General features: G+C 38.0%; 28 protein-coding genes and 1 tRNA gene. 15 read left to right on the top strand and 14 right to left on the bottom strand.

Going from position 1 to position 57213, the window contains the following annotated elements:
• On the top strand, positions 1–950 hold a 950-nt coding region (locus ACFIKG_RS06830), incomplete at its 5' end, for a DUF6990 domain-containing protein (protein ID WP_375651974.1).
• Between the two features lie 873 nt (positions 951–1823).
• On the opposite strand, the gene ACFIKG_RS06825 is transcribed toward ACFIKG_RS06830, so the two are convergent.
• The 5 genes from ACFIKG_RS06825 to ACFIKG_RS06805 form a co-directional block, all read right to left on the bottom strand.
• Entirely contained in the window at positions 1824–6788 is a 4965-nt protein-coding gene (locus tag ACFIKG_RS06825) for a DEAD/DEAH box helicase (RefSeq protein WP_375651973.1), read from the bottom strand.
• Between the two features lie 595 nt (positions 6789–7383).
• On the bottom strand, positions 7384–8991 hold the full coding sequence (locus ACFIKG_RS06820; protein ID WP_375651972.1) for a YfjI family protein: 1608 nt from the start codon (positions 8989–8991) through the stop codon (positions 7384–7386).
• A gap of 12 nt (positions 8992–9003) precedes the next feature.
• Complete coding sequence (locus ACFIKG_RS06815) at positions 9004–9903, bottom strand: toprim domain-containing protein (RefSeq protein WP_375651971.1); 900 nt, start codon at positions 9901–9903, stop codon at positions 9004–9006.
• A 99-nt stretch (positions 9904–10002) separates the two neighbouring features.
• Positions 10003–10203, bottom strand: coding sequence for an AlpA family transcriptional regulator (locus ACFIKG_RS06810; RefSeq protein ID WP_015856773.1), 201 nt, complete (start codon positions 10201–10203; stop codon positions 10003–10005).
• 176 nt (positions 10204–10379) lie between these two features.
• Positions 10380–11561, bottom strand: a complete 1182-nt coding sequence (locus ACFIKG_RS06805) for a tyrosine-type recombinase/integrase (protein ID WP_375651970.1) — start codon at positions 11559–11561, stop codon at positions 10380–10382.
• A 226-nt stretch (positions 11562–11787) separates the two neighbouring features.
• On the opposite strand from ACFIKG_RS06805, the gene ACFIKG_RS06800 reads away from it, so the two are divergent.
• Both ACFIKG_RS06800 and ACFIKG_RS06795 read left to right on the top strand, forming a co-directional pair.
• On the top strand, positions 11788–12168 hold the full coding sequence (locus ACFIKG_RS06800) for a helix-turn-helix domain-containing protein (protein WP_375651969.1): 381 nt from the start codon (positions 11788–11790) through the stop codon (positions 12166–12168).
• A gap of 1254 nt (positions 12169–13422) precedes the next feature.
• Positions 13423–14454: an aspartate-semialdehyde dehydrogenase gene (locus tag ACFIKG_RS06795; protein ID WP_375627325.1), complete on the top strand. Its 1032-nt coding sequence runs from the start codon at positions 13423–13425 to the stop codon at positions 14452–14454.
• 285 nt (positions 14455–14739) lie between these two features.
• On the opposite strand, the gene ACFIKG_RS06790 is transcribed toward ACFIKG_RS06795, so the two are convergent.
• Positions 14740–15387, bottom strand: coding sequence for an SH3 domain-containing protein (locus ACFIKG_RS06790; protein ID WP_375651968.1), 648 nt, complete (start codon positions 15385–15387; stop codon positions 14740–14742).
• Between the two features lie 503 nt (positions 15388–15890).
• Here ACFIKG_RS06790 and ACFIKG_RS06785 point away from each other — a divergent pair.
• From ACFIKG_RS06785 to ACFIKG_RS06775, 3 genes are read left to right on the top strand one after another with little or no spacing between them, the layout of a single operon-like run.
• A complete protein-coding gene (locus tag ACFIKG_RS06785; RefSeq protein ID WP_375651967.1) occupies positions 15891–16709 on the top strand; it encodes a MetQ/NlpA family ABC transporter substrate-binding protein in 819 nt (272 codons plus the stop codon).
• Between the two features lie 27 nt (positions 16710–16736).
• On the top strand, positions 16737–17771 hold the full coding sequence (locus tag ACFIKG_RS06780; protein ID WP_375626659.1) for a methionine ABC transporter ATP-binding protein: 1035 nt from the start codon (positions 16737–16739) through the stop codon (positions 17769–17771).
• Positions 17764–18423, top strand: coding sequence for a methionine ABC transporter permease (locus ACFIKG_RS06775; RefSeq protein WP_375626657.1), 660 nt, complete (start codon positions 17764–17766; stop codon positions 18421–18423). Before ACFIKG_RS06780 ends, ACFIKG_RS06775 begins: the two co-directional genes overlap by 8 nt.
• Before the next feature lie 958 nt (positions 18424–19381).
• Here the strand turns inward: ACFIKG_RS06775 and ACFIKG_RS06770 are convergent.
• The gene (locus ACFIKG_RS06770) at positions 19382–19861 is read right to left on the bottom strand and encodes a MaoC family dehydratase (RefSeq protein ID WP_273723586.1); all 480 of its coding nucleotides are present in this window, start codon (positions 19859–19861) and stop codon (positions 19382–19384) included.
• Positions 19862–20024: 163 nt separating this feature from the next.
• On the opposite strand from ACFIKG_RS06770, the gene ACFIKG_RS06765 reads away from it, so the two are divergent.
• Positions 20025–21359 (top strand): NAD(P)H-dependent oxidoreductase, encoded by a 1335-nt coding sequence (locus ACFIKG_RS06765; RefSeq protein ID WP_375626655.1) that lies wholly within the window; start codon positions 20025–20027, stop codon positions 21357–21359.
• Positions 21360–22157: 798 nt separating this feature from the next.
• Here the strand turns inward: ACFIKG_RS06765 and ACFIKG_RS06760 are convergent.
• Entirely contained in the window at positions 22158–22514 is a 357-nt protein-coding gene (locus ACFIKG_RS06760; RefSeq protein ID WP_375627322.1) for a hypothetical protein, read from the bottom strand.
• Between the two features lie 2181 nt (positions 22515–24695).
• Here ACFIKG_RS06760 and ACFIKG_RS06755 point away from each other — a divergent pair.
• The 3 genes from ACFIKG_RS06755 to ACFIKG_RS06745 are packed head-to-tail and all read left to right on the top strand — an operon-like array spanning position 24696 to position 27465.
• Complete coding sequence (locus ACFIKG_RS06755) at positions 24696–25439, top strand: creatininase family protein (protein WP_375626651.1); 744 nt, start codon at positions 24696–24698, stop codon at positions 25437–25439.
• A gap of 21 nt (positions 25440–25460) precedes the next feature.
• The gene (locus ACFIKG_RS06750) at positions 25461–26483 is read left to right on the top strand and encodes a CobW family GTP-binding protein (RefSeq protein ID WP_375626649.1); all 1023 of its coding nucleotides are present in this window, start codon (positions 25461–25463) and stop codon (positions 26481–26483) included.
• Positions 26484–26493: 10 nt separating this feature from the next.
• Positions 26494–27465 carry a WD40 repeat domain-containing protein gene (locus ACFIKG_RS06745; protein WP_375626647.1) on the top strand — a complete coding sequence of 324 codons (972 nt, stop codon included), beginning with the start codon at positions 26494–26496 and terminating at the stop codon, positions 27463–27465.
• A 160-nt stretch (positions 27466–27625) separates the two neighbouring features.
• Here the strand turns inward: ACFIKG_RS06745 and ACFIKG_RS06740 are convergent, their stop codons facing one another.
• From ACFIKG_RS06740 to ACFIKG_RS06715, 6 genes are all read right to left on the bottom strand, one after another.
• Complete coding sequence (locus ACFIKG_RS06740; protein ID WP_375651966.1) at positions 27626–31036, bottom strand: autotransporter outer membrane beta-barrel domain-containing protein; 3411 nt, start codon at positions 31034–31036, stop codon at positions 27626–27628.
• Between the two features lie 150 nt (positions 31037–31186).
• Positions 31187–34201: an autotransporter outer membrane beta-barrel domain-containing protein gene (locus ACFIKG_RS06735; protein ID WP_375651965.1), complete on the bottom strand. Its 3015-nt coding sequence runs from the start codon at positions 34199–34201 to the stop codon at positions 31187–31189.
• A 147-nt stretch (positions 34202–34348) separates the two neighbouring features.
• Positions 34349–38551, bottom strand: coding sequence for an autotransporter outer membrane beta-barrel domain-containing protein (locus ACFIKG_RS06730; RefSeq protein ID WP_375651964.1), 4203 nt, complete (start codon positions 38549–38551; stop codon positions 34349–34351).
• Between the two features lie 163 nt (positions 38552–38714).
• Entirely contained in the window at positions 38715–41405 is a 2691-nt protein-coding gene (locus tag ACFIKG_RS06725; protein ID WP_375651963.1) for an autotransporter outer membrane beta-barrel domain-containing protein, read from the bottom strand.
• A 1175-nt stretch (positions 41406–42580) separates the two neighbouring features.
• On the bottom strand, positions 42581–45703 hold the full coding sequence (locus ACFIKG_RS06720; RefSeq protein WP_375651962.1) for an autotransporter outer membrane beta-barrel domain-containing protein: 3123 nt from the start codon (positions 45701–45703) through the stop codon (positions 42581–42583).
• A gap of 675 nt (positions 45704–46378) precedes the next feature.
• Complete coding sequence (locus ACFIKG_RS06715) at positions 46379–53050, bottom strand: autotransporter outer membrane beta-barrel domain-containing protein (RefSeq protein WP_375651961.1); 6672 nt, start codon at positions 53048–53050, stop codon at positions 46379–46381.
• A 198-nt stretch (positions 53051–53248) separates the two neighbouring features.
• Here ACFIKG_RS06715 and ACFIKG_RS06710 point away from each other — a divergent pair, with 198 nt between their 5' ends.
• From ACFIKG_RS06710 to ACFIKG_RS06690, 5 genes are all read left to right on the top strand, one after another.
• Positions 53249–54199: a siderophore ABC transporter substrate-binding protein gene (locus tag ACFIKG_RS06710; RefSeq protein WP_375651960.1), complete on the top strand. Its 951-nt coding sequence runs from the start codon at positions 53249–53251 to the stop codon at positions 54197–54199.
• Positions 54200–54301: 102 nt separating this feature from the next.
• On the top strand, positions 54302–55258 hold the full coding sequence (locus tag ACFIKG_RS06705; protein ID WP_273788235.1) for an iron chelate uptake ABC transporter family permease subunit: 957 nt from the start codon (positions 54302–54304) through the stop codon (positions 55256–55258).
• Entirely contained in the window at positions 55251–56201 is a 951-nt protein-coding gene (locus tag ACFIKG_RS06700; protein ID WP_375651959.1) for an iron chelate uptake ABC transporter family permease subunit, read from the top strand. Before ACFIKG_RS06705 ends, ACFIKG_RS06700 begins: the two co-directional genes overlap by 8 nt.
• Positions 56198–56956 (top strand): ABC transporter ATP-binding protein, encoded by a 759-nt coding sequence (locus tag ACFIKG_RS06695; protein WP_375627313.1) that lies wholly within the window; start codon positions 56198–56200, stop codon positions 56954–56956. The genes ACFIKG_RS06700 and ACFIKG_RS06695 overlap by 4 nt, the downstream gene beginning before the upstream one ends.
• A 63-nt stretch (positions 56957–57019) precedes the next feature.
• Positions 57020–57093 (top strand) — tRNA-Gln (locus ACFIKG_RS06690).
• The last annotated feature ends 120 nt before the right edge of the window (positions 57094–57213 follow it).

Raw genomic sequence — 57213 nt, 5'->3', positions numbered from 1 at the left:
ATAAGGAAAGTTTGAAGGATAAAAACTTTTCAGCTTTGATAAGGGAAAACATAGCACATATTATTGATAACGTCCTTGCTCTTGCACGCCGTTATCGGACTGGTTTTCCTAAAAACGCTCCGATTTTGAGCTTGGATCCGCAAACAGCATCTGTTGCTTCTAAAACAACTGCTGTTGAAGCGGCAGAGGAATTGGATGAAGTGGATGACACTGATGATCGTCTCACCATGGAAAGTGCTCATGCACTTTTAAAAAGCCTAGGCTGGTCAACTGAGAAAATCAATGAGAATGACCATATGGCAAGCTATCAATTGGCTGATCGTGAAGTAGACATTCTTTATAACGACGAAATTGCCAAAGATTACCCACAATTTGATAGCGCTTTTATGATTAGTACTGGCATTCTTTCCACCGCTTGTAAATTCATTGATCCTACCCACACGGAAGATATTCCAGATATACAGCTTAATTTTGAAGCAAAGGGGTTAGAAATCTTTGAACCAGAAGTTACTGCGGATCGCTTAAAGCAAGCACTTGATGACGCGCTAAAATGGGCGGTAACAGACATTGACCTTTCTGAAAGACTTCGCTCTGATTATGGCGCTGCTCCTTGGGAAAAAAGCACCACGTCTGAAGCAAACGATGCACATTATGCTTTACTTCATCTTGGCGCTCTTGCTTTGTTGGGTGATGCTGAAACCTTACAATCTTATCAGCAAAGCTTTACGGCAGGTGATCACCTAGGTTTTGACGAGAGCATCAACAAAACCCACCTTGAACGTGCATTAGCTTTAGCCAAAGAAGTAGCAAAGGTGAAGCAAGTGAGCTACGCTTTGATTAAACAGGTGGCAGAAAAGCTTGATGATCCACAAGAGGTTACCAGCAAGGAGCAACCCCGCTCGTGGAAAGAGAAAATAGTCAATTTTATCGGAAAAAAAGACAAGAAATAGCACCTAAAAAATATCGAAAAGATTTCAGAAATTTAGAAAATAAGACGCGCTCCAAAGCCTTGATCACTAGTTGAGAAACTCAACAGTAGTGTGGCTCTGATCATGGTTTTGGTGCAAGATTTTAATGAAACAGCCTATTATTTCATAGATTATTAAAATTACTTTTTATGGGCTTTTGTCTATTTTATCGGTTATGTCAGTTTATTTAACAGACGAATCTTATGATTTTAGTGAATGATTAAAATGTGCTTTATGAAAAGCATATGATCCTTTAAGCCTTTCAAAAGAAAGGGATTATAATCATAATAGATGCTATCAAGACCATTATGGTTATGAGTTTTGGAGGTTTAGGGGGTTTTGGAGGTGCTTTTTACGCTCCCCCCTTTACATATTTTTCAATAAAAAATAAAAGTCATTATATTTCAATAAGTTAATCTTTCAAATAAACAACCTATATTAAACACAAAACATAAATACAATCTTTAATATATATTTAAGAGGGTTTTGTAGGTGTTTTGGGGGTTTGAGAAACATTCAAAACCTATAAGTAATATAAGAAAATGAATATACATAACTCTCTTTAAACAAAGCTTCTGATAACAATAAAGCTATCATTTTAGATTACGGTATAATCTTTTAAAGGCAATGTAAAAGAAGCGTATTCACTTTAAGATGGGATTTATTAAAAATCTTAAAGCAATCCAAAGTACAGTGTTAAAAAGTGCAAAGCCTTATCTTTTATGATAACGCATATAAAATATTCTTTTAAAGATTATATGTAAGCAATTTATAAAAGGGGCATAGAACCTATAGGTATAAAACCCTATACCCGTTGTGAGTTTATCATACCCATTATGTGAGCACGCTTTTAAGTTATTCAGTTTCTCTAATTTCTAGTTTTGGTAGGTTCTTAACGATTTTCATTGTCTCTAAACTTACGGTAATAACCCTTTGAAACAACTCTAATGGATAAGCAGGGTTGCCAACGGTTTCAACAGCATAGTGATTGGCATCATTAACAATGCCGCTCTTTTTATCAGTCTTAACGCATTGACGCCCCATAACCCATTCAAGAGCGGGCTTGCCATTGACGATATACTTATAAGCTTCAAGAGGGATATCTGTCATGATGATATTGTTATTATAAATAACAGTTGATTTATCTTTCTCTTTACCTGCTTTTGCGAATTTTATTTCAGTTACATAATAGAATTTCTCAGGATTAGAGATTTCTGTAACTTTTGGATTACCCTTTTTAAAAGTCACTGGATAAGGTTTTACATCTTCATAATTCATGTGCAAATGACCGAGTTCACGCCCTGCTGTTACGAACTTCCAAAAATCACCAGCACTCTTTACACAAGGGATACGAGGCAGTTCTTTGCATAAATTATGAGCATAACGTGTACGATAATCTTCCGAATGAAGTAGACCATAAATATAATAGAATAAATCATCTTTCGTGATAGTTTCATTAGGATAAGCTGCTTTAAAATGTTCTAGCCCCTCATCAGTAATAGCATCACGCCTTTGTAAATCAGCTGTTGTGCTTTCTTCTATAGAGTTTGTAAATAAAAGGGATTGTTTTTTATTTTTTAAAGATTCAGTATCTTCGTAAATATAACGTGGAAAACATTGACCTTTTTCTATTGCATCTAGATTAGGTAAATCCTTACTCATCAAAACAGAAAAACCACACCTTGCTCCTATGCCTGTAATTTGAATTACTTGATTTTCAACCGCTTGTCCTATCGGAAACATACGTGGTATTCGAGAAACCATTTCATTGAAACTGCGATTGTAATAAAGCCACTGCTTTGTAAAAGGACGATAAAGACTTTGTGTAAGACAGTTATTGTCAAAAGGAAAGAGTTTTGCTTTAAGCAATTTTTTTTTGAGATGATAACTCCAACTGATTTTACTTGTATCGGCATTGATGAAACTGTCTACAGCCTTTTCACGTATTATACTATCAACATGCCCATAGGCTTCATTAAAACGCTTTACTTCACTATTATAGAAAGCAATCATATTGCTCATGTTCTTCCCTAAAGCCTCAAGGCTCGAGTTATATGCCCAGGCATCACGATTAGTTACAATACCACAAGAATAAGTCTCAAAAAGCTTTTTATCATGCCCTCTTTTAACGCCTAAAGCTAAAAATGCGTTGAAACTGTCATCACGTTGATGAATCCAGTCACCATGCTTGTCTGGTGTAATGAGTTGCCAGCCTTGTTCATGGGTAATACCATCAATACTGCAAAATTCGTCAAGGATCTCAAGTTTCCTTTTAGTTGTAAGATTACTACCAATGTCGTGATAGTAAATTTTACATGATTCAGTCACATTGGGCTTTTTGATAAAGAGCGTTATAGCGATACCGGTCATACTACCATTGCCAAAAACATTTTCCCCTTCTTGAGCAGCCCCATTACTTAACATGTTTTTACGAATATCTCCTCGTAAATTGAGTACGTAAATACTGCTAAATTCTTTGGCTAAAGATTTTCGTAAACCGTCCATTGTCGATTTTTCTATGTAACCTGAACCAGAAACAAAGCCGATTATTCCAGCATTATCAATACGATCACTAGCCCAACGAATGGCACGAATATAGCTGTCATAAAGTGCTTGAACAAAAGGTGTTTTAGATTGAGCAGCATAGATTTCACGAATATGGTTATCTAATAGTGGATAAGGGGTCTTCTTTGCATTGTCATTCGCACTCTTTTGACCTGTTGAATAAGGAGGGTTACCAAAGATAACTTTAATATCCAGTTTCTTTTGATGCTCTAAATATTCACTGTTTTCTTTGAATAATTTTTGCAGAAGGTTCTTTTCTTCAAGCATGCGGAAAGTATCGGTCAAACCAATATGCTTGAAAGGAATGTACTCACCTTTCATGATACTATGATAAGTCGATTCAATGTTAATCGCTGCTATGTAATAGGCAAGCAAAACAATTTCATTGGCATGAATATCATGACGGAATTTATATTCCATATCCTCTGGTTTTATGAGATTGGATTGTAAAAGCCGTGTGATAAAGGTCCCAGTACCCGTAAAAGGGTCAAGAATAGAAACACCCCGTGACCCTAAGCTTTTTCCAAATTCATTACGCAACACATCATCAACAGAATGAATGATAAAATCCACAACTTCAACGGGGGTATAAACAATGCCAAGCCTATCCGTGGTTTTCTTAAATGCCTTGGTAAAAAAATCTTCGTAAAGCTTGATAATAAGATTTTGTCTTGCCTGTGGTTCTGTAATGCCAGAGGCACGGAACTTTACGCTGTCATAAAACTCTTGTAATTCCTTGGATTCTTCCTCAATATTGGTTTTATCGAGTTCTGTTAAGATTTTTTCCATTGCTTGCGAAATGGCATTGTTTTGTACAAATTCATTGCCCTCAAACAAGGCTTCAAACACGGGACGCGTCACAAGATGTTGCGCTAACATCTCAATCGCTTCTTCTTGCTTTATCTCACTGTTTAAGTTGTTTTTTAATTCCTTATAAAACGCATCAAAGGCATGATAAGCTTCGCTTGTTTGATCAGAAAGCATAGTTTGAAGGCGTGTGATATGGTTTTGTGCAATCTCAGCAACATTGCCAGCCCAAATGCCCCAATAATCACTCATAGTAGATTTTTTAACAATCAGTGTTTTGAGAGCATTGGGAAACTCAACAAAAAAGGGCAATCTTCCTTGTCCTTCATATGTTTGGTGCGGTTCATGAGCTTGTGTCCCAATACGAAGTCCGGATTTTTCTGATTTTTCGTGGAGCGTGATTTCGTCAATAACCGTGGTGACATTCTCTAATTCGGTCTTTTTAGAAACTGTAACAATGTCGATGATAGAGCTTACGTCTTGCCCTAAGACCATCTGGTTAAGGGTTTTACTAAAATTCTCATCATGGGCAAGCAAAGCATTGAGAACTTGCCAGACAACACTGTATCTCTTATTGTTTTTTAATGCCTCTTCTGGTGAAACACCAGCAGGAACACCAACCGGCAAAATGATATAACCCATCTTTTTGCCTTTTGCACGACGCATCACACGTCCCACTGCTTGTATCACATCCACTTGGCTTTTACGCGGATGTAAAAACATAACCGCATCAAGGGAAGGAACATCAACACCTTCTGAAAGGCAGCGTACATTGGTTAATATACGGCAGACATTCTCACCCGCATCTTCTTTCAACCAATCAAGTTTTATCGTACGGTTTTTGGCACCAGATTTTCCATTAATATGATCTGCTTGACAGTTAAGAGGGGGAATATTTTTATGGTTTTCATGAAGATCACGTAAATCTTTCTTAACTTCTTCATCGTTGAATGTTCTACATATGCGTTCAGAAGTATCAATATCTCTACAAAAAGCCAAAGCCCGATGCATGGGTCTTGTATCATCTCCAAGATCAATTTTCAGATCCATTTTGGTAAGAGCTTGATAACAACCCATGATCTTTGTTCTATCATCAAGAATAAGTTCATAATTCTCATCTGTCATCAGATGCTGGATAGATTTACTCACTTCTCCTTCATCAACACCTAAAACGATAATCTTGTAAGGCGTTAAAAGTCCATTTTTTACAGCATGGGAGAAACTATAAGAATAAAGGATTTTCCCATAAAGCTCTTCATCATCCATAGAAGCCAGAACAGCATCAATCTCATTAGCTTGTTTTTTGGCATTGTCACTAAAGATACGAGGTGTTGCTGTCATATACAGACGTTTCTTGCCCCGAATAAGGCTATTGTCATGAACCTTGATAAACTCAGATTCACTCTTGTCTGTTCCTAACACAGCTCCAGTGGTACGGTGTGCTTCATCACAAATGATCAGATCAAATTCCGGTAAAGCATATTTCTTTTGCGCATCCGAAATCACTTGTATCGAATGGTAGGTAGCAAAGACCACAGTCATGGCATCAGGAGAAGTCTTATTGGCTTTTTCTCCAAGCTTTTGAGAATCTGTTGTTGCTGGTAGAGCGAGATCCGAGACATCGAGTTCGGCAGCATCATCTTGGGCTTTACGACGCTTACCAACTTGTGTATCAGAACACACGGCAAAGGAACGCAAGGGTATTGCTGTATCTGCTGTCCATTCTCTTATTGTTTGTGACATTAAAGAAAGAGAGGGGACAAGGAATAAAACACGTTTACCTTGACCAGCAAGAGCTTCTGCTATCTTCAGACTGGTAAAGGTCTTTCCCGTTCCACACGCCATAATCAGCTTGCCGCGGTCTGCTTCTTGTAAACCGTCATAAACAGCTTTAAGCGCTTCTTGTTGATGATCTAAAAGATTTTTCGGTTCTTTTTTCTTAAGAGTAGCTTCCCCTTTGCTTTCAAAGGTTGACCAATCTATTTGACTGTTTTCCAGATCAAAAAGATTAATTCGTTGAATGCGGACTCCTTGTCCTTCACAGGTGAGATCGGCATTGTTACTCCAATTACCTTCGGTGCTATCAACCAGAATACGGCGTGTGAAGATCTTTTTTCCCGAGGCAGCAATAAAGCTATCAATATCTTCTTTCTTGATCTGATGATTTGCACTATAAAACTTACATTGAATAGCGGCATATCCTTCTTCATCACGAATTTTAGCAACCAGATCAATGCCAATATCACGCCCATCTTCCCCATGCTCTTTTGCCCATTCACAATAGGTTTGCACCTTTTCATATTCTTGGCATTGTAGAGGGTCTTGCGTCAAATAAGCAATTACAAACTTTTCAAAAGAAGTTCCTCTATCGCGCGCACTTTCTGTATGATCACGGTAGGATTGTAACAGAGAGCGTAATGTCAGTGGTTTGTTATGAGATTGAAGCATTTATAATAAAACCCCACCGCTTTATAAGCGTTGATCTATCGGTGTCAAAAAACTTTAAATAGAATTTGCTAGATCTATTTAAAACAAATAGCAATAATAAAATAAAAAAAGGGTGCTAAAGACCCATAACCTGCTTAAAAAGAAATTTTATTAAAGGCTACTTATCCACAGCCTATGACATGAGGTAAGATCAGCAAAATAGTGAAATTTGCTGTTCGTTTTATGGAAAAAAGACAAATTTGATATGTGCTTTTAAGATATCAGAATGTATGTTTTGATAGGCTTTTATTGCTTGCTTTGTAAGAAAGATAAAAAGCATATACCCCCCCTATACCCCCAAAACCCCTACAAAACCTATGCTATAAGTTGAATTTACAGGTTGTAATGTTGATATAGATTGTTTTTTGAAAAGTTGATAAAAATTAACATATTGAAATATAATGACTTTTATTTTGATTTTTAAAATATATAAAGAGGGGAATAAAAAGCACCTCCAAAACCCCCAAAACCTCCAAAACCAATAGATGGGAAATGTTTTGAAGGTTTCATTTTATGAATACATAAGTTATATGTTTTATTGGAATTTAAAATTCATTCATTGAAATGTTTTATGACTTTTCACTAAAGGATGCCATTCATAGCGTATGGTAGGTCGACCGCCTTGGGAGTTATTGTCTCCAGAGATTTCACGAATATAATTGCAACGGCATAAAAGCTCTAAAGCTTGCTTCACAGCTTCATTGTCTTTTAAACATTTCCAATCACGTTTATAAACATCCCGTGCAGTAAAAACATTAGGTAAATAATCACAGCGCTTGACAAGCAAGTTTGCACTTTCTGTTGCTAATGTATCATGCGCCGCATAAAGACGTTTGGCATGACTTAACAGATATTTTTCCCAATACAAGGCTCTCTCAAGAGCATTTCTATTGATTTCAAAACGACCCCCTTCGGTCAATTCAAAAATCAACGCAAGTGTTGGTATGGTTTTATCCATTTTCAAAAGATACGATTGTAAATTTGTAGAGAAATGACCACTATTTATTTTTTTCTGAAAATTTTCCCACCATACACGAAACATTTCTTGAGCTTCAGCAGAAAAGCGTATGGTTATCGGATGCTTTGGTGAGCCTAACGGTTTATCATAAAGAGAACGAAAGACCCCTTGATAGCTTTCCCATACCTTTTGATTGGGAGGTCTATCCGTCCATAACCGCTTTTTTCGTTCGTCGGGCCATACAATCATTTGAAATCGTTGCATGAAACCATCATCATTTATTCCATGGCACATGGCTTGAATAATGGGAATAATGCGTGAGGGTTGAATGCCCCCAATAATGGAAATGGTTGCATTGGGAATATGAATGGTTCCACGTTCAATACGGTCATAGGTGTATGACGTATTGCCATTAAAAGCTGTTAGATAAAAGGCACGGTCTGTTTGGTATTCCTTTCTTTCCATATTACCTAAAAACCCAGCCAATTCATCTCGTACCATCAAGAGACCACGGGGGTTTTCTTTTAAGAGTTCCCCAAGCTTTTCGACAGTCACATCGTTGACAATAAGACGTCGTTTATCAAGAGTGTTATCATCACTTTCTTTGTGTTCAATAGATTGTGAAAGAAGGGCAAGGGCTTGTTCCTCATCTTGATCTTTGAGTGCTTTATAGGCTTGTTTTTTCTTTTCTCTTTTATCTAATTCAATAAGAATATCTTTCTTTTCTTGCTGTTCTTTCTTCTTTAACCATTCTTGATGCCATTCCTCTTGAAAGGCATAGAGAGGAGTTAAAGCGGCTTGCATGGTAGGTGTTTTGAGTGTTGAAGGTTGCCCCACAAGAGCACCCCAGAGATTAGGAACAATTTTCCAATTATTATCATGTTTTTTGGGAGCAATCCGCACGCCATTGCCAATGACAGCAGCCAAGCCACATAAAGCAGAAATAGCAATAAAATCGATAGAAGATTGTTGAAGATCGGCAACCTCATAAATATAGTCCATTAATGGCATTGGAAGCTGTAATAAGCTAAAAGGCTCGACAGGTAAGAGAGCCGTAGCAATCGGTTTTAATTGCCCCCAACCATTTTGTTGCAAGGCTTGTTCATAAGAAATGGCTTTTAAACAAGTATTTTCGTTTAAAGAGACATTATCGTTATCATTGACGGGAGTATTTTCATTATTGTTTTGTAAATTACTATCTTTCATAGTTTCCCTCTTTTAAGAAAGTAATACGTTATTAAAATCCGTTCCTTTTGGAGCTTGCATCATAAAGACCTCAAAGCCTTGGCTATAAGCACGTGCAGCGAGGGTAAAACCTGCTTTACGACCCGCATCATCGCCGTCCATTGCAATGGTGAGACGCCCTTTTGTATGGGGTAAATTCACACGCATCATGCCACTGGTTGAAAGAGACGCCCATAAATCAACGGGCTCTGATAACAACCCAGACAGCAGAGACAGCCCCGTTTCAATGCCCTCACAAATGACCAGATGTTTTGGATTGGCTTGACTTAAATGCACAGCACCACCTGTTACAGATCCCAACATGGCTTTTGCTGGTTTTTGGTCTGTTTTGCAGCCATTGGCTTGTAAAAAGGTTCTATGAATGGCGAAAGAGCCAGCGCCCTTAACAAGAGCCACCAACGCGGGCAGTGTAAACCCAGAGGGGTGCGAACATTTGTCGTAAAAGCGTAAATCGGGAGGCAAATCACATGTAATACCCCGCATACGTAAATAGGTTTCTGCTAAAGTATTTTTGATTGGTTGGCTTTGTTGCCAAATTGCTTTTGCTCTCTCTGCTTTCTTTTTTGCTCGTTTGAGATCAGCACAAAACTGTTTGGAGAAAGAGAGCGTCTGATCATAAGCTTGTTTTCCAAGCAATCCAATTCTAATAAGCGCTTGTATGATCTCTCTAAAAGAGCAGCCAGCATAACAATAGAGTAAAAGACGCCCATCATGTCCATTGGCAAGGGATAAGCTAGGCAGCCTATCATCATGAGCAGGGCAACGGGCTATTCCATAACGCCCATGCCAAACTCCACGTAATGCACAAGTAATTTTTTGAGCTGTTGTATGCAATGCATAAGCATTGCTTGTTGTAGCATTTGTAAAATGCATAAAATCCCTTCCTGCTACTTGCATTACAGGACAGATTCTGTTATTTCGGGATTTGCGAAAGTCGAAATACTTTGTCTGTCCTATAAGGCGAAGTTTTCTTTAGGCGGCGTCGTTGCCACGTTGGTTTTTTGCCTTTTCGATTACATCGCAAAGGTCAGATTGTAACCAGCGCGCTAAGGAACCAATCTTTAAAGGCTTTGGTACTGAGCCATCAGCGACCCGCCGCCAAAGTGTTGAAACGCTTATATTAAGTAGTTTTGCACTCTCACGTACTGTGAGGAGTGGTCCGTTTGGAATCATGGAATCCCCTTTATATTAAATGATAGAATCACTGTTTATTAACTATATATAAATAGCAATTCGTAGCAAACTTTTCCAGCAAAAAAACAATATCTTGTGATTTTTTATCAAGAGAAGCAATAATTTGTGATTGTATTATCCGTTATGGATAAAATAAGGAAAATGGAGACATAGAGCTATCCACAACTTTTATTGTTTTGATCAGTAACATAAGAAGCCCATCTATCCATAAAAATACGACGCTGTTCTAAATAGTCAGTCCGACGATAGGCACGCTCCACTTTTCCCCCAACCGTATGACCTAGAATGGTTTCAGCGACCTCATAAGGGGCATTGGTTGTTTCTGCGAGCCAATCACGTAAACTAGAGCGAAAACCATGCGGACAGGCTTCAAGTCCTGTTTTTTTCATGTATTGTAACATGCTGTTCTGTGCAAGGGGACCACGACCGGTTGCAGAAAAAAGAAACCCATTACGAGATAAAAGGCGTGCTTGTTTAATCACTTTTAGTGCTTCTGATGATAAAGGAACGCGGAATTCTTCTGTAGCATCGCGTCGTCCTTTCATACTTTCAGCAGGAATGGTCCATATATCCCCATCAATCTGATCTTCATGCATATAGCGCAAAGGACGTGTACGAACGCCTGTAAGAATAAGCAAACGCAAAGCCAGTTGTGTCATTGTTGTTGTTTTGCAGAGTGACTGATAAAAGGCAGGAACATCTTTCCAGTCCATTGCTGGTAAATTTTGTGCTTTATGGCGTTGTTTCCCTAAAAGAGCGCGTGCTTTTATCGTTGCTTGTAAATCAACATCCAGCCCCAAAGCAGCAGCATGTTTGAGACAAATATTAAGACGATTTATTGCTTTCTCTGCGGTTGCAGCTTTTGCATGCCAGATGGGAGCAAGAACATTGCGTATCTCTGTTTGTGTAATTTCTGAAATAGGAATACAGCCTAATTTGGGGAGAATATAAAGTTGTAAAGGTAGAAACCAATTCCCAGCCTTGCCATCTCCTTTTAATTCAGCTTTACGACTTTCAAAAGCATCTAAGGCAATGTCTTTTAAATAATGGAGATTACTTATTGCCTCACGCTTTTGTTTCTCACGTTCTTTAATGGGATCACGCCCCTCATGCAAAACAGAACGCCATTGATTTGCTAATTCACGGGCTTTTTTTAAAGAAACATTTCGCAACGCACCCAAGCCCATTTCGCGGCGCCGACCATGAATGGTATAACGATAAAGCCATTGAGCACCACCATCTTTACGCTTATGGAGAAGCAAGCCGGCACCATCATTATATTTGCCAGCCCCCAATGTTGCGACAGCCCTTGCATTAAGACGATTCATAAGAGGCATTTTTACTCCTTTCTTTCCTCATTTTTACCCACACACCAGCCCCGCTTTTGACGTGCAAGCAAGTGATATTAATTGATTCAATCTGAGAGGGTTTGTGATGAGAAAATCTTACTATATTCGGAGTTATGATTCAAGTTGAAAAAGGATGATTTATTATTATAAATCAATGTGTTGCCAGACCCCGGAATACTAATGCGAGGGCGCTCGCAACCGGAGGGGGAGCAAAGTGCAAGCCAAAAGTCTACATTTTTATGACATTTCTTTAGGCAAAAAAATTCGCTTTAGAAGAAACTTCATGGGTTTTTCTCAAAAACAATTAGGGAGTCATTTGGGCGTAACGTTTCAACAAATTCAAAAGTATGAGAAAGGTTTAAATCGCGTAAGTGCAAGACGTTTACAAGAAATTGCTCATATATTAGATGTTCCCGTTTCCTTCTTTTATGCTGATAGCACAAAAAAAGAAGATCCCCTCTATCATTGTGATGACAGAATAGAAAGCAAAGCAGAATATTTACTTTTGCAAAGTTTTAGAATGCTAACCCGCAAAAAACAACGAGCTATTTTGCAGTTAATTTCTGGTGAAAAAAATGATCCCTTATTTTCATAAGTTCACTGAAAGAACAATCAACGTCCTTAATAACATTGAAAAGAATTTTGACTGTCTCCACACACCTTATGAGAACGAAAATTCTTAAATCTAATCTGGTCTGTAAATAGTCCGAATTCTAACGAGTTTAACTTAGCAATAGCGCTTTGATTTATAATGATAATCTAACGTTATGTATATTGAATAAGTGTCTCAAATATCATAAAATTCTTTCATTTCAAACTTGTTCTATATTGAATCAATCAAAATCATTTATTTGCACATTACAAGCAGAGTTGGCGTGTGAGTAAAAATGTACAAAAAAGGCATATCTCTTAATTGAATCGTCTCACATACCAAGAACTGTAGCCGCATTGAATGCCGGAAAAATGTATGATGATGCTAACTTACTCTTTTATTAAACATGGGGGTGTTCAACGGCTTTCCACTGATATAATCCACTTGAAACAAAAGGCTCGCCAAACAAGCCTACGAATATTCACACACACTAAAAAACACTTAAATATATCAAGAAAGCTTAAAGATCTTATACCACCATACTTCAAATGACGATATTTTATAGCATAACAGGATTAAAGTAAAAAACAGACACGAAAAAACTATATGTATAACTTTCATAAGAATTTATTTATATAATGGATACTTAAGTTTATCTTGTTGTGCCATAAATTCTATCATTTAAGGTATGAAAATATGAAGCATGCATACCTCCTTGAAACATTCAAATGTTTTTAGATGCTAAATGTCTTTTTAAATATTTTTAGGCTTTCTTATTGAGCCTTAAGTTTCAAGTGAAAAATGGGAAGCTGCTAAAAGTACCGCTAGAATCTGGCTGTTTACAGACTGAATAGGAAGCTTCGCTTTTAAAGGCATAGGGAGAAGATCAAATAATTCAACAATTAACAGATAGAGTATTAAAAGATTCCCCCAACGCGATACGTAATACCATCCTTAAAAAATTCAAAAGTGTAAAGGTAAACATTGACAGAAGATAAAGAATTCACTTAATTAAAGTGCTCTCTAACGAGCTAATAGTTTAGCGTACAATATTCAATTTTTTCAATTCTGAAAGATTAAAAAAGACTTATCATTTGAAATAAAACAATTTATTGTGCTGACGATGATGATTGGTGTGCACAAAATTGAGTTGTTGAAAATCAAAAATATAATTTAATGATGTTCCTTGACCAACTCACTCTCTCCTGAGTATAGCACGGGGAATAAACGTGGAGAGACATGAGGAGTATATAGAAAATGAGTTTTAAAGTTGCAATTGTCGGCGCAACCGGAAATGTTGGTCGTGAAATGCTTACAATTTTAGAAGAACGTGGTTTTCCTGCGCATGAAATTGTCCCTCTAGCATCACGACGCTCATTAGGACAAGAAGTTTCTTATGGAGATAAAACTTTAAAAGTAAAAGCACTGGATACTTACGATTTTTCTGACACAGATTTTTGTCTTATGTCTGCGGGAGGGAGCATTTCCAAAGAATATGCTCCTAAAATCGCTGCTGCCGGCTGTGTCGTCATCGATAATTCCTCCACATGGCGCTATGATTCCAATGTTCCGTTGATCGTCCCTGAAGTCAATGCCGAAGCTATAAATGCCTTTTCTAAACGTAATATTATAGCAAACCCTAATTGTTCAACAATTCAACTGGTCTTAGCTTTAAAACCACTCCATGATGCTGCAATCATTAAACGTGTTGTTGTCTCTACATATCAATCGGTTTCTGGAGCTGGTAAAGAAGGAATGGATGAACTTTTCGAACAATCACGTGCAGTTTTTGTTGCTGACCCAATTACATCAAAAAAATTCACTAAACGCATTGCCTTTAATGTCATTCCTCATATCGATGTTTTCATGGAAGATGGTTATACAAAAGAAGAATGGAAAATGACTGCTGAGACAAAGAAAATTCTCGATCCGAAGATTAAGTTAACGGCCACTGCTGTTCGGGTCCCTGTCTTTATCGGTCATGCCGAAGCTGTCCATGTTGAATTTGAAAAACCACTAAGCGTATCTGAAGCACAAGCGCTTCTCCGCGATGCTCCCGGTTGTCAGCTTATCGATAAACACGAAGATGGTGGCTATACCACACCTTATGAATGTACAGGAGAAGATGACACCTTTATTAGCCGCATTCGTGAAGATATCACCGTTGAAAATGGTTTAGCTTTCTGGGTTGTCGCCGATAATTTAAGAAAAGGAGCAGCATTGAATGCCGTTCAAATTGCTGAATTGCTCATTTCTCGTAATTTGATAAAGCCTAAGTCCGCAAATTAACGCCCTGTCCAAAAGGATGAAGAGCCCTCGCCGGTCTGTCAAAAGTCCGGTTTCTCTTCAGCAGGATCTTATCTCCTGCTGAGGATTCATATCGCCATTTTAAAGGACTGTGATTCGGGATATTAACAATTTTACTCTGAATATCCATGATATACCTTGCCGCCTTAAGTTAATCATCGCCATCTTAATGCCATTTTATGGTAGAATAGGATTAGCAGCATAAGCATTTTTTGCTTCATACTGCTGATCCTTTTTGTCATTCCGGTTGTGAAATTAACTTTACCTTTATCGAGCAGGATAGGTCACAACACGGTAACGCGTTTCGTTACGTTCAAAATTTTTGTAATTGACATTATCAGGAAACAAGGGGTTATAAGCATTCACGCGCTTTACAGAAACTTCTTGTGCTTTTGGCGACGGATTTAAAATTGTTCGTTCATCCCTTTTCTTGACACCTGTAGAATCGATAATCATATCTGTTCTGTATAGTTTTTGCATATTTTTCCGTGTTTTTTGAATCGCCGGAAGAACTTTAAAATCGGAAACAGCCTGTTTTACTTTTTCTTTTTTTACTTTTGACGATTTTATCATAGCATTTGGCTTTACTGGCATCTTTGTAAAAGCAATGGTAGGAACATCGCTAACATTGACATAACGTGCAGATGCCCAACCAACTTTTCCATGATAACCAAGAGAACACCAAGTTTTATTGGATAAACAGCCATAAATTTGCACTTTTGCTCCCATTGGAACCATTGTGATCACTTTATAAGCTGTTGCAGGACCTGTGCGTAAAGATACCTGACCTGATGCAACACGAGCAACTGTTCCAGCAATGGTTCCAGCTTCCGCGTGAAAAGCAGTCACAACCACCCCCGACGCTCCCAAAGCCCATAAAATCATTGTTATTGATAAAAATTTCTTTCTTAACATTATTTTTCTTCCTCTCTCAAAACATGTGAAGGGCAAAATTTCGCCTTTGCAAAAATTTGCCGCGTTTAAATCCAATGATCAGCAACCTTTATTTCCCGCCAAAAAGACCCCACAACATTGCAACAAAATCTCTCTTTATTCCCCCCTCTACACGAACACGGACTTTTGATCTTGGTTGCGCAGTATGTTCTTCATGAATTTACGCCTAAAGCATCATCTGATTGTTTGGTTCTTCAACCAATCGTCCTTTAAAGAAGTTTTTAAAGTGTTATTGGTTCCCTCAACAAATGATTGCAATAAAAGAATTGATTGCCTGAATTACAGAGAATGAATGATGATACGCCCCCAAAATACCAAAAATAAAAGGAAAAATAATAATCTTTTAAAAATAAAAGTGATTGAATATTCTCTAAAGCTTGTATAACTTTAAATCTTCCTAAAAAAATACAGAGTATATTGAAACTTCCCTCAAAAAATCTCTTGGAAAAGAAAGTTAAAAGCACATGACATTAAAATTTTTTTCTCGCAGTCAGATTATAGGATTATTCCTCTCTCTCTTTGCACTTTTTTTATCTACTGCTTGCGTCATGGCTACAGACAAATCAAAAATCAAACTTGGTATTATGGAAGGGCGGGATGCGATTATTTGGAAAACTGCTGCTGAACAGGCTAAAAAATCCGGTTTAGATATTGAACTCGTTTATTTTTCTGATTACGCTTTGCCTAATGACGCTGTTAACGCAGGAGAGATCGATGCGAATGCTTTTCAGCACGCCCCTTATCTTAATGAACAAATGAAACAACGTGGCTATAAACTTTCAATTGTCGGCTATACTTTTATTGCTCCAATTGGTGTTTATTCACACAAAATCAAAGACTTAAAAGATCTACGTGATGGTGCACATGTTGGTATTCCGAACGACCCATCTAATGGTGGAAGAGCCTTACTTCTTCTCAATTCTTTAGGTCTCATTAAGTTAAAAGATCCTCATAATATTCTTGCATCTCCACTTGATATTATCGAAAATCCTAAAAACCTGCAAATTCGTGAGCTCGATGCTGGTATGTTAGGGCGAGCTATTGACGATTTTGATCTTGCTATTATAAACACAAACTGGGCTATTGTTTCCGGATTAAACTTCGAAAAAGATGTCGTCGCATGGGAGAGTGCAAAAAATAATCCTTATGATAATATCATCGTTGTACGCACGAGCGAAAAAGATGAGCCATGGGTTAAAAAATTAGTTGCCGCTTACAACAACGATCTCATCCGTGCAAAAATAAAAGAGATTTTTGGCAAAACCGCCCAAACTTCTTGGTAATTGTGCCAAATATCCGAGTAATTGTGAATGGAAAAACCTACTCTTATCTCCTTAAAAAACATCAGCCGTTGTTTTAACAAAACGGCTGGTGTTCCGGTAATTAATAATCTCTCTTTAAATATCCATGCTGGTGAAATCCTTGGGGTTATTGGGCGCAGTGGAGCAGGAAAATCAACACTTATCCGCTGTTTAAATGGGTTAGAGAAGATTGATGCAGGGTCCATTTTTTTTGAAGGTGTTGATATTTCAAATCTATCAGAGATAGAGTGGGCGCCTTACCGTCAACGAATTGGGATGATTTTTCAACATTTCAACCTTCTCTCATCGCAAAATATTCTTGATAACATTGCATTGCCGCTTAAATTAAGTGGTGTAAGTAAAAAACAACGCCACAAACGTGCCCTTGAACTGATTGAATTGGTTGGGTTATATGGAAAGGAATATTGTTATCCGGCACAATTGTCAGGGGGACAAAAACAACGCGTTGGCATTGCTCGTGCGCTCGCTGCTAATCCTAAAATATTGTTATCAGATGAAGCCACCTCTGCTCTTGACCCTGAAACAACACAATCTATTCTAGAGCTCCTTGCTGATATTAATAAACACCTCAATCTCACGATTGTGCTCATCACCCATGAAATGGAAGTTGTGCGCACCATAGCGCATCGCGTTGTTGTTCTTAATCAGGGGAACATCGTAGAAGAAGGACGTGTGAAAGACATCTTTACATCACCGCAAGACGATACAACCATAGCCATGCTCAAGCTTGTCACCCCGCAACTTCCTGAAAAATTTGCGAAAAATCTCAAACCAATCGGGCGAGAAGCTGTCATTGAAATCAATATTGCCGGCGAAATCGCCCAACAACCTTTTCTTCATCTTCTAGAAAATGAGAGTGGTTTAAGAGCACGTATTCTCCATGGTGGCATTGATACAGTCCAAGGCGAAACCATCGGGCGCCTCTTCCTTGCTCTTCCTGCTCAAGATAAAGAAGCTTTAAAAAAAGCCGTTCAATGGTTAACAGAAAAAGGACGATATTGCGAGGTGTTAGGTTATGTTTAATGTTTTGTCTCATGAACTTCCCCAAGCTGTTATTGATACAATATTGATGACACTTAGTGCTTCTTTTATGGCATTTATTATAGGACTTCCCCTTGGTCTTCTTCTTCACACAACAGCACGTGGGGGGATTTTTTCCTCATCTCTCATCAATCGCCCTTTAAGCATCATCATTGACAGTATTCGTGCCATTCCCTTTATTATTCTTGCATTTTATCTTCTTCCCGTTACGCGTATCGTTGTAGGAAGAGGGATAGGAATGCCTGCTGTAATTTTTATACTGACCATTTCAGCTATCCCTTTTTATGCACGCATGGCGGAACTCTCTTTTAAAACCGTTGAAAACGGTCTCATTGAAGCGATCCGCTCTATGGGCGCAAGCCGTCTTCAAATTATCAGACATGTTCTTATTCCTGAAGCTCTCCCTAGCCTGATTACAGGTTTTACAGTCATGGTCATTTCTCTCATAGGAGCCACCTCACTTGCTGGATATCTTGGTGGAGGCGGTTTAGGGGATATGGCAATCCGCTATGGCTATCAACGCTATAATACCTTCATCATGACCATTGTCATCATTCTTTTGATCATGCTCAATATTATAACCCAATGGACTTCTGATAAAATCGTACAAAAACTTGATAAAACAAAACATTAAAAGACTTAGAATTTCACATACCAGTACCATCATCCTCTTTGCCACTTTCCAAGTGCAACAACCCTTGCCTATCGAAAACGCTCATAAGAGATTAGGAACTTTTTTCTTAAACAGTTTTTATCTCTCCCCATCCGTTTGTAACATGAAAGAAAATAGTTTTAACGGATTGAACATAAAAGGGAATAAAATGAGAGATCTCACAGTATGTGAGACTCTCTCTTAACATAAAAATGATAAATTATCATGTCAAATTAAGACATTGGTCACGACCTTTCAAAACCTTAGATAACATATTGAATTTATAGTGATAATATGACGTTATTCATATTGAATGAGAATTCTGAATACCGTAAGATTCTCTCATTCAAAATTTGTTCCATATCGAATCAATCAAAACCTCTCGCTTGCATGTTACAAGCGGGAAGAGCCGTGTGAGTAAAAACTATACAAGAAAGGAAGGCGTGCCTCTTATGAATTATCTCAAGCACCAAGACCTGTCTTAACATTGGGTGCTAGCATATAAGGTGCTAGCATATAATATGATAGTACCGGTTTTCTTCTTCACAAGCATAAAGATATAGGGATGCTCAATGGCTTTACCGTTATACTATTCACAGGCGCCATTGCGAAATGGGTGTGACGAGCGTTGAGAGATGTTTCTTTAAAATAAGCCCGTGAATTAGCAACGCAAGTATATTCCATTTGAAACATTCTGTTTTATGTGAGAGCTGTGATACCATTAAAGAATGCTATAAACAAAAGCGTGAAGCAATGCACTATCTTCACTAGGAAACTCCTCTTCAAAACGATCTAGGAAAGATAGCAATCTACTATGGCTATAAACGCTATGATAGCTCCAGGATATCTATCACCCTATAGATTATTCTCAATATTATCATTGAAGAAACTTCTAATAGAATTGTACAAAAATTTTATAAAATAAAGTACTCAAACTAATCTAGATATTGGAAGATTTTTCCCCCATCACTGCCACAATAAGCCATTGAGCCGTAAGAGCTGGTTTTTTTAACTGTTCAATTTCTACCGTAACCCCATAATGGAAAACCACTCGACCAGAAGGGCGAATTTCTGCATCATCTAACACAAAACGCGCACGTACCCGTACCCCTGTTTTCACAGGACTCATGAAGCGTACTTTATCGAAACCATAATTAATCCCCATTGTGCTTCCCTCCAACTCTGGAAGAGCCTCATAAGCGAGCGTAGATAAAAGCGATAATGTTAAAAACCCATGAGCAATTGTGCCTCCAAAAGGTGTCTTTTTAGCCTTTTCCTCATCAACGTGTATCCATTGATGATCATCTGTAGCGCATGCAAACTGATTAATCATATCCTGTGTAACAAGACGCCACCCCGATAATCCCACTTCTTTCCCAATAAAACTGGTAACATCTTGTATTGCTATTTTTTGCTGCATAACGCTATTCCTATTTTACTTGATAAAAACAACCACCCCTCTTGCTTTTATAAAATCCATTGATTAGAGCATCAAGAATAAAAGATTAATTGTCTTAAAAACAAATGCACCTTATGAATGAGAAAAATTCTTTAGCAGAATAGTTTTCAAATGGGAAAAAAGAATGGCAAGCAATGTGAACCTAACAGGTTTAGCGCATGATTTAAAACAACGTGCAGAAAAGCATCCCCCCATCCGTATTGGACTGATTGGTTGTGGTGAAATGGGCACAGATTTATTATCAAGTATCGCGCATATGGATGGTATAACAGTCGCTGCAGTAGCCACTAGGACGCCGTCACGTATTTTTGATGCCGCTACAATAGCCTATGGCGAGGATGGACATGCCTGTGAAGTTGAAAATACTTATGCTCTCACGCAAAGCATTGAAAAAAATTTGATTGCAGCAACAGATGATATTAACCTTGTTTTACGTCATGAACAAATTGATATTATCGTTGATGCAACAGGCTATCCCGAAGCAGGAGCAGAAATTGGTATCAAAGCGCTTGAAAATAACAAACATCTTGTCATGATGAATGTTGAAGCAGATGTTACAATTGGCGCTTATCTCAAACATGAAGCAGAGAAACGAGGGCTCATTTATACACTTGGTGCCGGAGATGAACCAACTTCTTGTATGGAACTCATAGAATTTGTTTCAGCCCTTGGACATAAGGTTGTTGCAGCAGGTAAAGGAAAAAATAATCCTCTGCGCTTTGATGCTACACCTGATGCTTACGAAGAAGAAGCATTCCGGCGTAATATGAATGTGCGCATGTTGGTTGAATTTATTGATGGTTCCAAAACGATGGTTGAAATGGCAGCAATTGCCAATGCCACTGGACTTCTCCCCGATTGCCCAGGAATGCATGGACCACAAGCGGCGCTGCAAGATCTAAACAAAGTGCTTATCCCAAAACAAGATGGAGGCATTTTGCAGCGATATGGTATTGTAGATTATTCAACAGGCCAAGGTGTTTCTCCAGGTGTCTTTGTCATTGCAGAAATAGCGCACCCACGTTTACGCGAACGTATGGAAGATTTAAAAATTGGTCAGGGGCCTTATTTCACCTTTCACCGTCCCTATCATTTAACAGCAATGGAAGTTCCCCTCACCTGCGCACGCGTTATGCTTTATGGCAAAAAAGATATGGCTCCTTTTAGCCATCCCGTAGTAGAAGTCTGTGCTGTTGCTAAAAAAGATTTATATCCAGGTGATCAGCTAGACTTTATCGGTCTTTATACTTATCGCGCTTGGATAATGAACATCGCAGAAGCACGCGCTCACCACGCCATTCCTTGTGGTCTTTTAGAAAAAGCAACAGTAACAGCTGAAATTAAAAAAAACGAACTCATTACACTACATAATACTGCTATTCGTGAAGATCAATGGATTGCACGTCTTCGTGCTAAACAAGACCTTTTACTTCATTGCCCTTCTTCCGCTAAGCTATAAACACTCCTTAATTACCTCACTTAACAATATCTTTGCCTCACACAACAGAACAACCCAGAATGCACTTGTATCGCAAACACAAGTGTTTGTGTTTTAATAAAGGCATTTTTTAACGATGCATATCACCACTTCCCTCTCACAATATGGCGCGTAAATGCTACAATATAAACCACCCCATGATATGGCATAAGATTCATTGTGTATCACTATCTTTACTCTATAAAAATACAAACCGGCATCATCATTTATTTGGTCAATATTACGACAGCCCTTGGACCTTAGAGATGATTCATAAGAAGAATTTTTACTCTTTTTTTTAATAATTTTATCCATACACGAACGCAACTTGTGATACGTAAAAATACTTTTGATGGATTTAACATAAACAAATTTGAAATAATAATTTATCATTTTTCTTATTGCATAAGAGCTATGAATACAGGGATCTTTTTATTTTGTTCTCTTATAAAAAATCAAAAAATTTAAAAAGGATAAAATATGCCTTTGATGAATAATCTTCATATGAGAGAAGATAGACAATATTAAAAAGCTGATAAAGATAATGAGTATACTAACCTTATTACTAGAGAATAAACATAAACTGTAAAAAATCAGGTTACTCTATTTTGTAAAAAAACATAAATGTAGGATCTTGAACTTTAATAATGTTAATAAAACTATATTTAGTATTAAGAATAGTAATTTTTTATCCAATACAGTATAAATAATTTCAAATATTTATTTTTCAAAATCATGAGGCGAACAAAAAGATCATAGACTTTGTCGATGATCTTTTTACTAAAGTGTAGTGAATATTCCCCAAAGAGATATAACAGCACCTAATACATCCCCAACACATAAAGAAGCAAGAAGTGATAAAATACCTATTCCCCCCCAACAGGCTGCACCTGAAAAGGCAGCAGTTTTTTCAGCTTTCCCCAAAGCAATGCCATCTTGTTCCTCAACGCCTTGAATAACAGCTCTATCCACAGCTTTAATAGCTACATCTTTTTCTAGTGTAGAAATAGTAACTGCCATTCTCTCTTGAAATTGATTTTTTACAAAACTTGCATTTCCCTCTATAGTTTGTACAAAAAAGAGAATAAATAGTGTAAAAGTAAATGAACATACACGATTTTTAAATATTTTAAACATAGCTTTCTTTGCTCCTCTTTTCTTCACTGAAAAAATGAAAGAATATTCACATATATAAAAACCAAAAATTATATTTAATCATTTATATAATTGCACATAATAAAATATTATATGTAATTATATTATATAACACATTGTGTATTACATGTAAAGACATAAAACAGCAAATGATAAAAATAATTTATTCATTTTACACTATAATAACTAATATCTTAACAGTAAGATATTGTCATTGTTATTTATCTACTTCAAAATAATAAAAATTTGTCAAATTGCTTATTATAATAAAGATTAAAAAAATAAATTCATTTGAAAATTTATATAATAGAACTTTTATAAATAATTTAAAATGTAATTAAATTTTAAAGAACTATAACATTAAAAACCGCCATTATAATGATAATTATCATATATTATTTTCAATAAATATACAAATGAAATAGTAATTAATGGATTTTTATTATATCGCTCATCAATAAACTTGAAAATAAAATTGATAGCGAATAAAAAACTCGATATAAAACAAATATATCATAATAAATAAACATTAAAATATTGTATTATTTTTCTATAAAACAGTTATAAAATGTAAAAAGAAATTAAGATATCTATTTTCAAATAGAAAAGACGTTAATAAAATAATTCTCAACTTTTACTGATATATAAAGAAAAATAGCGCATAGCATCTTCAAAAGGTAATTCAGCCCCTTTATCTCATACAGCATAAAAACTCAAAATATTGACATTCAAACCTAACAAAACAAACGCATAAAATAAGTAAATCTATCAGATTTACAAAAACATTATAAGCAACAATAGAGCACCAACAAACTACCTAAAATTAAATAAAAAGAGAGTCATAAAAAATGAGATGATCCCCCAAAATACTGAAAAACAATTTTCTTTCTTAATTTTCATAAAGTTTATTCCATATTTTTCTTCAATATTGTAGAGCACAGCCCTATTTATATTTACTCTGTATTAATAAAAAAATTCTCTTTGAAATAAATTTTTGGCAATATTCACATAACTGTCTGCAATTTGTACAAAATAAATAATTGATCAAATGCTTGAAAGAAAAATGATATTAAATGATAAATTTACCAACCGATCATTTTAATAGCAGAATACTCATCTATAATAATAATTTATTGTTTTGCATGTTGAATGACAGAGCTGACTATTATAGGATTCTCTTAATTTTAACGCTGTTTATATTGAATTAATCAATATTCTTCGCTTTCAAAGCACAAAAGAAAACGATGTGTGTGTGTAAACACACTTGAAGAAAGGAAAATATCACTTATGAGATATTTTAAATATCAAGCGCGGCTAACACAGTATTGAAAACTGGAAAAGTGAATGGTGGAGCCCCTTTTTAATTTAAAAATGTAAAGATAGTGAAGTGCAATAGATTTTATATTATGAGGATTTACCATTATACCATTCACGAACAGTATCACAAAATAGGCTTGGATACCTTGAGAAAGGTTTCTTTAAAACAAGCGTATCAATGTGCAACACAATAGCGTTCTGTTTATCATGTATCCAACGGTATTTCTTCTTGAATCATCTTATAAACTCATCGAGCTCTCTGAGATTCAAGTTCATCTTACGTGAATTTTTCCCTTTATATTCATTTTTTCTCATGAACACTAAAGTCTGTTAAGACACTATCCAAAGTAAAATCAATCAAAAAAATTTCTATTCTTTTGTACTATACAGATACTTGAATTAAGAATTTAGAACTCCTGATTTCAACCAAAGTCTGTACTATTGCAACAATAGAAATAGTTTTGTTATCCTCGCTCCATAGTAAAAAGAAGAATATACAACTTACAGAAAAAATTGCGCTTTCAATAAACAATGAAAAAATTATTTTTCATTACATGATGTGAAGTATTTAATCTGTATGAATATTTACTTATTAAAAATGAGAATATGAATCAGAAAATCTTACCAAAGATAGCTATCTTTAGAAAGCTCGCCTCATATTACAAAAAATTTGAGTTGGCTTTGCTCAATAAAATCTTCACTATTGTTTGACAAAGCTCTCATTTTTATAGCATCCATATGTGATGTAAAAAGACGCCTATTTGCGTTTCTCTTATAGATAGATTAAATAGTGACAGCACTTTTGATCATTTTTTCTGTGTTAACTTCTCTTTTGGGCAATAATTTATGGTATCTGACACGCCTTTTCTCGCTCTTTTACCTTTGGGCGCACACGAATATCACGGAGAGCACCTTCCCTTCGAAACCGACTGGATCATTGCTGAAGCTTTTGCAAAAGCCCTCACTTTACAAACAAAAGAGCAATTTCATATAGCACTTTTACCGGTTGAAAAGATTGGCTATTCTATAGAACATATGGATGTTACAGGCACACAAACCCTTACCTTTTCTGATGCTATTGAGCGATGGATAAGCATTGGTGAAAACTGCTATCGCAAAGGAATAAAGCGTTTTCTTCTTCTCAATGCCCATGGAGGCAATTCACCCTTAATGAGCATTGTTATCACCGAATTACGGAGGCGTTTTTCAATGCTTGCGGTAGCAACAAGTTGGAGTCGTTTTGGCCTACCGCAAGGTTTAATGGCACCGTCTCAACAGCATCTTGATATCCATGGAGGATTTATCGAAACCTCTCTCATGCTCTATTTAGCACCCGAAAAAGTGCATATGGAGAAAGCAGAAAATTTTTATAATAAGCAAGCTGATATGATTGCCAACTATCAGTATTTACGCGCTTATGGTCCTCATGCCTTTGGGTGGACAATGCGAGATCTAAATACGCAAGGTGCAGCAGGAAACGCAAGCAAAGCAACACCGCAAGCCGGTGAAGCAATTTTCTCTCATGTTCTTTGTGGGCTTCGTGGTTTACTTGATGATATCAATCGATTTAAAATAAATACATGGCAATAAAGAACAATAAAAGGTCTCTCCATGGAAACAACACACCCCAAAAAACTTCCCGTTACGGTTCTCACAGGCTATCTTGGTGCAGGAAAAACTACCCTTCTCAACCGCATTCTCAGTGAAAATCATGGCAAACGTTATGCCGTCATTGTCAATGAATTTGGTGAAATTGGTATTGATAATGACCTGATCATTGAATCAGATGAAGAAATTTATGAAATGAATAATGGCTGTGTTTGCTGCACTGTGCGTGGTGATCTTATTCGCATTCTGGAAAGTCTGATGCAACGTTCTCATCGATTTGATGCGATCATTATAGAAACGACAGGACTTGCAGATCCCGTTCCCGTAGCACAGACCTTTTTCATGGATGATACGGTCCATGAAAAAACAGCTCTCGACAGTGTGATCGCGGTCGTTGATGCAAAGCATTTGCCCTCTCAACTGAAAAAAAGTCGTGAAGTTGAAGAACAAATTGCTTTCTCTGATATTGTTCTCTTAAATAAAATTGATCTTGTCAGCGAAGAAGAACGTGCACACGCGCAATCGCTCATTCTTGCAATTAATCCCAGAGCCATAATTTACGCAACAGAGCGCGCTAACATCCCTCTTGATAAACTCCTCGATCGAGGTTCCTTTGATCTCCAACGCACTTTAGATAATGATCCCCATTTTCTTGACCATCAGCACGCAAACCATGTCTGTGGTCCCGATTGTAATCATGATCATGTACATCACCACAAATCCACCATTCATGATATTACAATAACCTCTGTAAGTTTAAAAACAGGTGCCCTTCAACCAGAAAAATTTTTCCCATGGATTCAACAGATCACGCAACAACAAGGTCCTGATATTTTGCGTTTAAAAGGCATTATCGCATTTCAAGGAGACGATGATCGTTATGTCATTCAAGGCATACACATGATCCTTGAAGGACAGCACCAACGTCCATGGCGTGAAGATGAAAAACGTGAAAGTCGACTTGTTTTTATTGGCCGTACCCTTGATGCCGAAAAACTGAAAACCGGTTTTGAAAATTGTGCATAAGCGAGTAAAAATGCCAAGCATTACCAATTACAATTTACAAAATTATTGTCTTTCCTGCGGTTTTATTGATAATAAACCAGCTTTTGTCTCGGTCGAAGGTTTCATTGTTTTTTTAAACCCAATCCCACAAAACATTGAAGTTCACCAAGGAATAATTTCTAGCCATTTTTCCCATGATAACACAGCTATCATTACAGGTGGAGAAGACGGAAAGGTCTGTCAAACAACAGTAGATGGTCATACAAAAGTACTGGGCAAACAGGAAGGCAAATGGATAAGCAATGTTGCATTTGGACCACGGAAAGTTTTTGCTTTTTCCTCCTCACGTTTCGCATTTGTGGATGTTGGAAAAGAAAGACAAGAGCTCACACATGAACGCAGTGTAGAAGGCCTCGCTTTTGCCCCAAAAGGTTTACGACTTGCCGTTGCCCATTACAATGGAGTTACTCTTCATTGGTTATCAACGCAAACATCTCCCACCACATTGGTCTGGAAAGGAGCACACTTTGGTGTCACCTTCTCACCAGACAACCGCTATGTCATTTCTACCATGCAAGAAAACGCCCTCCATGGCTGGCGTCTCACTGATAATCAGCATCTCCGCATGAGTGGCTACCCAAGCAAAGTCAAAAGCTGGTCTTGGAGTGCGAAGGGAAAATGGTTAGCAACATCCGGTGCATCAGCAGCCATTGTCTGGCCCTTTCATACAAAAGATGGCCCCATGGGAAAAACACCATTAGAACTGGGCACACGAGCAAATGCACTTGTCAGCACCGTTGCATGCCATCCAAGCAAAGAAATTGCAGCAATAGGCTTCAATGATGGAATGATTTTGTGTGCACATTTTCACGATGGAAAAGAAGTTCTTCTAAAAGGCTATGGAAAAAGCGCCATTTCAGCGCTCAACTGGGATCAGACAGGGCACAACCTTGCCTTTGGTAGCGAAAATGGTGAGTGTGGTATTATCAACATCTCTGTTTAAGAAAACAACAACAACCATCACAGCTAAGATAGCCGCACAATCCTCCAGAAGCAATTGCGCATAAAACCCATCTTCCTCTCTAAAAAATAAGAGAAGATTTTAATAAAGTAAAAGGCAGCATTTTCTACTGCCTTTTTATAAAAGGACATACCATACTCTGTCAAAAAAGATGGCGTAAACCAGCTGAGAAACTCGCTCCAGAAAAACCAACTTTCTTAAATTTATGCTGATAAGTTATATCTCCATAAAGAGAAAGTTTTGAAGAAAGACGCGCATTAAAACCAAGCCCTGCTTCCAAAGAAGAACCAAAAAAACCTAATTGGAAATCGTTTTTAAAAGAAACAAATTGCTTATCTTCAAAACTATGCAAATAAGAAAGCTTACTATAAAAAGAAATGGCACGTCCCTTTTCAGAAACATTAAGTGTCTTGCTTAAACGCCCACCAACACGCCCCACCCATTGATGAAATTTTCCTAAATCAACATCAATATTATCAACATCATGTGCCGGATTAAACTGAAGATGCTGATAAACAACCTGAATCTGCGGATCAAAAACAACACCTTTATACCCTGTTGCAAACGTTCTGCCACTTGTTAAAGAACCGCTAAACTGTTTACCCTTTAACGCTACAACCTTGCCCCGTGCTAGTGTCAAAACATCTCCCTTAAAAAGTCCATACGATAATACCCCATCGATATAAAAACCCGTATCATGCTGTAAACTTCCATAAGCAGCAACGGACCATTTATCAAATGGACTCTTTTTGCTTTGTTCAACATTTAGAGGATGGAGAGAGAGGTTTCCATAAGTTCCCGTGACCCCAAAGAATGTGCAACTCTCTGAACTCTCAATTTCTTTCAGCAAAACGCCTGCTTCCAGTGCACTATAATCAAGTTCTGCTCCATAGCCATATTCAAAAGCAGAAAGATTTGAAGCATAGTGGTAGCTTCCACCATAACCACGGATAAAAAATGCTGGATTTTCATCACTTTTCAAAGAACCTCTAGAATAGCTTCGTATTGCCTCCAATTTTTTATTTTGAGAGGCAAAATCCATCAAGCCGGCATGGAATAACGCATTTGGTAAAAGGAGATAAGTTGGCAACTGTGGGACAACCGCCCTAATTCCCATTTCGGGCTGAATATCAGGCTTAACAGGAACAGGCGAAGTGGGGACAGGATCTGTAGGTATAGGATCACTTAGATCAGAGGGCGCTGACGGAGAAGGTGTTGGTGTAATAGGCACAGAGAAAGAAGATGAAGGATCTGTAGGTACAGGATCACTTGGATCAGAGGGCGCTGACGGAGAAGGTGTTGGTGTAATAGGTACAGAGGAAGAAGATGAAGGATCTGTAGGTACAGGATCACTTGGATCAGAGGGCGCTGACGGAGAAGGTGTTGGTGTAATAGGTACAGAGGAAGAAGATGAAGGATCTGTAGGTATAGGACCACTTGGATCAGAGGGCGCTGACGGAGAAGGTGTTGGTGTAATAGGCACAGAGGAAGAAGATGAAGGATCTGTAGGTACAGGGTCACTTGGATCAGAGGGCGCTGACGGAGAAGGTGTTGGTGTAATAGGCACAGAGGAAGAAGATGAAGGATCTGTAGGATCTGTAGGTATAGGACCACTTGGATCAGAGGGCGCAGACGGAGCAGGTGTTGGTGTAATAGGTGTAGGTAATGGAGTGGGAACAGGGTCTGTAGGTGTAGGATCTACCGGCGCAGAAGGTGAAGGTGGAATAGGTAAAATTGTAGAAGAATCTTGTTTAGGACTAATATAAATACCCTCGAGACGAAAATCCCAAAAGTCCCGATCTCCTGCAACTAATCTATTCATAGGATCTGCTTTTCCAAAAGAAGAACTTGGGCCATAAGCACGAAGACGATATTGATAAGGCAAACCATTTATTGCAGTATAATCGCCCATTAGTTTAAAAGAATCTTCACGCGCATATCCAGAAACTTGGATAAGTGAAATACTGTTGCTTCCTTCACCGCTTACTTCCTTTTCTGAAGTTTTGGAAAAATTTTCCATCACGAGCAGTGTAGTGCCGGAAACATCTCCATCGATCAAAATACGATCGGTTTTTTGAGAATCAAACAAACCATCATCATTCAAAAACGTACTGAGCTTAATCTGAACATTACCCTCCGCATTGTATGCCTCCTTGTATCGTTCATTCCCGATACGCAATGTTTGATAACCGCTGGATACATCCCGATTGAAAATAAATGTACTATCAGAAAGACTCACAGATGAAAGTGATGAATCTGTAAAAACAGAACCCTGCAAACCTTTATATTTGCTTTTTGTGAGATACCAAGTAGAACCACGCGTTAATTCTAATCTAGCAGTAGAAGTATCTTCAACGTGCACACCCCCTGTAAGGGAAGAAGCGCTTGCTTTAATAGATATAGAAGAGTTCTTTTCAGCTTTTAATAACAAATCACCAGAGATCTTTGTTGCTTCTGATAAATCAAGAGAAACACTAGCTCCATAACCGCCCTGCCCAGTAACATAAATAGCTGTACCATCTGGAACTGTGAAAGTTGTCTGTTTTAAACGAACAGATGCCTTTCCCATAGTGATTCTTGGCTCTTTTGAAACACCTTTTTGTCCATAATATTCGGCCACTGTGTTTGGATCTAATAGATTAAAATACAGACCATAAGCCCCCTTTCCCTGCACAGAAATATTTGAGCTCTCAATCTCAATATTTGTCTTCTTAAAAGCGTCTGATAGATCATAATTATGAATAGGCTGGCCTCTACTATTTACAAAAGCTGAAAAATTTTTAACCAAAAAGCCATGCATATCATTAAGCACAATAGAACTATTCCTCAATTGAACAGCGCCACCTTGAAATATGTCAAAAGCCTCTGGTAATTTATCGACACTTTCATTATCAACTATAGAAGTGTATTTTTTCCCTTTTCCCTCAATCGTCATGTTATCGAGAAGATATCTCCCCCCAAACTTTGTTGAAAACGCGCCAATCTCATTAAAAGTAACAGTGCTACCTGACATCCTAACAAATGCATTAAGACCACTTACAATCCCTATACCATTCGCATTCAAATTGTCTGGTTTAATCTCAACATTGACACGAACTAAAGCAACATTCGCCTCTTTCCCCGATGCATAAACAGCGTGCGAAGTTCCCTCAATCTTCCCGTCATTCATCTGAATAACTCCATTTAGAACACGAAGACCGGGGATATCCTTAAAATTTGAATCCGTTAGAATAAGCTTTCCGCCATCTTGTACGAATGCACCATATTGAGATATTTCATCTGAATTATCACCCGTAACAGTTATACGAGACGCATTAACAATTGTGCCTTGCTTTCCTACATATATAGCTGCAATAGGCGCAGCTTCCTGAGAATTTTTTAAGTAATAAACTTTATCTGCGAGAAAGTGTGTTTTTCTATCATCGCATCTATAAAATGGAGCCTCTGGATCACATAAACTTCCAGCAGCTTCAAGATGGAAAATTTGCAAAAAATAAAGAATAGCTGTTGTAAAAGTGCATAAAAATGTATGATTATAAAATACATTAACCATCATTCTTCATTACTCATATTTATCAAAGAATAACAATCATATAATATATAGTATAAACTTCATAAAATAAATATACAATAAATAATTAATTTAGTGATTAATATAATGCTTATATACTTATATATAAATTATTCTATATTTTATGGATAACTAAAAATGATATTGTAATCTACCAGAAAAGCTCATTCCAGAAAATCCTGCTTTTGTCAGTTTATGCTGATAATTTATATCTCCATGAAGTGCAAATTTCGAAGATAGTTTGGCATTAAAACCAAGCCCCGCTTCTAAAGAAGAACCAAAATCACCTAATTGGAAATCGTTTTTAAAAGAAACAAATTGCTTATCTTCAAAACTATGCAAATAAGAAAGCTTACTATAAAAAGAAATGGCACGTCCCTTTTCAGAAACATTAAGTGTCTTGCTTAAACGCCCACCAACACGCCCCACCCATTGATGAAATTTTCCTAAATCAACATCAATATTATCAACATCATGTGCCGGATTAAACTGAAGATGCTGATAAACAACCTGAATCTGCGGATCAAAAACAACACCTTTATACCCTGTTGCAAACGTTCTGCCACTTGTTAAAGAACCGCTAAACTGTTTACCCTTTAACGCTACAACCTTGCCCCGTGCTAGTGTCAAAACATCTCCCTTAAAAAGTCCATACGATAATACTCCATCGATATAAAAACCCGTATTATGCTGTAAACTTCCATAGGCTCCAACAGACCATTTATCAAATGCGCTTTTTTTGCTTTGTTCAACATCCTCTGGGGTTAGAGAAAGATTTCCATAATTCCCCAAAGCCCCAAAGAATGTACGACTGTATAAACTCTCAATCTCGTTTAACAAAACACCTGCTTCGAGTGCACTATAATTCAGCTCAGCGTTATAGCCATATTCAAAAGCAGATAAATTGGAAGCATAATGATGACTACCACCATAAGCATGCAGAAAAAAGGCTGTCTTTTCATCATCCTTCCAAGAGGAATGAAAAGCATTCCGCATTGTCTCTACCGTCTTATTTTGCGTGGTCATATCCACTAAACCAGCATGAAATAAGGTATTTGGCAAAAGAAGATAAGTTGGCAATTGAGGAACAACAGCTCTAATTTGGAGATTAGACTGAACATTAAGCGACACAGGAAGATTAGACGAAGGTTCAACAGGGTCAGAAGATGTAGAAGAAGAAGGTGTGGCAGATGTCAATGACGTAGGAAGTGGATTGGGAGGCGGAGAATCTAAAGGATGAGATAATGAAAACGAAGCCAGTTTAATAAATGGACCATTATAAGTACCTATTCTAGAAGAAATATAGATACCTTCAAGACGGAAATCCCAAAAATCCCCCTCACCTTCCACTAATCTTTGCTTAGCATCCGCTTTTCCAAAGGGCGAATTCGGACCATAACCACGAATACGATATTGATAAGGAAAACCTTTCACTGTAGTATAACTATCATAACCATTGGCGAGTTGAAAAGAACCTGCCTGCGCTGTTCCAGCAACTTGAATAAGTGAAATGCTTTGATCTCTTCCTTCATGGACTTCTTTATTTGCAGCTTTTGGAAAATTTCGCACATGAATGAATGTCGTTCCCGAGACATCACCAGAAATCAATATACGATCGGTTTTTTGGGGATCAAACAAACCCTCATCACTCAAAAATGCACTCAACTTAATCTGAGCATTTCCCTCAGCACTGTAAACTTTTTTATCTTTTGATGCGAGAATTCTATCTCCTGCGCCTATATCCGGCCTTTTTCCAATGCGTAGCGTTTGATAACCATTCAATATATCTTCATCATAAAAGATCAGTGTACTATTGGAAAGACTTAGAGAAGAAAGAGATGAAACAGATTCCCGTAAACCGTTGTATTTACTTTTAGTAAGATACCATGTTGAATAACGGGTTAACTCTAAATCAATAGTTGATTTATCGTCAACACGCGTCCCTCCTGTCAGAGAAGAAGAATTCGCTTTCACCAATAGAGAAGCGTTGTTTTCAGCTTTTAACAACAAATCACCAGAAATCTTTGTTTCATCAGATAATTCAAGAATACCTTCAGCCCTATAGCCTCTATTTCCCTTCGCATAAATCGCAATACCATCTGGAACTGTCATATTTGTCTGTGATAAATAAACAAATGCCTTCCCCGTGAGAACTTTTTGGGTTTCTAAAACTTTTTCATCATCTCGTTGCCTAGTCATCTTAGCAAGCTCTTCTGGAGCTAAAACATTAAAATACAGACCATGTACTCCCTCCCCTTTCACAGAAATATCGTTTTTTTCTATCTTAATACTTGTATTCTTAAAGCCATCTGGCGAAACATACTTTTGAATTAATTTGCCATTGTTTTCTACATAACCTGAAAAATTTTTAATCAAGAATGCGTGCATATTGTTAAGATGAATAAAACCTTTTTTCAAATAAACATCACCTCCTTGAAAAACCTCAAAAGCTTCCGGCAATACCCCCATAGCGCCATCACCATCTGTTCTAGCTTCCTCCCTCCTTCCTTGCCCCGTAATACACATAGTATCAAGAATATAGCGCCCCCCAAACCGAGTTGAAAATGAGCCAATCTTATTAAAATTAACGGTACCTTCTGACATTCTAACCATTGCATCAAAACCACTCATAATACCGATCCCTTTTACCTTCAAATTATCTGGCTCAATATCGATATTCACACTCTCTAAAGCAATATCCGTTTCTTTCCCCCATGCATAAATAGCATGTGAAGCACCCTTAATTTCCCCTACTGTCATGCTAATAACTGCATTTTGAGCACGAAGAGCAGGTATGTCCTTGAAATCTGCAAATGTTAGATTAAGTTTTCCACCATTTCTTACATACGCCCCATAGGCAGATATTTTATCTGGATTATCGCCATAAACTGTTATCTGAGAGGCATTAACAACAGTGCCTACTTTTTCTACATATATAGCTGCAATAGGCGCAACCTCCTGAGAATTTTTTAAGTAATAAACTTTATTTGCGAGAAAGTGTGTTTTTCTATCATCGCATTTATAAAATGCCTCTCCTGCATCACTTGAAGATCCTGCAGCACTAACATAAGCAACCTGAAAAAAATAAAGAATAGCTGTTGTAAAATTGTATAAAAATGCATGTTTGTAAAATACATTTATCACCATTCTTCCTTACCCCTATTTATTAACGAAGAACAATCACATAATGTATATTATAAACTTATTAAAATAAATATACGATAAATATTTAACTTAATTATTAATATAACACTTATATACTTATATATAAATTATTCTATATTTCATGGATAACTAAAAATGATATTGTAATCTACCGGAAAAGCTCATTCCAGAAAACCCTGCTTTTGTCAGTCCATGCTGATAATTTATATCTCCATGAAGTACAAATTTCGAAGATAATTTGGCATTAAAACCGAGCCCCGCTTCTAAAGAAGAACCAAAATCACCTAACTGGAAATCATTTTTAAATGAAACAAACTGTCTATCTCCAAAACTACGCATAAGATAAAGCTTACCATAGAAAGAAATAACACGCCCCTCTTCAAAGGGCGCAAGAAACTTAGTTAAACGCCCACCAGCACGTGCCGTCCATTGATTAAATTTTCCCATATCAACATCAAGACTATCAACATCACGCACACCATCAAACTGAAGATGCTGATAAATAAGCTGAAGCTGTGGATCAAAAACAAAACCATTACGCCCTATTGCAAATGTTTTACCACTGGTTAAAGAAGCACTTGACTGTTTACCTTTTAATGTTGCGACCTTACCCCGTGCAAGAGTGAAAACATCACCCCTAAACAAGCCGTAAGATAACAACCCATCCATATAAAAACCCGCATCATGTTGCAGACTTCCATAAGCAGCAACGGACCATTTATCAAATGGACTCTTTTTGCTCTGTTCAACATTTAGAGGATGGAGAGAGAGGTTTCCATAAGTTCCCATCACCCCAAACAATGAGCAACTCTCTGAACTCTCAATTTCTTTCAATAAAACGCCTGCTTCCAGTGCACTATAATCGAGTTCGGCTCCATAGCCATATTCAAAAGCAGAAAGATTTGAAGCATAGTGATAGCTTCCACCATAACCACGGATAAAAAATGCTGGATTTTCATCACTCTTCAAAGAACCTCGAGAAGAGCTTCGTATTGCCTTCAATTTTTTATTTTGAGAGACAAGATCCATCAAGCGGGTATGGAATAAAGCATTTGGTAAAAGGAGATAAGTTGGTAACTGTGGAACAACCGCTCTAATTCTTGGCTCGGACTGAATATCAAGCCTAACAGGAACAAACACAACTGGTGTAGGTTCAACTGGAACAGGCGGAGTGGGAACAGGATCTGTAGGTATAGGATCACTTGGATCAGAAAGCTCAAACGGAGTAGGTGTTGGTGTAACAACTGCAACTGGAGAGGAAGAAGCTGAAGGATCTACCGACGCAGAGGGCGCAGAAGATGAAGGATCTGTAGGTGTAGGTAATGGAGTGGGCACAGAACCTGTAGATGAAGGATCACCTAACTCAGAGGGCGTAGACGGAGAAGAGGCAGGTATAACGGCTGGAGATAGAGGAGTGGGTGCCGAATCTTTAGATGAAGATTCTACTGACTTAGATAACACAGATGCAGAAGGCTCAGAACTAACAGAAGTAGATGGCACAGACAACTCAAATGGAGAAGACGTAACCGGAGAAGATAGCTCCAGCACAGTTTCTACAGGGAAAGATCTAACTAAATCAGACGGCGATGCAGGCATTGATTGTTTAGGTAAAGTTTCAACTGAAACAGAAGGAGATGGTATAGGCTTAAAGTCAACAGGAGCAGATGGCACAGGCGACTCGGACGAAGGAGGTGTAGAGGAAACAGTTGGAACAGGTGTAGAAATACCCTCCGTAGAAGAAAGCTCGGTTGAAAAAGACGACTCATCTGAAGAAGCCGTAGGTGGAGCAGACGGCATAGGTGGTTCAGGCATGGGAGCCAAAGAAGGAGATGTAACTGAATCAGATGGTGCAGATATGGATTCTATATGCGAAGTTTCAACTGTATTAGCAGAAGGAGTAAAGATAGAATCCGTAAAGGAATTTTCAATCGGAGAAGATAGCTCCAACACAGGTTCTACAGAAAAAGATCTAGCTAAATCAGACGGAGATGCAGGCATCGATTGTTTAGGTAAAGTTTCAACTGAAGTAGAAGGAGATGGTATAGACTTAAGGTCAACAGAAGCAGATGGCACAGGCGACTCGGACGAAGGAGGTGTAGAGTAAACGGTTGGAACAGGTGTAGAAATACCCTCCGTAGAAGAAAGCTCGGTTGAAAAAGACAACTCATCTGAAGAAACCGTAGGTGGAGCAGACGGCATAGGTGGTTCAGGCATAGGAGCCAGAGGAGGAGGTGTAACTGAATCAGATGGTGTAGGTATAGATTCTATATGCGAAGTTTCAACTGTATCAGTAGAAAGCAATGGTACAGATGTAGAATCGACAGGAGGAGAGGACGGTAAAGATACTTCAACAAAAGGAAGCGTAGATGGAGTGGAAGTAAGATCCGTATGAACAGGTTCAATAGTCTTAGTTTCAGAAGAATCAACTTTGGAACTCACATAAATACCTTCAAGGCGAAAATCCCAAAAGTCTCCATTGCCTGCAACTAATCTATTCTTGGGATCTGCTTTTCCAGAAGAAGAATTTGGACCATAAGCACGAAGATGGTATTGATAAGGAAAACTACCTATTGTAACATACCCACTGGCAAGTTGAAAAGAATCTTCACACGCGTACCCAGAAACTTGAACAAGTGAAACACTTTCACTTCCTTTATCACGGACTTCTTTTTTTGATTTTTCGGAAAAACCTTCCACTTGGAGAAGTGTAGTCTCCCCCGAGACATCACCATAAATCAAAATACGATCAACTTTTTGAGTATCAAATAAACCATCGTCATTTAAAAATGCACCGAGCTTAATCCGAGAATTACCCTGTGCACTATATGCATCCTTATGGACTAGTCCGTATAATGCTATCAACTCACCTTGTTTACTTATATCATCTATATCATCTATAATCGTTTTTTTTCCAATGCGCAGTGTTTGATAATTATTGGATATACTATTAAAAACAATAGTACTGTCTGAAAGACTTATATATGAGACGGATGTATCTATAGAAATACCTTCTTGTGAATCTTCGTTTTTACTTTGGATGAGATAATATTTACTTTGGGTAAGATACCATGTCGAGCCACGCGTTAACTCTAAATCAACAGTAGATGTATCTTCAACACGAATATCTCCTGTAAGCGTAGTGTCCCTAGCTTTTACGGTTATAAAGGAGTCGTATTGAGCTTTAAATAACAAATCACCAGAGATTCTGGTTCCTTCCGATAATTCAAGAGTAGCTTCAGCTCCCAAACCTTCAGTCCCCGTAGCATAAATAGCAATACCATCTGGAACTGTAAGAGACGTCTTTGACAAATAAACTGATGCAGTTCCCAGAACAATTTTTTCTGTTTCTGAACGTTTTTTATCATCTATATTCAACATATCAGCCCATCGATCTGAATCTAATGTATCAAAGTACAGACCATGTACCCCCATCCCATGCACAGAAATATTTGATCTCTCAATATTAATATTTGTTTTCTTAAATTCATCTGATGAATCATAACTCTGAATTAGCTTGCCATTTTTATAGGCATAACCTAAAAAATTTGTAATCAAGAAGCCATGCATATCAGTAAGCAGAATAGAACTATCCCTCAAATGAACAGCTCCCCCTTGAGATATGTCAAAAGCTTCTGGTAATTTATCAACACTTTCATTATCAACTATAGCAGTGTATTTTTCTCCTTTTCCCTCAACCATCATGGTATCGAGAAGATACTTCCCCCCAAATTTTGTTGAAAATGCGCCAATCTCATTAAAAGTAACGGTACCACCTGACATCCTAACAAATGCATCAAGACCACTTACAATCCCTATACCCTTTACATTCAAATTGTCTGGCTTAATCTCAACATTTACACGAACTAAAGCTATATCCGTCTTTTTCCCCGATGCATAAATAGCGTGTGAAGTTCCCTCAATCTTCCCGTCGTTCATTTGAATAACTCCATTGAGAGCACGAAGACCGGGGATATTCTTAAAATTTGAATCCGTTAGAACAAGCTTTCCGCTATCTTGTACGAATGCACCATATTGAGATATTTCATCTGGATTACTACCCGTAACAGTTATACGAGACGCATTAACAATTGTGCCTTGCTTTCCTACATATATAGCAGAAACCGATTTACCTTTAGAAGCGTTTAGAAAATCATAGGTTTTATTTTTGATTACGTGCTTCTTACCATCACTGCATGTATAAAACTGAGCCTCTGAATCACACGAAACTCTAGAAGCGTTAGAATTCGCACTAACAACCACGATTGGAAAAAAAGAAACAGCAGCTGTTGTAAGAGTATATAAAAACTTATAACTTTTAAATATATTAGCCATAACTCTATTACAACCTCTCCCCCCTTATATAAAAGAAGATAACACCTGCAATAACGCTAAGTTAAACATTCGAAAAATGAGAAGTATAAAACTTAAATATTCGTTTTATACTTCATACAAAATTCTATAATTGTGTAAAACTTATCTTATAATTTATGGTTATCTAAAAATGGTAGCGAAGACCCCCAGAAAAACTTACTCCAGAAAAACCAGCCTTGGTAAGCTTGTGCTGATAAGTCACATCTCCATGCAAAGCAAACTTTGAAGACAATTGAGCATTAACACCCAATCCAGCTTCTAGAGAAGAACCAAAAGCCCCTAACTGGAAAGAATCTTTAAAGCGCACAGCTCTTTCTTTGCCAAAATCATGGGCAAAATGAATCTTTCCATAGAAAGAAACATCACGATCTTTTTCAGGTGCAGTAAGAGTCTTTATTAAACGCCCCCCCATACGCACCATCAATTGATCAAGTTTATCCATCTCAATATTAAAATTATCAATATCACGAACCTCATTAAATTGAAGATGTTGATAAACAACCTGAACCTGTGGATCAAAAACAACACCTTCATATCCTGTGGCAATTTTCTGACCACCCATTAAGGAAACACTTAAAGGGTTACCCTTCAATGTTGCAGTCTTACCCCGAGCAGTTGTCAGAACATCTCCCTTAAACAGACCATAGGATAAAAGACCATCAACATAGAATCCTGCATCATGCTGCATACTGCCATAGACTGTAGCAGTCCATTTATCAAATGTACTTTTTTGGCTTTGTGCAACATCTCGAGGCTGTAGAGAGAGCTTTCCATAAGACCCCATAACCCCAAAGGATATAGCACTGTCAACATTTTCAATTTTTTGTAGCAAAACACCTGTCTCTAGCGCATAGTACCCTAGATCCCCTCCATAACCATATTCAAGCGCAGATAAATCTGAAACATAACGATAACTCCCACCATAGCCACGCAAAAATGAAGCAGGATTTTCACGAATTTCCAACATTCCACTAGGATTAGTCCGTACTCTCTCCAACTGCTTATTTTGATTGCTGATATCCATTAAACCAGCATGGAATAAACTATTTGGCAAAAGCAGATAAGTTGGTACCTGAGGAACAACAGATCTTACACCTCGTCGAGACGGAAAAACATTTTCAATCTTAGAAAGACTATCCGCAGAAGACACTGGAACAATATCCGCAAAAGAAACATGTGCAGGAAGTATAGGTTTAGAAGCCACATCAGAAGCCATAGAAGTATGTCTATAATCAGCAGATCTTTGAATATCCGGACTTTCTAGGCGAAAATCCCAAAAATCTCCTTCACCTTCGACAAGCCTTTGAACAGAATTAGCTTTTCCTAAATGAGATCTTGGACCATAAGCATAGAGCTTATACTGATAAGGCAATCCCTCCAATGCAATATAATCACCATCCAACTGAAAAGAACCTTCCTCTGCTTTTCCAGAAACCTGAATGATAGAAATACCCTGGTTATTTCCACCACTCCCCGTTTTTCCTCCTGGACTTCCTGAAACGCTTTTCACATGTATTATCGTTTTTCCTTCAATATCACCATAAATCAAAAGCCTATCAGTTTTTTGATTTCTAATAGTTCCCCCTTTATTTACATATGTATTAAGATAAATATGCGCATCACCCTGCGCTTTATAAACAACACCTTCTCCTTTTCCAATACGAAGTGTCTGATAATCACTCGTTGTATTATCTGTGGGGCTCTCAAAAACAATAGAACTATCAATAAGATGGATCAACGAACTCGATGAGTCACCTATAGAATCAAAGCTTCGTAAATTTTTATTTTTTGGTTGTGATAAAGTCCATTTTGAACCACTTTCTAACAGAAACTCAGCAGAAGAACTTTCATCAATATGCACTCCCCCGACAAGCACAGAATCATTAGCTGAAACCTTTACTAAAGAGCCTCCTTCAGCCTTCAACAATAAATCTCCAGAAATTTCAGATTTTTCTAAAAGTCTAATAAGACCACCGGATTTGTTGCTATAAATAGCTGTACTATATGGAACTTTAAAAGAAGTATTTCCCAAAAACACCTCCCCTCGCATAGGTAAATTCGTCTTTGGCAAACTTCCAAATAAATCTTTCTCCCCCATAAAAATATAGGACTCCTTTTTTACAGAAGCGCTTTCTGTTTGCTTTTTTCCAGCTTTTTCGCCTTCCAAAAAGCGTATGCCATAAGACACATCACTATTTACGGAAACGTTAGAATGTACAATATCAACCCAACCTCCTTTTCCCAGCAATGATACACCGTGGGCATTAGCAACCTTAACGTTACTTGCCCCGTAATAAATAGAACCACCTTCTTGGGTCATCTGAAAAACTGAGCCTTGTTCATGATTGTCTAAATCTATCTCCTGAATACCATTATCGATAATATAAACACCCCATAATCCAACTTTTCCCCATTCTCCTGTATGAACTCCCATACCACGAGACAAATGAATTCCTCCACTTCCTATCTCAACATTTCCATAATTATCCGCCTTTATACCATACTTCCAAAAGTTTTTTTTCAAATCAGTATTTTTATCCGAAATATCAGTAATAAATATATTTTGCCCATCCACCAATGTCCCTGTTCCAGATACTTCTATGGCCGCCTCTTTAACTTGATTTTCATCAGTTTTCTGATAGTTTTTATCATGAATTACATACCTCTTACCATCACCGCACCGAAAAGGTATAACATTTTCAGAACAAACGACATGTTCAAAATAAATTGCATACACATCAACATTATGTGTCAAAAAAAGAAGTGTTGTCGTGAACGTACATAAGGAGAAACGATTTTTAAATAGATTTACCATAATTACACCATAATTCCGCCCATCACAGAGCAATGCATAACGTATCAAGAGATTTAGCCAGAAAATTTAATACGTTTTGGTTTAAAGATAGTGATTTTATTAATATTTTTTGTATTTTATGTAAATATGGAATTAAAAAATTACTCAAAAATACAATCTAAATCTGTTGCTTTTACAAAAAAATTGCAAAAATATAACTGAAGAACGACAGAAAAATCACCTTTAAAGTTGTTATTCCAAAATAGCCTTAATCGGTTGACATGCATTAAAAACGCCTGCTTTAATTGCTGTCTAATCCCACCAAAATGGGTATAATCAACCTCCTTACGATAGAGATATTATATTGAAACAATATGTATTTGTAAGCAGACAAAACATATACCAAAATTGAAAAACAAGAGTTTACCTATGCCTTTTTAAGCAAACTTCGTGGCAAGACAGCCTAATAAAGAGTAGGAATGTGTAAAAATCAGTTCCTATTTTTACTACCTCCTTTTAATGTAACTTGATAACATTTAAACGCATTCAGAGCCGGATCTTTAAAAAGTAAAAGATTATACATGACTTCATCCTGGTATTTATCGCATTCCTTTTAAGAAAACACATTTTCCAAAAACAATATGTCATTATGGTTCTCATTCATCAGTTTTCTCAGATATCTCTCATTTTTGCCATCCCCATTTCACAACGACAGCGGATATAATATAAAGTTCATCGGATATAGCTCTCATTGCCCTTGAGTATCTTCTTTTCCTTTGCCAATTTCTAATATTGTAAATCCTCTCCTCTTAAGGTGATTTCCCAAATTATATTGACTCCTTTCTTAGACAATTATCCCCTTGCCAATCTTACATAATATGCAAAGGAATGCTTTTTATGAGTTCATCATAAGAGCATTGAAAATATTTCAGCATCCTGAATTAAAAAATATCTTTATCAATCGGCATATTATAAATAATATAATCATCACTCTTAAATACGCGTTTTGAAACCATAACGTACAAACTCTTCAAACTTTTCAAAAAAATGAAAGAAGTCCAACCCAAAAGCATATTAAAGATATGCAAAGTCACACTCTCGTAAAAATGCTATAACACAAAATGAATAGAGAATGAGAAAAAGCCACAAGTTATACTTGTGGCTTTTTCAAAGATTAATCAGAAACACCAACAAAACTAGAAATGATAACGCAAACCACCAGAGAAACTAGTTCCAGAAAAACCAGCTTTCGTTAGCTTGTGCTGATAAACCAAATCGCCGTAAAGCGCAAATTTTTGAGACAATTGGGCATTAAAACCTAATCCAGTTTCTAACGAAGAACCAAAAGAGCCTAGCTGAAAAGCATCTTTAAAATGCACAAATTGTTTTCCTTCAAAACCGTGAGCAAGATGAAGCTTGCCATAGAAAGAAACAACTTGAGCCTTATCAGTTGCGACCAGCCTCTTTGTTAAACGCCCTCCAACACGCCCTATCCACTGATGAAGTTTTCCTAAATCAATATCAAAGCCATCCACATCAGGCACTTTATTAAATTGAAGATATTGATAAACAACTTGAACTTGCGGATCAAAAACAAAACCGTTCTCCCCCACCATAAACGTTTTACCAGCAGTCAATGAAGCACTTAAAGGATTTCCCTTTAATGTTGCCGTCTTGCCACGTGCAGTTGTTAGAACATCACCTTTAAACAAACCGTAAGACACAAGACCATCAACGTAAAAACCCGCATCATGCTGCATACCACCGTATGCTGTAACTGACCATTTATCAAATGTACTTTTTTGACTCTGCTCAACATTCAAAGGTTGCAAAGAAAATCTCTCGTAGGCCCCGATAATTCCAAAAGAAGTGGAACCATACGTATTTTCGATTGCTTTCAGCAAAACACCTGCCTCTATGGCATTATAATCAAGCTCGCCGCCATAACCATATTCAAGCGCAGAAAGATTTGAAGTATAACGATGATTGCCGCCATAACCGCTCACAAAAAAGAGAGGATTTTCACGACTTTCTGATAAGCTCCCAGAAGAAATTCGTAAAGATTCTAATCTCTTATTTTGATTGTTCACATTCATCAAACCAATATGACGTAAGGCATTAGGCAAAAGGAGATAAGTCGGAACCTGCGGAACAACAACCCTAACTCCCGGCTTAGGATGAGGCTCCGGAGCTGGTTCTGGAGAAGGTTCTGGTCCTGGAATTGGATCGGGATCCGGTTTAGGTTTAACATCAGAATCTATAGATCTACTTTCAAGGCGAAAATCCCAAAATTCTCCGTTCCCTTCAACTAATCTTTGATCCATGCTTGCTTTTCCCAAATGAGACCCTGGACCATAACTATAAAGCTTATACTGATAAGGTAATTTATCTAATGCTACATAACCACCTTCCAACTGAAAAGAATCTTGCTCTGCTTGTCCAGAAACCTGAATGATTGAAATACCTTGATCATTTCCTCCCCTTCCCGTATATCCTCCTGGACTTCCTGAAACTCCACGCACCTGGAGCTTTGTTTTTCCCGAAACATCACCATGAATTAAAACACGATCAGTCTTTTGATGATCAAGAGCACCACCACTATTCAAGTATGTATTAAGGGAAATAGAGGCACCGTCCCGTGCTCTATAAACTTCACCCTTTCCCTTTCCAATACGAAGAGTTTGATAATCATCAGCAGAAGAAGATTCATGTCTTTTAAAATTAATAGAGCTCTCACCCATAAGACTAACGAGTGAAATAGAAGAATCATGAGCAGCATCATGTTGATCTTTTTGCAACGGTTGTTGTAAAATCCATTTAGAACGGCCTCCCAAATAAAGTTCGGCATTAGAATTTTTATCAACGTGTGTGCGACCTTCAAGAGTAGAAGCATCAGCCAAAACTGTTATAGAAGCACCTTCCTCAGCTTTTAATAAAAAATTCCCTGAACGAAGAGTGCTGTGCACCAACCCCACCGCACCAGAAATAATGTTTCTACCATAAAGAGCCGCATCGTCTAAAACAGAAAACTCTGTTTTATCCAAATTAACAACTTCTAATCGTGGTAAAGCTTTTTCTTCCTCTGATGAAATTTCTTCTTTTTTATCCCCACCTTCACTCCATGGCTTCTCTCCCCGCAAATAGATACCATAAGATCCCTTACCCTTTACAGTAACAGAAGAGGATTTCATATTAACTTCAGTCACAGGAATCTTTGAACCAGAATCTTCATTTGATAAATCTTTAACTTCCTGCAGAGGAATAGAATCGACTGTATTTTCTAATAATATGCCATGGACATCCATAGCACGAATAGTAGTCCCCTTTAAATTAACAGCCCCCCCTAAATCCGTATGCACAACCGCACGATCCTTACCTTTGTCACCCTTCCCAGTAATTTTAACATTCTCGAGATTTACCTCCCCACCTAACATCGAAGAAATCCCATGGCTGTTCATAAAATCAACTGATCCACCTGACATCCAAACTTCTGAATGATCATAACTTAAAAGGCTTGCGTTCCCATTAGCGGTCTTAATTTCTGTATCTTCTAAAAGAACAAACGAATTCTCTGTTGCGTCAACACCCTCATTACTTTCCTTAATCTTGCCATTTTTTACCTCAATCACGCCATCACTCGCACGAAGGGCTATAACTGTATTTTTGATAATCGGATCTTTCAAAACAATCTTACCGTTCTCTAATACATGCACCCCCACGAGAAAAATTTTATCAGCAACTTGACTACTAACAGTCACATCCTCCCCACTAACCCTTGTGCCTATTCCTTTTACCGTTATAGCAGTAGGTTCATCAGGATAGAGGGAAGCGTTTTCATTCGTAATCTTATAAGACTTATTATCAATTTTAGACTCCCCTTTAGACTCCCCGCAATTATCGCATATATAATACAACCCATTATAGTAATAAAACCCAGGATTCACTCCTCTTCCATCCGAGTGCTCATTTTTAACCGTATTATCTACATTTTTCTGATATCCGTTCTCTCCATCCACTCCACTCAGCTTACGATAATCGCTCCCCCCACGAATACCCTCATCGTTATCGCCAACATGAATCATATCAGGAGTATAATAATTCCTCCCCCCACTTTCTCCACTAAGAGGAAGCTTATGCTTATTACTCCCGCTAAGATGAGGAGAAGAATTAGCAGAGACAACTGGGATAACCTTTATAACATAAGGTTTACTATCCTTCCCCTCTGCAGCCGCATACACTTCTCTTCCATTCTGGAGCAAAGAGAGGATAGCGGTTGTACAAGCACATAAACATACATGATTTCTAAAAACTTTAATCATAGTTCCCTCGAAACTTTTCTTCCCCTCTCATTAAAAACAAAAGCACTTACAAAACACCCCATTGCACACCTCAACAATACGAAAAGTGTAACAAAAGAACATGCCTCATGCTCATCTGAACTGTGCAATGAATTATCCCAATAAATTTGGCAAAAGCTCTACGCCAAAACCACCTATAAGAGAATAGTTACAAAACACACTTTATGAGTGTATAATGCATTCTGTATTTCGTGTAAAGAAAAAATAAAACCAGTGCGTGCAATTAATTAAAAACACAATTAAACCTTGTGAACTTTAAAAATTAATCCACAAGGAGATGAATGAAACAATGATTTAAATCAGTAGAAAACAAACGCTCAAAAACGAGCTTTAGAAAACATCAAATATTATATTAGATAATATCAATACAGTACCAAAAAGGATAACGTAACGCATACCGGTCTGCTGAACGCTTAAAAAGCCGATAAAAGCGAAGCACTCTATCGCATCAGTAGCAGCATAAATTTTAAGAAAGTTCGCTTTAGCGGAGAAACGTGCTCTCATGCATAAAACAAACTATGTCTTTTTTGCTTAATAAAGAAGACGAGATTTTTTAAGAATAACACAAGTTGTTATAAAGAAAAAAGGCAGCACAATGTGCTGCCTTTTCTAAAAAGGTACATAGTGTACCTTATATTAAAACTGATAACGTACTCCTCCGGAAAAACTTGTTCCCGAAAAACCAGCCTTATTAAGCTTATGTTGATAGAGAATATCAGCATGCAGAGAGAACTGTGGCAACAATTTGGCATTAAAACCTAATCCAGCCTCTAGAGAAGAACCAAAAGCTCCTAACTTGAAAGCATCATTGAAATGCACAGACTGTTTTCCTTCAAAACCATGAGCAAGATAAAGCTTACCATAGAAAGCAATAGCATTCACGCCTTCAGAACCTGTAGGAATCTTGGTTAAGCGTCCACCAACACGTGCTACCCACTGATTAAGGTTACCCATTTCAATATCAAAATTGTCAATATCACGAGCTTTATTAAACTGGAGATGTTGATACACAACCTGAACCTGCGGATCAAAGACAAAACCCTTATATCCTGTCGCAATTGTCTGACCACCAGCTAAAGAAACACTCAAAGGATTACCTTTTAATGTTGCTGTTTTACCCCGTGCAAGAGTGAGAACATCACCTTTGAACAGACCATAGGATAAAAGACCGTCGACATAGAAGCCAGCATTATGCTGCATGCTACCATATACCGTAGCAGTCCATTTATCAAATGCACTCTTCTGGCTTTGCTCAACATTCAAAGGCTGCAGAGAAAGTTTTCCATAAGTTCCCATAACGCCAAAGGATATAGCACTGTCAGCATTTTCAATAGTTTGCAGCAGAACACCTGCCTCTACACCATTATAACTAAGATCACCTCCGTAACCATATTCAAGTGCGGAAAGATCTGAAGCATAACGGTAACTTCCACCATAGCCGCGCAAGTATAAAGCGGGATTTTCACGAACCTCTACCATTCCTGTAGAAGTCATCCGTAACGTCTCCAACTGCTTATTTTGATTGCTAATATCCATCAAACCAGCGTGGAATACGCTATTAGGCAAGACAAGATAAGTTGGAACCTGTGGAACAACAGACCTTACAAATTGTTCAGGAAGGGCAGCAGATCCAACAGACTTAACATACTGATTTTCTAGACGGAAGTTCCAAAATTCTCCACCATCCTTAACAAATTTCTGTTGCACATGCTCCTGTTTCGAAGTCGCTTCTGGACCATAAGCACGAAGAGTATATTTATAAGGTGAGTTTCTCAGTGCAACATAATTGCCATCGAGTTGGAAAGAGTCTTTCTTTGCTTGACCATAGACCTGAATAATTGAAACAGTATGAGCAATCTTGGCATTCGCTTTACCATCTCCTACATTGCCCGCATCACCTCGTACATGTATTTTTGTTTTTCCAGAAACATCACCATGAATGACAAGCCGATCAGTGACTTGCTGATTACTCGGATCACGAGGATTTAAACGTGCATTGAGATGAATTGCAGCATTACCCTGTGCCGCATAAACTGTTCCTTTCCCATTTCCAATATGGAGAGTCTGATATTTTCCTTCAGATTCCGAAGATGCAAAATCAATAGTACTATTTACAAGACTTACAGAAGAAATGCATGAATCCACACATCCTAAATCTGGAGTACCCAAATTCCTCTGTGCACTTCTTTTTAGAATCCACTCTGATTGATTAATTAAATCTAATTTTGCATAAGAACTTTTATCAACGCGCACATCGCCTTTAACAATAGAACTATCAACCAAAACCGATATATTGGAATCATTGTCAGCCTTCAATAACAAGTCACCAACAAGAGTTGTTTTATTTTCTAATGAAACATGACCACCAGAATTATTACCATAGATCGCTATACCACTTGCAACTTCAAAATCAGTTTTTTTCAACGAAACTGTCCCTGTTATGCTTATAGGTGTTTTCTCCTGTTTGGATACAGTACTCCGCTTAACAACAATTGCTTTCTCAGTTGCTAAATCCTCACTTCGATTTTGTTGACTCGCTTCTTTCTGTATTAGTCCATCAAAATATATGCCGTAGACTCCGTCACCTTCCACCCTAACAGTTGAAGACTCGATATTTGCATGATTCGTAGTAGGACGAACCTCAGAAGATCTCCTTCTCCTAGAAGAGCCGGTCTCAACCACATTATCATCAGACTTCATAATCCACAAAGCATGAGCATCAGTCACAACATTCCCATTCTTAAAATCAACAGAACCATTATCACTCAACAGAAAAGCTGCACGCCCAAAGTTATCTGCGGAATCTAACTTACCCTGTCCTTTTTTCGCAGTAATATTAACTTTGTCTAACTCAACGCTTCCCCCAGCTTCTGACCTCACAGCCACTCCTTTTGCCAAAGTAATAGCCCCAGAGTCCATAGACACCTTACCAGCCAGACTTACCAAACCAGCCGCAGCCAAATCCCCGGTTACGTTAATTTTCGTATCCTTTAAATTAACAGATGATCCAGAACCCGCCAAAGCGCCTACATAAAGCGCATCGACTGTCCCACCAGTCATCTTAACCTTTCCACCACTTTGCGCTTCAAGCCCAATCACAGAAGATTGGATTTTTGATTTTTTATCCAAAATAACTTCTGCCTTGTCTTCTGCAAGCACAGCACTCACGAGCTTTGATGTAGTAAAATCAACATTATTTTTACTATTAGAAGAATCCGCACCACTAACAGTAGTACCCTCTAACTTGATAACTGTATTCGGATTTCCTGCATGCATAGAATGTTGAGTTGCCTCACTTGCCTTCAGTGTCTTCCCTGTTATTGTCCGCGATTTACCATCTCTACACAAATAAGAAGTCTGTGATCCCCTCTCACTATTATTATTCTCCGTATCACCACATGTAGAAGAAATCGTTTCCTTACCAGAATTATTAAGCACATGAACACGTCCAACAGGTCCACTAGAAGATGCAACAGGCTTTACAGAAACCTCAGAAGAAGGCTTTATGGAAGCTGCTGATTTTATAGATGGAATCTTATTCGATATAGTGTGCCCAGATGATACAGAAACCCCATCTGTCGATATCACAGAAATCCCACCTCGATCAGATCTCGCTGCTGAATCAGCTCCTAAAGATATTAAATTTAACGAACTTCTACCTCTAGATGAAGGAGATAAATTGGATGAAACAGTATATACGCTATGCCCAGATGTCCCCGATCTTGCAAGATTATTAGATGCGCCCCCCTCAGATACAGCAGAAGCAACAGAAGGCGTAGTAGAAGAAGGAACAGACGTTACAGTTTCAGATGTTCCAGCCCCACCCTGATCAGTAGATGCGCCCCCCTCAGATACAGCAGAAGCAACAGAAGGCGTAGTAGAAGAAGGAACAGACGTTACAGTTTCAGATGTTCCAGCCCCACCCTGATCAGTAGATGCGCCCCCCTCAGATACAGCAGAAGCAACAGAAGGCGTAGTAGAAGAAGGAACAGACGTTACAGTTTCAGATGTTCCAGCCCCACCCTGATCAGTAGATGCTCCCCCCTCAGATACAGCAGAAGCAACAGAAGGCGTAGTAGGAGAAGGAACAGACGTTACAGTTTCAGATGTTCCAGCCCCACCCTGATCAGTAGATGCTCCCCCCTCAGATACAGCAGAAGCAACAGAAGGCGTAGTAGGAGAAGGAAGAGGCGTTACAGCTTCAGATTCTCCAATCTCTACGTATCTATCATATCCACCTTCTGTATGGTCTTCATTACCTGTCTCAGTTTGATGAACTACAGAATTCACACCAACCGTATCAGAAGTACTATAGCCTACTATATCATATTCTGCTTCATTCTGACTAACCGTTTGACTCGGATCAACATTAAGAAGGGAAATACCTACACTTCCATCTGTTGTATGCAGTCCTTCATAATATCTCAAATCTCCCCCCAAAATATAAGGATCCGTCCCCCTATTACTTCCATCAACACTCCCCCCAGTTGTCAAAACATGTAGAGAAGGAGGTAAAGGATTTGATATTGTAGAAGGCTCATTTCCAACCTCTTCATGATTTATATCACCTGTATCAGATCTCCTAAGTAATGCGGGGTCGCCATTCGTACTAGAAGTAATAACTCGATTAGGTGGTGTAGATTCAGAAGTTCCAGATGGAAGAGTTGATCCTACAGAAGAATTATCTACCTCACTTCCCACAGTTTCACGCAATTGCACGGAAGGAATATTTACTCCCGCCCTCTCCCTATTGCCACCTACGAAAGAAATAGAATTACGCTCATAGAGCAAATTTTTATCTTCTAAACGAAAATCCCAAACATCTTTACTGCCCTTAACCAAAGCCTTATCGAAATACTGCATTTTCGAAGGAATAGTTGGACCATAAGCACGAAGAACATACTGATAAGGAGTTCCGAGCGTAACATAATTACCATCTAAACTAAAAGAGCTTTCTTCTGCCCTTCCAAAAACTTGAATAAGTGAAATACTATATCCCTTACTATTATTGTTATCGCTGCTACCCAAACCTGCTCCTTGTACCCTCACCTTTACTTTAGTTTGCCCAGAAACATCACCATGAATCAACAGTCTATCAGAATTTCGACCAATGACCTTACCAGATACATCTACGGCCTTACCAGATACATCTACATTGAACTGAATTGAAGAAGTTCCCTTAGCACTGTAAACAGTGCCCTTTCCTTTTCCGATGCGAAGAGTTTGATATACAGTAACAGCCTTTCCACCGTTAGAACCCTCACTATTTCTCTTTTGTGAAGTAAAAAATTCAATAGCACTATCTTGAAGACTCACAGATGAAATACATGAATCTATACAATGCCGATCGACATCTTCTGAATCTTCATAGGAACTTTTTATTACCTGCCAGTCTGCTTTATTGGATAAAAAAAGCCTAGCATGAGATTTATCATCAAAACGAGTAGCACCTGCAATGGTAGATTTGTCAGCAAAAACAGATAAATCAGAATTTTTAGCTTTCAACAAAAGAGCACCCGAAACTTCCGATTCATTTTGCAAAAAAACGTAACCATTCAAACCATCACCGTAAATAGCGATACCCTCTGGAACTTTGAGAGTAGTCTTTTCTAAAAGAACCTCATGTGGCACCGGATCCACAGACTGTGTCCCATTACCCCGACGATCAAAGTCTATACCATAAGACTTTTTACCTGGAACCTCAATAAATGAAGATTTTATAACAGCATTTAAATTCAAGAAATTAGAGAATGGATCAATGCCAAGGGCACTCTCTTTCTGTATTCTAGCCTTATAAATAGAAGAAGAAATATCATTAAAAGCTTTGGGGAAACTATTGGAAGAACTATGGGAAGAACGAAAATAAACAGGAAGATCTTCCTCACCATTTTCATCTTCAAACTTAACAAAATAAGTGTCTATATCTTCTTGCATATTTCGTACAATATTGCTTGGAACATTTGGACCAATCTGCAAAAAAACAGTATTTGGAACATTAAAACTCCCATTATTAAACGAAATATAACCATCACGTGATAGAAAAGCAATGCGCCCAACATCTTGAGAAGAATCATCCCTATCAGAATCTTCCGGACCCACCCGCTCTCTACTCCTCCCCCCTGCCTGTATCTGTGCAGCATCATTTATTTTAGAAACATTGTCTTGAATTGTAACATTATCCAATAGAACAATTCCCATTTCTGAAGCGATAACCCCTACCGTTGTACTTCCTAAAGAAAGTGTTCCTCCTTTCATCTCTATTACAGATTTATCATCACTCCACAGACCAATTATATCTGCTTTAACATTTGCATTTTCCAAAAGAATCACACCTTGTTTTGAAGCCATAGCATTCACATAACTGCTGTGAAGGGAACCACTATTCATAGTAACCTTTCCATAACTAGAAGCTCCAATCCCATAAGCAAATCCCTCAACCACTGTATCTTTCAAATTAATCTCAGCGCCAAATTGAGACTTACCATCCGCAAATACAGAGCCCCTACCTTCACCCTGAAACAGAATTTTATTGTCAACCACCTTAATATCTGCACCTTCTTCAGCAACCACGGATATCCCAGATACATTAATCACTGTAGACAAAGGACCTGTTACATATATAGCACGTTCATACCTTCCTGCTTTAAGCTGAGTTTTACTACTACCCGCACCTTGTCCAAGTGTATGTGTAGCACCATCATCACAGAAAATAGACGCTCTAGACGGAGATTCTTTGGCTGAAGAACAAGGCGGTAACAATGCTGGTACTGATTCTACTAAAGGACTCGGTTGCCCAGAACCAGAGACACCGCCAGTGCCAGCGCCGCTAGGAACACCGCCAGTGCCAACGCCGCCAGGAACACCGCCAACGCCAACGCCGCCAGGAACACCGCCAACGCCAACGCCGCCAGGAACACCGCCAACGCCAACACCGCCAGGAACACCGCCAACGCCAACGCCGCCAGGAACACCGCCAACGCCAACACCGCCAGGAACACCGCCAACGCCAACACCGCCAGGAACACCGCCAACGCCACCAGCGCCAGGAACACCGCCAACGCCACCAGCGCCACCAAGTCCACCAGCACCAACGCCGTCAAGGGCACTACTAGCTACTCGTGGTGCGGGAGGTGCGGGGTCTTCTGCTGCTTTAGGTGCAGAAGACTTTGATGAACTTCCCCAACCCAGATATGACAATCCAGTTGACCACCAAGCTTGCCCCATAGAAGCATCTACACCTTGTAAAAAGAAGAAAGCACTTGTTGTCAGTGCGTACAGACTTGTACGCTTTTTAAATACATTGGTCATATGTTAAACTTTCTAAATAATGTTGCAAAAACACTAGAATTAAGTGAAAATGAGGTAAGTGAACAATTTGTAACATATGTTAGTCAACTTTACAACATAGTGTTATTTATTTGCGCTTCATTTTGTGCATAAAAATACCAAAGTTAAGTTTTTAAGTGCGCAAACCCTTGTAATATTAGATAAAAGGATAAAATTACGATGATAAAATATATGAAACGGATGACTTCTGTTTTACTGGTTGCAACCAGCTTTGCAACAGCTTTATGGACACAGACGAGTATTGCAAATACGAGTACTCAAACAAATGTAACAATTAATCATGTTTCAGGCACGACTCCTGTTCCCGCTTCTCCGCAAAAGGTTGTTGTGTTTGATATTGCCTCTCTTGATAATATGAATCGCCTTGGTATCAAAGCGGTTATCGGTATTCCTGAAGGTAAAAAACCATCCTATCTGCAACAATTTGATGATGCAAAATATGAAAAAATTGGTACCCTTTTTGAACCCGATTATGAAAAAATTGCCACCCTTCAACCTGATTTGATTATTATTTCCTCCAGAACTCAAGCAAAATATAATGATTTATCCAAAATCGCTCCAACAATTGATCTAACTGTAGGAAATGAAAACTCTCTTGCAGATATTGAACGGAATTTGTCTATCCTTGGCAAAATTTTTGGCAAAGAAAAAGAAGCTGCAGAAGAAATTGCAAAACTCAATGAAACTTTAGCTGAAGTTCGTAAAAATACTAAAGGAAAAGGCCAAGGTCTTGTACTCATGACTTCTGGTGGAAAAATCAGTGCCTTAGGACCAAAGTCACGTTTTGATATTTTGCATTCCGCTTTCGGAATTGCCCCTGCAACCGATAAACTCACTGTACAAAAACATGGACAGCTCATTTCTCCTGAATTTATTCTTGAGACAAATCCTGATTGGTTGTTAGTGATTGATCGCGATGCCGCAATTGGACGGGAAGGGCAATCCGCAGCACAATTGCTTAACAATGAGCTTGTTCACCGCACAACAGCAAGCAAACAAAACCAAGTTATTTATTTGGACTCTTGGAGCTGGTATCGTGCAAGTGGTGGTTTAACGGGACTCTTTGAAACCGCTAAGCAGATCAATGAAGCCTTTACAAAGAGCAAATAAGCGTACAAAAGAGCTTGCTTGCTATATAAATAAAATTTAAAAGCAGAGATTGTTTATTAAGCAGTCTTTGCTTTTTTTAATTTTGTTAGAAAATGATTTAACGTGAAGAATTACTGGATAACCATAACACTTCTCATTCTCCTGTCTATCCTCAGCATTTTTGTTGGTTATTCTGATGTCACACCTTCTGACCTTTTCGCAGCCGATCCCCATGCGTGGCTTATTTTTTGGCAAACCCGTCTTCCTCGTACCATTGCAATCCTTTTAGTAGGTGCATCACTTGCACTTTCAGGTATGATTATGCAACTATTGACACGCAATCGCTTTGTCGAACCATCAACCGCTGGAACTGTTGAATCTGCTTCCCTTGGTATTCTTTTTATTATGATTTTTCTGCCCGATATTTCTGTTTTAGGAAAAATGGTCGTTGCGACACTTTTTGCCATGACAGGCACTTTACTTTTTATGTTTTTATTGCGCCGCATTCCTCTAAAATCTGCTCTCATTGTACCCCTTACAGGGATTATGCTAAGCTATATCATTGGCTCTTTAACCAATGCCATTGCAGATTATGAAATGTTACTTCCCTCTCTTCAAGCTTACTTATTTGGCAGTTTTTCAATGGTTCTTGAAGGAAAATATGAGCTCTTATGGCTATCCCTTCCCCTTTGTATTCTGGCCTATTGTACTGCTGATCGCTTTACGGTTGCAAGTTTGGGAGAAGATTTAACCAATAACCTTGGATTGAATTATCGTGTTGTCATGTTTTTTGGTCTTTTTATTGTCGCCTCAATCACTGCTGTTGTTGTCTGTACCATTGGCCGTATTCCTTTTGTTGGACTCATTGTGCCCAACCTTGTGTCAAATTTCATGGGCGATAATATGCGCCGTACCGCTCCTTGGGTGGCCATCAGCGGTGCAGGATTGGTCTTGATTTGTGATCTTGTAGGACGAATAATTCATCCCTCTCTTGAAATTCCCATAAGCACTATGATGGGTGTAATCGGTAGTTTTATTTTTATGATACTGCTTTTACGCTGGAGAAAGCGTCTTGGATAGAAGAAGAAAAACAATATGTGTACTAACAACACTTATCATCATAGCATGTACTGTCATTAGTCTTTACATGACGTGGAATATCAATGTTTATACATGGACATTTCGTCTTACAAAACTTTCCTCTCTGCTTCTTATTGCCTATGCAATAAGCGTTTCTACGGTTTTATTTCAAACAATCGTTAATAACCGTCTTCTTACCCCTTCAATTATGGGATTTGATCAGCTTTATATTTTAATAAAGACTGTTCTGATATATTTTGTAGGCTCTCTTTCTTTGCCCTTTTTAAATGAAGAAGGACAACTCATTCTCGAAGCCCTCATTCTTATTCTTTTTTCAATAAGCCTTTTTCGCTGGCTCTTTTCAGGAAGCCTAAAAGGACTTCATTTGACGCTTTTAATTGGTGTTGTTTTAGGCGGCTTCTTTTTCAGTTTACGGATGTTTATGCAATTGCAACTAAATCCAGACCAAATGATGAATTTAACGGATATTATGTTTGCAAATTTTAATAAATTTAATACATCACTCATAAGCTTTGCCACAATCATTGTCTTCATTGTGAGTCTGATTGGATGGCATTCCCGTCATCTTCTTGATATTTTGGCTTTGGGACGTGATAATGCTCTTAATCTTGGCGTTAACTACCACAAAAGTGCGACAGCTGTCCTTATTTTTGTTTCCATTCTCGTTTCCATTTCTACCGCATTAGTAGGCCCAGTCACCTTTTTTGGACTGTTGGTTGCCAACCTTTCCTATGAACTTTCTCCTCAAGCAAAACACAGTGTTGTTGTGCCGATTGCAATATTATTAGCGATTATTTGTTTGGTGGGAGGACAATTTATTTTAGAACAAATTTTTCACATGGCAGGACATTTAAGTTTTATCATTGAATTTTGTGGGGGTATTGTTTTCTTAATATTACTGATGAAGGGAAAACTAAAATGATTGAGATCAATCACCTTTCCAAGGCTTACGGAGCACGATTGATTATCGATAATTTATGCCTTCATCTTCCCAAAGGGGGGATTATTTCTCTCATTGGGCCCAATGGTTCGGGAAAATCAACTCTTTTAATGCTGATAAGACGTCTTTTGCCACACCATAATGGTACAATTCATATCGACGGCTTTGATATTGATACAATGCCCCACGATATTTTGGCTCAAAAACTCTCAATTCTGCGTCAAGATAATCCTTTATCCTTCCGTTTAACCGTGTACGATTTAGTAAGTTTCGGACGCTATCCTTATTCAAAAGGCTGGTATACACATGAAGATAAACAATTTATCGACAGTTCGCTACGCTATCTCGGCTTACAAGATTTAAAAGATCATTTTTTAGATGAGCTTTCTGGCGGTCAGCGTCAACGCGCTTTTATAGCCATGGTTATCTGCCAAGATACTGATTATCTTCTCTTAGATGAACCATTAAACAATCTGGATATGAAACATGCCGTTTCTATGATGAAGCAGTTACGCCGCACAGCTGATGAACTGAAAAAAACCATCCTTATTGTCATGCACGATATTAATTTCGCCTCATCTTATTCAGATATGATTGTTGCACTAAAAAATGGAAAAGCAGCCTATTGTGGAACTCCCAAAGAAATTATGCAACCAGAAATCCTTAAAGACATTTATGATGTTGATATTCAAATTAAAACAATCAATGACATTCCTATCGCCCTTTATTATCGATAATCTAAAGATTTTTTGCGCTTGCCTACACTGTAGAATCTGCTAGAGATGATAAAATTGGCTTATTGGGGAATAGTTTAATGGTAGAACAGCGGACTCTGACTCCGTCAATCTTGGTTCGAATCCAAGTTCCCCAGCCAGTGTTGTATGTATGTAGCTTGTTGTAGCTTTGTAGCTTGCCAGTGTAGCTTGCCAGCGGGTTTTGTATATTTTGCCACTAGGTTTTGTACCAATTTATTTTTTTTCAAAGAGTTTTAAAG

It is taken from the genome of Bartonella sp. LB28NMGDW (assembly GCF_042194435.1).
Classification (GTDB): domain Bacteria; phylum Pseudomonadota; class Alphaproteobacteria; order Rhizobiales; family Rhizobiaceae; genus Bartonella; species Bartonella grahamii.
This window is presented reverse-complemented; position numbering and strand designations above follow the sequence as displayed.

Excerpts from the sequence above, each read along its gene's own strand:
- ACFIKG_RS06825 (WP_375651973.1), bottom strand. The coding sequence starts at position 6,788 with ATGCTTCAATCTCATAACAAACCACTGACATTACGCTCTCTGTTACAA.
- ACFIKG_RS06820 (WP_375651972.1), bottom strand. The coding sequence starts at position 8,991 with ATGAAAGATAGTAATTTACAAAACAATAATGAAAATACTCCCGTCAAT.
- ACFIKG_RS06815 (WP_375651971.1), bottom strand. The coding sequence starts at position 9,903 with ATGCATTTTACAAATGCTACAACAAGCAATGCTTATGCATTGCATACA.
- ACFIKG_RS06810 (WP_015856773.1), bottom strand. The coding sequence starts at position 10,203 with ATGATTCCAAACGGACCACTCCTCACAGTACGTGAGAGTGCAAAACTA.
- ACFIKG_RS06805 (WP_375651970.1), bottom strand. The coding sequence starts at position 11,561 with ATGCCTCTTATGAATCGTCTTAATGCAAGGGCTGTCGCAACATTGGGG.
- ACFIKG_RS06795 (WP_375627325.1), top strand. The coding sequence starts at position 13,423 with ATGAGTTTTAAAGTTGCAATTGTCGGCGCAACCGGAAATGTTGGTCGT.
- ACFIKG_RS06790 (WP_375651968.1), bottom strand. The coding sequence starts at position 15,387 with ATGTTAAGAAAGAAATTTTTATCAATAACAATGATTTTATGGGCTTTG.
- ACFIKG_RS06785 (WP_375651967.1), top strand. The coding sequence starts at position 15,891 with ATGACATTAAAATTTTTTTCTCGCAGTCAGATTATAGGATTATTCCTC.
- ACFIKG_RS06780 (WP_375626659.1), top strand. The coding sequence starts at position 16,737 with ATGGAAAAACCTACTCTTATCTCCTTAAAAAACATCAGCCGTTGTTTT.
- ACFIKG_RS06775 (WP_375626657.1), top strand. The coding sequence starts at position 17,764 with ATGTTTAATGTTTTGTCTCATGAACTTCCCCAAGCTGTTATTGATACA.
- ACFIKG_RS06770 (WP_273723586.1), bottom strand. The coding sequence starts at position 19,861 with ATGCAGCAAAAAATAGCAATACAAGATGTTACCAGTTTTATTGGGAAA.
- ACFIKG_RS06765 (WP_375626655.1), top strand. The coding sequence starts at position 20,025 with ATGGCAAGCAATGTGAACCTAACAGGTTTAGCGCATGATTTAAAACAA.
- ACFIKG_RS06760 (WP_375627322.1), bottom strand. The coding sequence starts at position 22,514 with ATGTTTAAAATATTTAAAAATCGTGTATGTTCATTTACTTTTACACTA.
- ACFIKG_RS06755 (WP_375626651.1), top strand. The coding sequence starts at position 24,696 with ATGGTATCTGACACGCCTTTTCTCGCTCTTTTACCTTTGGGCGCACAC.
- ACFIKG_RS06750 (WP_375626649.1), top strand. The coding sequence starts at position 25,461 with ATGGAAACAACACACCCCAAAAAACTTCCCGTTACGGTTCTCACAGGC.
- ACFIKG_RS06745 (WP_375626647.1), top strand. The coding sequence starts at position 26,494 with ATGCCAAGCATTACCAATTACAATTTACAAAATTATTGTCTTTCCTGC.
- ACFIKG_RS06740 (WP_375651966.1), bottom strand. The coding sequence starts at position 31,036 with ATGGTTAATGTATTTTATAATCATACATTTTTATGCACTTTTACAACA.
- ACFIKG_RS06735 (WP_375651965.1), bottom strand. The coding sequence starts at position 34,201 with ATGGTGATAAATGTATTTTACAAACATGCATTTTTATACAATTTTACA.
- ACFIKG_RS06730 (WP_375651964.1), bottom strand. The coding sequence starts at position 38,551 with ATGGCTAATATATTTAAAAGTTATAAGTTTTTATATACTCTTACAACA.
- ACFIKG_RS06725 (WP_375651963.1), bottom strand. The coding sequence starts at position 41,405 with ATGGTAAATCTATTTAAAAATCGTTTCTCCTTATGTACGTTCACGACA.
- ACFIKG_RS06720 (WP_375651962.1), bottom strand. The coding sequence starts at position 45,703 with ATGATTAAAGTTTTTAGAAATCATGTATGTTTATGTGCTTGTACAACC.
- ACFIKG_RS06715 (WP_375651961.1), bottom strand. The coding sequence starts at position 53,050 with ATGACCAATGTATTTAAAAAGCGTACAAGTCTGTACGCACTGACAACA.
- ACFIKG_RS06710 (WP_375651960.1), top strand. The coding sequence starts at position 53,249 with ATGATAAAATATATGAAACGGATGACTTCTGTTTTACTGGTTGCAACC.
- ACFIKG_RS06695 (WP_375627313.1), top strand. The coding sequence starts at position 56,198 with ATGATTGAGATCAATCACCTTTCCAAGGCTTACGGAGCACGATTGATT.